This window comes from Microcoleus sp. Pol10D4 (assembly GCF_036701555.1).
Lineage (GTDB): Bacteria > Cyanobacteriota > Cyanobacteriia > Cyanobacteriales > Microcoleaceae > Microcoleus.
Genome location: NZ_JAUBRA010000008.1, coordinates 1 through 57,671 on the forward strand (window position 1 = coordinate 1; position 57,671 = coordinate 57,671).

The window sequence follows — 57,671 nt, forward strand, 5'->3', positions numbered from 1 at the left end:
TTACAACCGTGCCTGCGGTTCTATAGCCTGCGGTCTACGGTTTGAGCGCCTGACTCTTTTAAGATACAAGGGGCGGGGAAAGTTAATAGCCTTACCAACCACCGTGTTCGATGTGGCTGTAGTGTTTTCTGGCCCACCGCCATTGTGCGTCGGGGTGGACTCTGCCGGAGGCGGCGTTAATTTCGTAGAGGAGGTAGGCGTAGGGGGCGTCGCCACTAAGAGTTTGCACGTTGAGGGCGAAGATGGCGGAGTCTACGCCGCTTTCTTGCCATTCAGTGAGGGTGGACTTAGACAAGACCATAACGCACCCCCATGTTGGCTGTGTTGACCTTCTGGCCTAGTAGCAATGCGAAAGGCACTCCAAGTTGCACCCGAATCTGGCTACCGCCAGAGCGCCTCATGAACGGGTCAGATGGGGTTAAGTGGACTATGAGTCTCTGTGAGGACTGATTTTGAAGGTCAATGCCTGTGCTATCTCGATAAATCTTCACCGGGCTATTCCTTGAGTGGGGAACATCCCTTTGTCTCATGTTCTGAAAATCGCTGCTTGCACGCCGATCAAAGATAATTAATTAATTAAGATAATCCAGGCGTAGTAAAGTTCTGAAACGCTTGCTGTAAAACGGTTTCAAATTTGAGAGGTAGCTAGATCCGGGTGTTTTGGTAGCTAGATCCGGGTGTTTTGGTAGCTAGATCCGGGTGTGTCCGTAGTAAAGTCGTAAGCCTTGCCAGATAATAGTTTGAAGGTGATTTTGAGGTCATTTTTGCCTTACTACGCAAAACTCCAGCCTTACTACGCTTGGGGCTGGAGTTCGAGTTAAAGGGATGGGAAGCTAGATTGACAGTTCCGGTAGCACTTTAGGCAAGATTTTTCTGAGGTGGGCGGCGGTTTTGGGGCTAATTGGCTTGCCGCGCTGAAGCTGTGAGACTAGCTGCTGAGATATGCCCAGCTTTTCGGCGATGGCTCTTTGCTTCGTCCAACCCTTTGCTTCACAAGCCTTCTGTATCGGTTCCCACTCTAACGGGGCAGCAGATGCTGATTTCCGTTTCCGGGGCAAAGATGCTGATTTTTTAGCAGCTATCAAGGCAGGAATTTTACCGGGAGGCTTGATGGTGACGCCAGCTTCTAGCAGTAAATCAATAATTCTTTTTTTGCAATCTTTGGGTTTACCTGTTGTACTTCCAGGACGCAACCATTCTGGGTAGGTTTCAGAGTCATATATAATCTGCCAATCTAACTCAATCAATCGCATTAAAGCTTTACCCCACCGCTCCTTTATATCTTGAGCTTTGTACTTAACAGACCGCATTAATTCAATTTGATTTTTCGGCATAACCATCTCTAGGACGGTCTTAACCGTGTATTTTCCATTTGTATGAATGGCGCTTTCTGTTGTTATATTGATGGCAATTAAAAATGCTAGCTCATCATGATAGGGGTTCATTTTTAGCGTCGATTCTGAAATCCAACCAAACTCATATAAGGCCACTGGAGGCTTGGCATTCTTGCCAGGTTTATTAAAGAAAAACTCAGTCCATCTACCCGCCCGAATGAAGGCTACTATTTCTGTTGGTTCATCAATTTCATTTGTGAAAATGTTACGCTGCCCGTAGCGCTCCACAGCAACGTCCCAAATGAGGGAATTCATATCGCATCCTAGCTTCCCGATATTCCATTTAATGGTAGCGTCCAGCCTTCTCAGAAGCTTCAGGCATTGCTCTATCCTGAGTAACTTCTGGGAAGTGGTCATATCTTTACGCTCACCCCAACCCATTAAGTCTATGAGGTTAGTGCCACCATTTTTCCCAGTTCCAGCTAGCTTAATTTCAGTTCTCCAAGGCACAGCTTGTTGAAAAACATAGGCAGATAGTAAACAGTGGAGTTTGGCAGTATCTTTCCCCAAATTGCCAAATTCCTCAATAATTCCCCAGGCGGCCTTGCCTGTAAAGTAAAAATATTCTTTAGTAACTGGGTCTTTATCCTTTAAGGCTAACTTAACAAAACCCGTGTTGTAATTATCTCGAAAAAACACATTTTTATGGGCATCTTCTTGCCAATCCCAAATTCGTAATAAGGACTTGCAAGCCGTTCTAGGAGGGGCTGAGGTGAGTATTTGAGTGATTGTGGTGCTGATAAATACCTGGGGTTCGGTTGCGGGAACTGTTTTTGAAGCCAGCCCCAGCATAGCGGTTAACTCATCTAGTGTCCGATTGGATAAATCGAGTGGCTCTAGAAAAATTAAAGCTGAATCAAGTGCCACGTTTTTCCATAAATTTTCCTCGGTTCTACCTGCCTGAAGCCAGAGGGTCAGATGATTTAATATCTCCTCTGCTTTTGTCAAGTAGAAAGCATCATCAACTATCTGCTCTTTGAGAAATTTTTCTAGTTCATCAACACACTTAGGACTAAAGCCTTCTAATGTTTCATCCCTTTTAGTAATTTCGGTATGAATCCCCATTGCTACATTCAAGGCCAAAGTTTCTAAAAAATTCCCTTGGCGTAGCTTCTTGGCGTACTCTTGAATGCGCTCGCCATCTATCGTGGTGGTGGTAGTAGATAACTCCATAGCCTAGCCTCTTCATGCCAATAATAGTTACAGGTTTGATAGACAAATATCTCACTTGCTTTATCGAACCGTTTTGTAAGGAGTAACCCGAACTTTCCGTACTACCACGCCCTGTATCCCCAAAGCATTTGCGTTCCAGTGGTGGCGAGAGATAATGTGTTTTTCCACTAACTTCACGATCGAAAGCTCTCCCATATACTTGTCCCAATTCGCTCGTTACTACAGTTTACCATAACGCTATTATTTTAACATTTTCCAGTAATAATTTCCTGCTCTATCGCTGTTAATTTCTGCCCGAAACTAAGAACTGTTGATACAAGCTATTGTCAAATCTCGATCATCCCCTAACCCACAAACAGCATTCGCACAGAGGGACGTTATGCTTCCGGTTTTTCCACTAATTTCTCCTGCAAAGCACATCTCTAAGAGCGTAGCATCGGCATAGTCATAGTTATTAGCATAGGGCGGCGAGGTAATGATTAAATCAGCAAAATCATCCGGTACGCCAAGACAAGTCCGAGCATCAGAGCGAACGCTCTTAGCAGTATTAGCTGCTGTTTTTCCTGCAATTCTCATGTCTTGAACCTGGGTTTGAACCATTAGCTCAAAAGCTAACATCGGCGACAATACAGATTTTTTGGTTTGGTTTGGTAAGATGTACTGCCAAGGGGCAGTTCCAACGCAGGAAACATGGCAGAGAATGGCTATAATTGTCAGCCATACCAACTCGGATTGAGGAGAATCGTCAGCTAATTGTTTCCAAGCCTGCCACAATCGATTTAAGCCTTCAAGGGAGCGATCGCTTAAACAAGAACGAATCAAAGCCGGATAATTATCTACACAGCCCGACAAATTTTCGGCACGTATTTTGACCTTTCTTATATGCTCTAAATAAAGAGCGGGGTCAGTTCGATATAACAACTTGGCTGAAGCAATCCTAGCAACGAAGGGATGAGCTTCTACTCCCAAGCATTCAACCCCCATTTTCTCAGCAGCAAGCAGCGTCGTCCCCGCACCGGCAAATGGATCGAAGACAGTCGCACTCCCCCGTTCCAAGGCTCTAGCAATAACGGTTTCGACCCAAGAGGCCGAGAAACCCGCACGCTCATCTCGCACCAGCGGTGAACGGGCAACTTGATGTTGTCTGTAAAGGTTGAAAAGGTGCTGTTGCCCTCTTGAGAGACAGGGGGCGGCGCTAGCGGCAGAACTTCCCCAAGAGGCAGCTTTAATTGTTTGACCATCAAAATTTATGCTCGTTCACTCAATTGCAGCGATCGCCGCTGCGCCTGCAAGGTTTTGGAGCCCGCCGCTCATCATTAGTACGCTCGCCGAACGGACTGGTAAATTATCCATCTTTTTGCACCCCAGATTCAGGTAATCTGGTCTGGAAAGCCAAATTATCAGACCGGCTATGGACTTAGAACACGCTGCTAATTCCTTTGGAGAAATAACTTCGACGCGCGACCTAGTGGCAGAGCTGTTAGCTGCCAAGCGCTCTGTCAACACTAGGCGTGCTTATGAGAAAGACTTGTACGATTTCTTTGCGACAATGACGGGGCTCTCACCTCACCCGGCATTGGTGCGCGAGTTCCTACGGCTGAACCGTTTCGCCGCTGTCGCGGTGGTTCTCAAATATAAAGCCAAACTAATCGACAAGGGACTCAAGGAAGCGACGATTAATCGGCGACTGGCGGCGATCAAAAGTTTGGTGAATTTTGCTCGCAAGGTGGGCGAGTGCGAGTGGAGTTTGGTAGATGTTGAAGGAGAGAAGGTGGTTCCTTACCGGGATACTACAGGGTTTGGCCGAGTTGCTTCAGAGAATGTGGCGGCGATGCAGTCGGTATTGTCCATTCCTGACCGGAGTACGCCCCAGGGAAAGCGCGACTATGCAGTTCTCCGGCTGCTGTGGGACAATGCGTTGCGCCGGGGGGAAATCGGCGGAGCCAATATAGGCGACTTTGACCCGCTAGCCCGAACTTTGAATATTTACGGCAAAGGTAGGGGAACTCAAGCGCAGCTAATTGACTTGCACAACGCGACGGCAGATGCGATTTCTGATTGGCTGAGCGTGCGGGGAGCTGCAATGCCCCAAGAGCCTTTATTTATCGCTTTGACAAAGCGGGAATACGGGTTGAGGTTGAGCGGGTATGCTATTTACAAGCTTGTTTTCTCAACTTGCTCCGCTGCGGGAATTCCTAAAAGAATCAGCCCGCACAGAATACGCCACGCTGCAATTACGACGCTGTTAGATGCAAGCAACGGCAATACGCGAATGGCGCAGAAGTTGAGCCGCCATACCAGCTCGAACGTCCTTAATTGCTACGATGATAATCGGCAGAGCTTGCAGCGGGAAGCGTCGGGGCTGCTGGCTGGTTTGGTACGCTAAGTTGAGATTTGTATGTTCGGATGGTAATCGAATACAAGACTATGGGGAAACTCATCGAAACTGTTAACTTTCGTCTGACACTCTAAGATTAGTTGGGTGCGACTGGCTGAACCTTTACCAGTTACAGCAGTGCATAACTGCGTTATTAGCAGGCAAGCTGATAGAAGGGATGCGGGGCAAGTCAACGAGCGACGGTTGCAGGTAATGCAGCAAAGCAGTTAGACTAAAATTCAGAAGGCGCTTGTCACCCCCTGAACAAAATAAGATTGAGTAGATTCAGGGAGCGAGAGTTAAGAAAGTAGTTTGCTCTGAACAAACCCCGACGAATCTGCGCCAAGTCGTAACTTTTAAAAATCACCCAAGGAAAATCAACGAAGCCATTGCCGATGGGGAGAAAATCAGTAGCGGGGTACAAAGCCTTGACATAACGCTCCAGTAACATACGAAACCTGTGACTCACAGGCGAGTTTTCACTCTCTTCTGTAAATGAGCGCCGGAGAGTTTCATCTGCAACCAAGAAATGTAGGGGAACAGCGAAATACTGGTCGCTGAAATTGCTAGAGTCGCTAAGTTGCTGCGTAATCTCCTCATTTTGCTTGAGCTTTTGGATGAAATCAAGAGCGAAGTAAATTTCATTTTTTATATCTTGTGGGTAATTTTTGCGCCAGATATTTTCCAAAGCATTTATGAATTCTGGCGTCGCGTATTTACTGACTTGGGAATAAGGGTCGAACCTGTAAAGAGATGTCACCGTGTTATTATTCATTGGGACGAGCAACAGTGAACCATCCACATAAAAAACCTGCGGGCTGAGTTCGATCTCCAACAAGTCAGCCATGCAAGAGCATTGGTCAAATAAGAAATCAACGCCTAACTCCAATAGAGACGGTAAGCTGATTTTCTTCCTTGTCTGTTCGTAGGAAACAGCAGAATTGGGTGAGCAAGTAGACTTCTGTATAAAGAATTTCGCCGATTCAAAAAAACAAGGCAAATGTTCGAGAGCAAGTTTAACATCTCGATCTTCTGGATGTAGACGTTGATGGCTCCGCAGCCGCTGCATGAGAGACTTGATACGGGTACTAAACGTCTCGCCCCCCGAATACATCCCTTTTCCGCCAATGGGAATCATTGCTGTGTTGCGTCCGCAGAGATATCCTGCACCCGTAATTCTCGTCATTATCGCTGTTCGCAAGACGAGCAAGGAACCTATCAAATTTGCGACGCGAGTGATCTGACTTTGTTGCTTGCTGGGTACATTGGTGAATACTTTTTCAACAATGTACACCGTCACTTTCTTAGGTTCGCGATCATTATTTTTTCCCTCGGCCAAATCGCCCCGACCTCGATAGATGGTCTGAATAATTTCCATCAGGTTGTTTTCTATCTGAAACCTAGGTAGCTCGACGATTATGTGTTTTGCATGAGGAAAGGAAATGCCGCGAGAAGCTGATGATGTCATAAATACTACTCTAACCTGGTCTTTACATTCAAGGCGGCTTTCCTTGTCTGGATCTGAAAGGGAATGTATTTCCAGATAAGCCTTATTTTTATCGAATCGAGGCCGCCTCTTTTTGACCAAATCTATTAATTGTATCAGACGTTGCTTGTCCTGAATGTAAACCAGTAATTGGTCTGAATTTTGCTCAGAGACGTGGTGGATTATTTCGGTTACTAGGGAATCGTCCCGCGCTGACTGACCCAGTTTATTTTTAAGGGAGCCATCCTCATTAATTTTACAAGTCTCGAAGAAAACTTTGTAAGTGAGTTCAATAAGTCTTGCTGGATATGAGTTGGCGTTAATAATGGTGGAATCAATAATTCCTCGCCGTGCTGACTCATCAGTAAACGACTGAAAACTAAGCTCTAGTGGCTCTCGCTCATTCTCAACAGGAGAACAGTAAATCTTAGCCGGCTCCGCTTCCCTTGTACCGAGGTGCGGCTTAACAACTTCAACACCTATTAGGGAAGCGTCAGCAACAATCAGTTTAGTATTAAAACCATGCGATTTATCGAAGAGTTCAAGCTTTTTATCCAGCCATTTCTGCATGGCGTGAAACCACTCAACCCCAGCGCTATCGCCCGTCACTTCGTCAACCATAACAATGATGTTTCTCAGGCGTGAAGATAATTTAATCATTTCCTCTGAAATCACTTCACCCTGATTTGTAACCGAACGGAATAGTCTATGAAAGTTATCTAAGGAGTCTCCGTATTTATTCACTTTACGGAGGGACTGAGTAGAGCAGGTAATCACAATTTTACTCACGCCCTTATTGATGAGAGCGTGACCAGCATCGCACAGGCTCCTAATCACTCCCGTTCCTGATTTTTTATCGTAGCCAAGCGAATTTCCTGAAAGACGACTTATTTCCTGTCTCGCTCTTGTGAGATGCTTTCCCTCATCTCCAACGCCAATAAAAGTTACCCCTGACCAATTAGAAGTATTAGTATCGGCATTAGAATAATATTTGACTGTTGGCAAGCCGTTGTTGGTGGCAATAATAGCGTGGCTGGTATAAAGGCAGTACAGGTCATCAGCAAACAAGCGCCCCGATTCAGTTCTAAATTTATTGATTGTGTCTTCGTTAACCGATAGTCGCGGACTGACGTAGAACAGCAGGAAGCCCTCGTTAACGCGATCGCGAAGAAAATCCACCACTGTCATTGTTTTCCCAATACCTGGATTTCCGGTCAGGAACAGATAGCGACAGGCGGATGACAGTTGTTCCTTTATTATTTGGGCATGAGCATTCCTTAGCGTAATTTTCTGAGGGAGGTTGTATTTTGAAGTAATCGAATCATCCAGAGAATCCGATGGATTGTGAAAATTACTAATTATTTCAGTGAAAGACACGGTTCTGTCCGCAGTGGTATTCATATCGCACAGCGAGTCAACAAATTCTTTTACTTTCTGTTCCTGGCGATCGCTCTTGAGTTCATATTCTCCTGCTGCACTGTTTCCAACGCTGACTCCCATTCCACCAGGTGCGTACAATAAACTATCGGCGACACTTCGCTTGATTAAATTGAGCATCTTAACAAGCGTCCGCTTATAACTATCGATTGAATTCTCTGTGTCAGACTTTTCCTGTCTCTTCATCGACTTATATGCGTCGGCGCAACGATCAAGGATGTCGAAATCTTCCCGTCCGACATTCAGAGTGCTAATTCCCTGCGTCGTGTAACCGATCGCCGTGACTTGGACAGTTGCATCCTTTGGTATCCTGTTCTCTGATTCGAGAAACTTGACAAAACTAGCGGAGTACGATGCCGCCTGCACCAACTTAACAAAGTCCTTGTCGTAATAAGAAAAAGCTGTCAGGTAATCCTTTATGTCACGCCCAATTATTAATTCTCGATTGCTTCCTTCCTTTGTGTCAATTTTTAAGTGATGATAAACACTTTTGGACATTAAGCGGTGCAGTTCCACTCCGAGAGACTCAAGGATTGATAAAGCACTCGATAAATTCCACAAATCGCAATGTTCTCGTTCATCAGTTGCACCCTGATTTTCCCCTTCGTTCAACTCGCTGCTGTCATTGCTATCAACGGTGAATGCAGACAAATCAACGCAGACGATGCGATATTCCTTTTTTCCGCCTCCCTCCCCCTCTTTCGACATCAGCATTAATGTGTCCGCCTTTAAAAATTCCCCCGTTGTAGCGTATTTATTTATGTATGGGAAAACCTTATCTGGGGTAATGCCCAACTGGGAAAGGATTTGAGAATAGCGGTCATGTTCGTTTTTTTCCAGCGTTCTCATGCTGGTTGCATCCGAAAGACAGCACTGCACGTACAGCAATTCCCAATATCTGCTTGTATTAGAGGAGTACCCGAACGCATCCATCAGTTCGTGCCATAAACCCAAACCGCCAAGATGACCCCGCAGAAGTAACAACTTGCCCCATGTTGTCCATATTCGCTGACTCTCCGCGTCAATAAATCCCTCTTTCAATTTCATTTGGACGAGGCTATTGACGACTCCTCGATGATTGAGTTTTTTCAAATCATCGATGAATAAACCCATGTGGGCATATTTCATCCCTGTTTGATGAATCGCCGTCAATATTCCCGCGTTAAATGCTAGCTCGAAAAGATGTCCTTGTGCCTCTCTTATTTGCATTTACAGATCCTCTAAAACTTACATATCCTTTAAAACGGGACAATACCGCCGTTGCTAATAACCCACCACTGGGGAGCGATTATCGATTCAACTCGCTCCTTAAGCATCGGATTGGAATAGGACTCAACCAAGCAGTCAACATAATGTTGAGGCAGCTCATCGGGAGCGCTTACTTCACGCTCTACTAAGTAATTCTTAATTTCATCGAGAAGCAAGAGAGAGGAGTGAGATAGATTAATGTTGCTATTAATCGCATTATCTTCAGAAATTGGAACTATCAATGCGTTGTACACTTCTGTGAGAAATGCGAGAGAATTTATTTGCACCGAAGAGATGCAGTGCCGACTTTTTGCTGCTGACCTGCCAATTGCTTTGTCGCCGATAATATCATTTAGGGGGTCGAGTTTGAGGAACGATTTCTCTGCCTTAGTTTGGCTTTTTTCGTATTTTGAATAATGCAAGAGCGTTAACCCAAGCATGAGGTTATTTTTTAGTTCTCCCTCTTTGATGAGACCGTCCATTACCTTATTCACGTCAATTACGTCGCCAGGGTGGGCGTTGAGCAAGGTAGAATAAGTTGTCACAGTGTTGTAGAAAATACGATCTCGCTCTACAGCTTTTCCGGTGAACAAATTGAAAAATACTACCTGGGAACGATTGGGGTCATTAAATACGTTACTCAACTGGCGCACGTCCTGAACGTACAAAGTCTCTTCGTTCGGTACCCCATCAATCCGCAAGGCGCTGTAACTGTCGTACAGAACCGGATATATTACCAAGTCATCAGCAATCTTGAGGTATTTGATGAGTTCCGGCGACATGAAGAACAATTCATTTTGTTGGTCAGTCACGCGCAGGTGTTCAGAAAAGGGAGTGTTAGCTATGTATATAACGTGGCGAAACCCCTTGAGATACATATCGCTAATTGTGTCGCCCAGCACTGCTGGACAGCGATGCAGTTCATCCCCTCTGTAATTTCCCGCCAGAGTTTTCACCATCCTCACTTTTAGACCTGTTTCTGTAGGCTCCACTGCCACAACTTCACCCGTCAAATTGGCAATGTAGTTTTCTCCCCAACGTGAGGAACGGGCGTCGCATTTGTTGCTTGAAACCATCATTATTAACAATGGCTCTATGGTGCTATTGTTATTATTTTTAAATTTGAATTCCTGTGGCAATATTGAGTAGAGCGAACGCTTAGCATTTGTAAATTTATAAGTGTTAATCGTGGGTAACACTATTCCTTGAGAATTAATCAACAAGGAGTCGCTCAATACGTAACTCCATTCCTCGACCATTTGATGAATAAATTCTTCCTGCTGGGTTGTTTGATCTTCTGGTGTTTGGTGCAGCAGCCACTGACCTATAAATATTTTTTTATTTTTTCGCACTTGAACTGTCAGAATATCTAATATTATAAATCCCAATGTTCGCCAAGTAAGTTCGTATATGAAACGCTCCTTTTCTGGAGCTTGTTCTAAAGCAATTTCACGCACTTTAAATTCTATTAGCGAACCAGGAAATACAAGGCGACTCATGTATTCAGATGCTTCATCAGCATTTTGAGGCAAGTTACGTTTCCCACCTAATCGTGCGAGCATATCGATGTTCTTTTTATCCCGCTCGAATTGCTGGCTTGTATTTTGAATTACAAAATTATAGAATACAGGCAGCATTTGAATATCGCAAATTTGATAGCTCATGTCGAACTCGCGCTGCTTACCCGTCCGGTAGAAGTTATCCGTCTTAAATATCAGCGCTACAGGAAACTGGATGATGGCGTCTTTATTTGCCCCCTGTGCTGAGATGAAAACATACTTGAGGCATTTCTTCAGATCTTCCGACAATTCATTCTCGAAGAATCTAGTCCTATTGCTGATTTCGCTCAAGTCTGACAGGAGCAGTTTTCGTGACAGCCCTATATTTACATTTTTTTCGGCAGAAAACCCCAGTTTTTCCGTTTTTAAGTATTCCTTAAGAGCCTTGACCGTAGCTTCCAGTTTGTCAGCAACTAAGTATTCACTCATTTGACCAACAAACTTTCTCATTAAATTTTTCTTAGCCTCATCACTCTTAAGAGAGTCTTCTTTCAACTGAGGTAATACTTCTTCGGTAAATTGCTTGATTACATCAAAATTGAGCACTTCCTGGTAACAATAATTTGGCGCAAGAGGGTTGGGACAAGCAAATGCAAAGTAATAAAGAACGAAAAACTTAAGTATTTTCTCAATTTGTTTCTTGCACCCCTCTTGCGTTAGATCGTCAAAGTTATGCAATTGTGAATCCGGCTTAATCATCTCAATCCCATACAAAAATGAAGAATTGAAAAGAACCGGATTACTGACGCGCCCGTTTAATTTGAATTTGAGTCCAAAAGTTATTGAGGTAATACTCTGAAGAGAGTCTTCTGTTTCTCCAATACAGCCATCGATTTTACCTAAAAGAGGTAACTCCGAGAAGGCATCCCGCCCAGAAAATAATTCTTGGATGTCTACAAGTATGCCCTGGTATGTTACTTCGTAATAAGCCTCTGGTTTCTTTTTGTCGTTGATGAATTTTTCCAGTGATCTAAGACGCCGGCTGTAGTCCCTCAAATAAAATGAGGCTTCGTCGAGCGATATTTCGCGAGGCTCTTTTTCCCCTTGAAGGGTAAACTGATGTATTAACTTACTTTTTTGCTTCGAGTCTCTAACGCGAGCGCAATCTTCACCAATTATATTGGCCCAGTATTCCAAGTAAATTACTTCCGCCTCTCTTTTCAGGCGACCGATTGTTTCTTGATTGAGTAACTTTTCAAGTTGGCATAATTCATTAGAACCATTAGTTTTGAGTGACTCGATGCTCGTTCTCACATTTTGAATTACATAATCAGGATAATCCAAGTCCTGTTTTGTTTTCAAAAATTGAACATAATTTTCCAGCCCAGTCACCACAAATTCGCGGAAGCGAGTTGCACTATTTATTTCTATTGTTACTTTGTGGCTCCTGATTGTAGGAGTCGCCACTTCAGAAGCCAAGGTCAAATCATGCGAACTCAATCCAGTCATCGAAGGGAATTGCCAAGCAAACAAGGAGGGCTGCTTTGGCATTGATGCCAGGGGTACAAGCATTGACTCGATTAACTCATCAATGGTCACTTCAGAGCTTTCTCGATCGGGCAACGAAGCGTGGGCTTTCCTAATGGCCTCGATTAATCTATTTGATAAAGCTGTTTTGATTTCTTGAATTTTTTCTCCGAAGGTTTCACGGCATTTTTCAACCATGTTTATTGTCGCTTTATAGGCTTTTTCTCCTGGCTCTAATGGAGGTCTTAATTCTTGATTTTTTGCGAGTTGAAAAGCCAAACAATGAATGTCTATAATTAACCTAAATCTTCCTGAAGGGATATCTTGTTTTAAGCAAAATAGTGCTGCTCCGGTTTCTCGATTCAGTTCGTCAATAGTTTTTGCTAGCCAGTCGCTATAATCCAGCCTCGCCAGTTCATTCCTGTCTTCTTTTAACTCATTTTTCACGGGGACTAGCTCCTTCTTTTATGAGAACTGGTTGCGGATTGTTCACTGGTTAAGGGGATGAATTATTCTCATACAAGTAGAATGATTTAAAATATCATTTCATGTTCAAAAAAAATAATTAATCATCTCTGGAGGTCAGTGTCGAGCTTAAAGTTACAGCAGATTGCTGGTGAATAGAGTACACTTTATTCCCAAGCACCTACGAAACTGGTTTACAAAATTGCTATCCGATTCTCCTTTTACCCTCATCTCAAGCAGCAGCAGGGTCAGCAACCAACGCCCTCATATAATAGCAAAGAGGTCGGACATTGTGGGGCAAAGAACTGCAACTGAGTAAATCCCGATCTTTGCAGGGACTTTTCAGCACCCAAGAGCTATCCTCTTTGAGGGTCAAGCCTGTTACGAATGGATCGTGGGAGCGGGAGTCAACATCAGTAGCACTCCGGTGAGACCGGATTGGGGAAGAAAGCGCCGATCGAGCAAGCCGGATTGCGAAAAGGCTCCTGAGCGACTTGCGGTGATGAATGTTTGGCTCAACTTTGCCAAGAGGAGTCTAACTCGAAGTTGCAAGGGTTTTCCAGTACCTAAGAGCTGCTGAGCGGCTGATATTCATGACTTGAAAATGGGCGGAAGTCATTATAGCATTGAGTAGTTATATTACACAGCAGGCGAAACTGAAACGGTGTTGGCGGTTGATTTACTCGCTCTACACGCACTTCTACAAAACTAGGATTCCTCAAGAGAAGTTCAAAAATCTCACTCTTCAAATATCGCGGACAATACCCGACAATGTAGTGGTCTTCTGTATTTAAAGTCAAGGCTTTAGAATCATAATGATTTTGAAATTCGTGAGCTAACCACAACTTTTCTCCTGTCTCTAAGCGGTTAATTCGCTCAATTGCACCCTGTGGCAAATACCGCAGTCCGTGCAAGAAAAAGTGAAGGCGATACCGCCCTTCTGAATCTGGCTCAGGAATGGGAAAAACAGTTAGAGTATCTGTTTCTCGCCGCCCACCGCTGCGGGCTAACATGGCAATTGGATCGCTTTCATGTTGAGTCAGATTTAGCCAGTGAAAAAAACTTGAGTAATCGGGGCGATTTTTCGGCATCAACCGATTAGCAAATACGGGAAATAAGTAGGTTGATGTATATACTTCACCTAAGCGCGGAAACGAGGGCAAGGGTTCAAAACCGCACTTCTGTTGAGCTTCTAAAACGCCTTGCGTGTAGGTAAATTGGTAGTTGGTTCCGTCAAATGTTAGCCTGCCAATGGGAAACCAGGAACGGCTGTTTGGATCTTGCCAAGCCAAAAAAAGCGTTGAGTGTGTTTTCACGGTAGCGTTTTCCTCAAGTTAAGCAGTCTGTGTTGATTGAATTCAATAATTTTTTGGGCAAACTCGGCTGCAATCGGTGAGATACGAGTGTTAGGAATTCGATGAAAAATATCCACTATACTCGCCTTTGAGATACTTTCAAGTCGCTCAAGCCATATATGCGCTGCATTCGGATAGCGACGTGCAGCGCAGTCAAATACATCAACAGTTTTGAGGGGCTTTTTGTCATCAACGCTGCCATAAAACGCTGAGAAACATTTGTTAGCATAAGTTTCTACTGGGCGTTTTTGCCTTTGTTCATCAGAGAGATCACGGCCTAAGCTAGAAGCGTGATCGTAAGTGGGTGCTAGGTGTGCTGTTTCAGATGTAGCCGACGCTAGGTGTGCTGTTTCAGATGTGGTAGACACTGCCTTATTTCGGACCACACCCCAGTTTTCGTGGTGGCGATCGCCATTGCCAATCCACGCATCTAACAGAAGATAGCCGACAAACACTTCTACAGCTTTTTGGATGCCACTGGGTACTGTCCAACCAATGGTAAGTTCACAGATTCATCAGAGATAATTCTCAACACTAGATCAATTGTATGTTGTGACAGGTTGTAGGTTGCAAAGGTGGGGTAATTTGGCACGATGGGAGTAAGAAGTTCGTTACCGTGAACGAGGGTGCCACCGTTAGGCAAAAAGTAAGAAGAGACTACACCGAGATTCCCCTCACTCGTGGCAGCCAGTTCATAATTAGCATGAGGAATTCCCAGTAATTCGCACAATTCGGAGGCCACTTTTTCTGCCCAATCTTCGCCTAAATCAAGTCTTGCTTGTTTGTACAGGCAGCGGCCGAGTTCTGGGTGTTCAAACCAAAACTTATACTTGCTTCCCATTGCCTCAGTCTTGGAGAGTTCGTAAGCTTGAGGGGTGACAATAATGATGGGAAATTCATCAGGCATAAATTGTTCAACCTATTTCTTGCGCCGCACTCGCAGTTCACAAATATAGCAACCGCTTTCGTCGGTTAGAACACAAAGTCTGGTAGGGGTCATTCATGAACCCTACCTTGTCTATAGCAGTATGACGACTGCTATAGAACCCATTTGACATATTGTAGCGATCGGACATCAGCAGCCGATCGGATTGCAGCAACCTTACGCCTCGAAAAGCTCTTTTTTGAGGTCGTTCGCTTTAAACCCATAAAAACCGCCTCAAAGGCGTGTTCAGCCCAAGGAATTTAGAGCGTTTTTGGAGTTTTCCTAAAACAACAGAAGCCTACATTGTACCCGCAAGGCACAGTGTAGGCTTCTGTTGTTTTACTTTAAAATTAGCTTCATTTTTCCAATCCCTCACCCACCAAAGCTTCCAGTTCAGCTAACAGCTTCTCTAGTTTCTTTTGCTTTTTGGGGTCATCCCAAACCTTAGACTTTTTCACTCGCTGCAAAGCTGTATCTACGCGACTTTTAAGTGAGTGATTTGGTGCAGTCGCCTCCCCTGTACTTTTCGCTTTTAAATCGGCAATGCGCTGTTTGATTTGGGTCAGGGAGAGGTCGAGAGCGATCGCCTCTTCTAACAATTGGGATCGCTCTGAGCTATCCTTAACTCGGGCGATCGCTCTGGCTTTGGTATACTCAATCCGTCCTTTCCGCAGCGCTCCAATCACATCATCTGGCAGGTTCAGCAAGGGGAGGCGATTAGTTCGGAAACTCTCTGGAGTGTACTTCCCGACGAGTGCAAATATATCGCTTACTATTTCCCACTCGGAGCTGTGGATAACGTTATCCACACCAGCGCGTTCTGGGTGCGCGGCCGCTCCGAGCAAAGCAATAACTGACGAGGAGGTAGAGTTTAATTTCATTGCCAGCAATTGCAGAATCCCTTCGGTTTCCTCAATCGCATTCAAATCTTCCCGCTGCAAGTTCTCCAGCAGTGCAATTTGCAGAGCCTCTGTGTCTGTTAGTTCCCGAATCACAACAGGAATCTCAGTCAAACCTAACGACGAAGCGGCTCGATAGCGCCGTTCTCCAGCCACCAATTCGTACTTGTTGCCATCTATTGGGCGTACCAGGAGCGGTTGCAGAATTCCTAGCTGCTTGACTGACTCCACCAGTTCTTGCATGGCTGTCGGATCGAAATAGCGGCGTGGCTGCTGCTGGGGCAAGACAATTGTGTCTATGGAGACTAGGGAGGATGCGGCATCTTCGCTGTCGCTGGTTCCTAATAGAGCCTCAACCCCTTTGATTTGATAAGGCTGATTGTCGCGCTTTTGATTCATCGCAGAGCTAAGAGTCCTTGTGCAATAGTATCGAGTACAGCGACGGCTGGATGTTTTGGATTGTACGCGGCCAGAGGTACGTGTTGCTGTGACGCATCGGCGAAAGCGACAGTCCGAGGGACGGCGGGGTAAATCGCAGCAATCTTCTCCAGAGAAGTAGTAATTGATTGCAAACTTTGAAAAGCTTGTACAGTACGGGGATCGTACAGCGTCGGAATCACTCCGGCAATCTGCAATTTCCGATTAGCGCGTTTCCTGACGCGAGCAATGGTTTGCAACAGCAATTCGGTTCCTTTGAGAGCTTTATATTCAGTCTGAATCGGAATTAAGACGTGAGTGGATGCAACTAGACTGATATAGGATAGGATGCCTAGCGAAGGAGGGCAGTCTATCAATATGAAGTCATAGTTTGAGCTAAGGGGGTCAATGACTTCTTTTAGCCGACTATCTCTCATGTCAGCCACCACCAGTTCCAGCTCTGCTCCGCTCAAATTAATATTAGAAGGGAGCAAGTCCATGTTGTGAAGGTTTTTGCGGAGCGCCGCGTCAGAACCGTTCATAATAGACTCGTAGACAGTCTCCTGTAACTCAGATGGCTCCAAGCCCATGAAGGCGGTAAGCGAGGCTTGGGGGTCCATATCTACTAACAAGACTTTTTGCTTCCGCTTCGCCAAATGGTAGCCTAAATTCATTGTCAAACTGGTTTTGGAGACACCGCCTGACTGGTTGAACAGCGCAATAATTTTGCTCATCTATTTTTAAGCACGCTCACTCAACGTGTTGATTAAACAATATTAGTGGACTGCGGCTTATTGTAAACTAATCCTTGAAAGAACTTTGAGAACCGCGTCTGATAACTAACTGCGATCGCAGTTATCATTGAACTATCGCAGTTATCATTGAACTATCGCAGTTATCATTGAACTAGAGATGTTCAGCGCAGTCCCTACTCATAATCTTGGATTTGGGTGGGGTTCGTTCAAAGGTAGTGTTGAGTTAAATCGCTGATAATATCTAAGCTCATATTGTCAACTAATTTAGTCAAAGCCGCAGCAAGAGACTTCTGCGACAGGGGAATTCGCTCAATCAACAGCCTTACCGCTTGCTCGTCTCCACAAGCGGCTGCTTTATAAAGCTTCTCAATCAACTCCCTCGGCAACACAGACAGCGACTTAGAAGTCAGTTGCTGGGCAGGCTCATCCTGTTCGGACTTCCTAGACGACTCCTCTTCATAGATATAGCGAACACCCAAATGAAGCGCCATCTTCTCAAAAATTACTGTTTCTCGGAACGGTTTGGCAACAAAGTCATCGAAGCCGTTCGACATGGCGAGTTCCTGGGTTTTAACAAAAGCATTAGCGCTCAAAGCAATAATCTTAGTGTTAGAACCGTTCGGCCGTGCTCGAATTTTTTGAGCAGCTTGAAAGCCGTCTAGAACAGGCATCCTCAAATCCATCCAAATTAAATGCGGCTTGTACTTTCGCCACAATTTAACAGCCAGGGTTCCGTTATCCGCGAACCACACAAGAAAGCCAGCCGACTTCAATATCCGAGTTAGCAGCAACCGATTTGCCGACTCATCATCCGCTACCAGAATGCGATATATTTGTTGGTTAGGTGCCAACCCCTTCACTCGTTTTTGCGGCAATCTGTCATAAACTTCGCTCTTAGTTGCATGACTGACTTTAATGTAAAAACTAAAAACCGTACCTTTCCCCACAGAACTTTTGACCTTAATCTCGCCACCCATCAGCTTCACAAAAGAGTTACTGATTGGCAATCCCAAACCCGTTCCCGTTTGCGATTTTCTGCCAGCAGAAGCTTGCACGAACGGCTTAAACAAACGGCTAACCTCATCAGGCGCAATGCCTGGGCCTGTATCCTTCACAGAGAATTGGAGAAAGAATTTGGGTAACGGTTTTTTTGCCATAGACTGAAGGCATTTTACAGTCAGCTTCACCCTACCGGCCTCAGTAAATTTAACAGCATTACCCAACAGATTAATCAAAACTTGGCGCAGCTTGCTTTCATCAGTTCGGACGTATTGCGGTACATCTTTCCGGAGTTCAAAAACAAGTTGCAATCCCGACGACTGAGCTTTGAGTTGGAACATCCGTTCTATGTCCGAGAGCAAACTGTACAAGTCAACAGCAGTTTCTTCGAGGGTGATTTGACCTGCTTCAATTTTGGACAGCGACAAAATATCGTTGATTAGTTTCAACAAATGCTCGCCACTGCGATTGATAATATCTAAACTCGACTGCTGTTCCGGTGCAGTTTTTTTAGAGTTCACAAGGAGGTGGGCAAAGCCGATAATCGCATTCAGAGGCGTTCTCAATTCGTGGCTCATATTGGCCAGAAAGGTACTTTTAGCGCGATTGGCACTTTCGGCGGCAATTTTAGCTTGTTTTAGTTCCTTTGTTTTCTGTGCAACTTGCCGCTTTAAATCGCCAGAATATTCTTCTAACCGCTGGCGAGATGCTTTTAACTGGCAATTCATGCGCTCGAAAGCACAGGCTAGGGCTTCGAGTTCGGCAATACCGCTACCTGAAACTGTTGAGTCGAAGTCGCCACCAGCTATCGCCTCTGTTGCCGAAATTAACCGCAGCAGCCGCTGTTCTATTCTTAGGGAAATGGACAGCAAAAGGCAGATAGAAAGAACCAAAGCCAGTAGCACGAGCAAAATAGTGTTGCGGGTGTTGGCCTGAACTTTTTGGGTGAAGTCGGTTTCGGGTACAACTGCCACAATCAGCCAATTTAAGCCTTTCGGGTTTTTAAAAGGTCTGACTTGTAGCAAGTATAGTGAGTTGCTGGCAGTAAAGTTAAGATTTTGGCTGCTGTTAATAGCAGCGAGGCTGCCATAATGTTTAAGCAAATACTCTGTTGAAAGCTGGATTACTTTTTGTTGCAGAGCTTGGGCGCTTTCTCGCTGCAGTCCCTCAACAGAAATAGACGGTTTTGGTTCAGTTACCTCGTTCCGAGCCACTAAACGTCCCGAACGGTCTAAGATAAAGGCTTGACAGTTAGGGCTAATGAGGAAATCGTTCAAGTTGAATGTTGAGGTTGGGGTGGGAAAAGCAGGATTTGTTTTTTGTTGACGGAATATTGTCTTTGGAGAGTCTGACCCATTTTTTTTCCCATTTTGTTTGATTGTGACTCCGGCTGTTTGACTTGGGGAAAGTTGGTTTACCGAACCAGTTGGAATTTGATTGTAAGTCCCTTCTCCTTTCCCAACCCCTTCTGTTAAGTAGTTGTCAAGACGGTCAGAGATACGGCTCGTTGCTTCTCCCAATAGGTGTGCAACTACGTCATTCATTGTCTGCCGCCCTGTTTGAAAAGAAAGCCATCCCGTCAGACATAGTAAGGTTGAAATTAGAAGAGCGTTGGGGACTGTAAGCACAACGCGCAGCGGGAGGGCAGACTTTTTTTGAACTGAGCTTTTTGGGCGGAACATTGATTAAAAAAAGGGAGTGGGAATGAGGAAAAAAACGTTCTTCTTCAGAGGGGAGCAACACCATCCGTAGAAGAGTTCTCCTCTTCTGGGTTACCATCCCCTCTCACTCTCGTTATGCTCCTTGACTAATCCCTATTAGTAGCGCAGCCTCAAACGAATCTGAATCAGTCAAAAGCCATAAATTCTCAGAGCGAGCGGTTAGGAAAACAACTGGTTCCCACCTGACTCAGCGCGGGCAGTATTAAGGAGATGATTGGCATCTCAACTAACCCAAGTTGTGTGCTTAAAACCGCTCTTGACTGGTAATGGGTAATGGGTAATTGGAACAATTTGAGATTTGAGATTTTAAATTGATGGCTCGCCGTTTATCCCGCTCTGTGCTTGACCCCGGAACGAATGCACTTGCCTAACTCTGCCTAACATGAGTTAGATATGAGTAGGTTTGTGTGAGCGCTAGTTTGATTCTTCAAAAACTATTTTGGCTAGTTCGATAATCACAGACAAGTCTACTCCGGCTCGTGCAGCAGCATCGGCCGCCGATAGATTGTGGTTTCTTACTAGAGCTAAAAATTGTCGCACGCTGTAGACTACTGGGTCGTTGGCTGCTGTGTAGCCTTTTTGAATGGCAATCAGCAATCCTTTTTCAACATCTGATGCAGAGGGTGCGCGACCTCTATCAACGTTCACAGTCGGCTCCATTCTTGGCGTGACGGGAGCGATGCGAATTCCTAAGTGTTCTGGTTCTTTGTTGGTAGGAACGATGTTGAAGTTGTAAAGTCGCTGTTTCCCTTTTGAATCTACAGTTTTGATTGAAAGGTTAGTGATGGTAGCTGTGGTAGCTCCCGGAAAATTGAGCGCTTGAATGGGACGCAAGAAAACAGTTTTGGCTTGGCCGCTTGCCAGCTGTGCATCGGTGCTGAAAACTATTTTTGAGGGGTCGGCAATTAAAACGTAGGCGACAGCTTCATCGGTTGAGCTGAAGTCGATCGCACTCGCGCGACCGGGATAGACTAAAATATCGATCGCGCTATTGATGGCAATGTCTCTACCTACAGTTTGATAGCCTGTTACTCTCGATTGAGAAAAAGCACAGTTCGGGTAGCTCGCAGCAGCGAGCGCTGCTGCAAGGATTGACAAACTGAGAATTTTGATTTTTGGTTCGAGCATTGTAGCATTCATAATTGTTATCGATGGATGTTGAGAAAGCTGTTAACAGTAATAGAAACGGGGGTTCCCTTGTTAACCACAGCTACATTAGGGCGGTTTAAAAGTTCTTCAGTTGCTCTATCTGAGCGGCTTTCCATCCGTTTTGCTAGGGGGCTGAAGAAGCCATCGAGGACGGCTGACCAAATTTGGGGGTCTCGACTTTCAACGGTGGTTGTACTGCCCCCAAACCTACCGCTAATACTGCTAGAGCTCCTGACTTTAGGCTCTGCGAACACTTGACCGACTCGTCCAACTCCCGACAGCACTGCGGTGAGGATATCCTGTCCGGCAACATCGGAACCTGGGTCGAAGTAGCCTGAAGCAATCAACGGCCCAGAGCCCTCTCCTGCAATCAAAATTGCGCCTTCTGGAATGGGCTGCTGTTTAATCTGACCGTTTCTATCAGAGTAGACGAGCGCCACAGCAGTAGCTTGTACCATGCGATTGGTCTTGCTGACGGTGCTGGCTTTGGCAATGACAACCGTGCCCGCAGGAAAAGCAATAGAGCCGTCAGTTGCCGTGAAGTCGGCTGTGAGGGTGACGGCAAATTTGTCGTAAAGCTGTTTGCCTGAGCCTTCATCCCACAGCAGGGGAACCGAAACTATGCCGTTGGCTGTGGTTCCAAGGGGAACCTGAGCTGTTTGGGAGGTTGAGGAACTTTGGGGCGTGCGGTTGAGAATGCCTTTTGCCCCTGGGGAGTTTACTTGTTCCAGGGTTAGGGAATTTGTTAAAGCAGAAGCCTCTGGAGTAGTTTCGGGGGAAAGGGTTTGAAATTCTGTATCGGCGGGCAAGGACGTTGGACGAGCGCTCAGTCGAGCCTCCGTCTCGATTGGGTTATCAGTAGAATCGGAACTTATTTGGGGGGAAAGGGGAGCCGGAGTTAATTGGTTAGTGGGGTTTTGGGAGTTGTCGGTGGTTTCGAGGCTGTCCCCTCCATAAGGAAACTCCGGGTGTAGCCTTTCCCCGCTGGCGTTATTTGGGTGGCTATATAGTTTTTCTGGGATTTGCTCGAAAGAAACGTATGAGGGTTGCGACTTTTGGTTGCCGATATTGACTGTTAGGAATTCAGTTGTTGGAGCTGGCTTTGTCAGAGCGGCGGCGGTAGCACTTGTTGTCGCTGGAGTGCTTGGTGTTGCACTCACGGCATTCGCTATTCGGTTAGGGTCAAAATTTCCCCTAATTTGTCCGAGTTGGGCGAGTTGGTTCCACCGCTCAAACGGGTCGATTTTTTCGGATGTTGGAGTTGGAATTAAAGGTGGGGGTACTAACGGTTTGAGTATGGGGGCCGGTGCGGGTGTTCTTGAGGGTACTCTTTGAGGTATGGGTGCGGGTAGTGTTACCGTCCGCACTACTGTTCGGGGTGCGGGTAGGGGTTCGCGTAGAGGAGTAGGTGGCGGTGCAGCGCTCCGGGTAGCGACTAGACGCGGAGTTCGCGGAGTTCGTGGGGTTCTTGACGGTTTGGGCGACGGTTCTGTTTTGGGTTTTGCGGTTTTTTGCGGTTTTTCGGCTAACAGTTTTTGTTGGTCTTGGTAAGCTAATTTAGCCAGCAACTCCGGTTTTTCATCTTTAATGGTGGGAGAAGAGCTTTCTTTTGGTGTTGATTGTGCGATAGCTTCGCGAGGTGATTTAGGCTTGATAAATTGCCAAATCAGCAGTCCTAGCAATAGTATTCCCCCAGTCAGCAGCAGCATTGTCACTGCTCTAGGAACGCCTCTTTCGGAAACAGGCGGGGGCAGTGGTCTTTCCTCATCTTGAGCGAGTTGATATTGAGTTTCAAGTGTTAGGGGTGCATTGGGGTCGAAATTAGCAATGAAGTTTTCATCAATATCATCGTCAGAAGGGGAAGGATTTGGAGAGGGGGAAATAGGGGAATTGATGTTGCCGTCATCATTGTTTAGGGTAGATTCACTTGATGCACTTGCATGATTCATATTGGCTGTAGTGGTACTATTATCAGGACTGGTATTAATTGGATTTTCGGTTAATCCATTTCTTTTGTTAGTCATGGCTTTAGAGTTGAATGTGTTGTGTTTAACTGTACATAAAAAAGCAAAGAGAGAAGACTTCAAGCAAAGGGATGAAACATACTAAATGTTTAAATTATTTAGTTGTTACGGTAGGTTTTTAAATTTACCCACTTGCCGGTTCGTCCCCTTTCCATGTCTCTTTCCTCTTCTATGGTTTGAATTCGACAATTCGGGAAATCTCTAATCCGGCTGCTCTCAAAGAGTGAATAGTCTTCTCTAATTCATTAGCGTTTTCTTTGAGAGGGGATTTGGGAATTTCTACGGCTTTGACGGTGAAAGTTCGATTAAACTGTTCTCGGCTTTCTCCAATGCCTTGCTCTAGCACTACGCGAGTAGCAATTACATCTATTTCCCAAACTCCTCTTTTTATTTCTCTCGGTTCTGAGATGTGAGAGATATAGACTCCAGAGCGGGTTTTTCCTGAATAGATGGTGTTGGGAACGAGTTTGGCAAGTTCGACCAAGGAAGCTTTACCAAACTCTGATTCCATCATCAAGGAACCCATCCAAGCAGTTGTAGGAACTGGGGAACCTTTAATTTTAATGCCGGGGTCTGGGTCATTTGTGCCGGGAATTTTGCCTGACCAAGCCCAGGTTAAATTTACCCAACTGGATACAAAATTTTGGATGATTTTCGGCTCTCTGTGCAGTTCATCTTGTTCTGCAATTCGTGCGGCGGTTCCGTCTTTTAACTGGACAAAGGTAACTTTTCTTTGAGATAAGGCTCTCAAACTGACTGTATTTACTAAAACAGCAATTGTCAGGAGAAAAACAAAGCTTGTTAGCAGGACAAAGCACAAGGCTAAGGTGTTTTTAGATTCAGGGAGTAAGGGTTGTGATTGTGGAAATTTCATATTATCGAAGGGGATGGCGAGATGGGGGATAGAGAATAGGGAGATAGGGAGGAAATGGATTGGGAAACTGGGTTTGAGTAGTGAGTAACAACTCGGTTCGGTGAAGAAAAAGCTATCGGAATTTCCTTCCCCTAGATCAGTTTTCCAGCAATAACGCCGATCGCGTTACTGGCAATATCTGTAAGCTGTTTAGTGCTATTGGCGATCGCACTGTACAAAGCAGTTCCTCCACCCTTGGCTATTAACACGGCTAGAACGGGAGAAAACACAGCTAAAAAGAATAAAAAGGCGATATCTGTAACTAACTCTGCATCGGACTTGACAATCACTACGGCGACTAAGCCAACGACGATGTTGTAGCCCAATTGCACTCCAAATAACGACATAAACCCTATTAACCAAGCCCAGATTGGTTTTCCTTGCAGTGGCAATAGTGATAAACCCATTGCCAGAGGCCCGAATAAAGCTGTTAGCAACAAGGCTGCTTCTAAAATATTGACAAATGCCCACTGTACTGATCTAAGAATTAAGCGAATGATGGGCAAGACAGTAGACCTAAAAACTTGTCCTGCAAAATCGCCATTTCCTATATCCTGAAGATTGGCAACATTGCCTAAGTTTTCGACAAATCGCTGCAAGCTTTTGAGAGGTCCTCCATTTTGCTGTTCGGCTGCCTGGAGGATTTGTTGAGCTGGCTGTTTTTTGCTGTTCCAACATTCCACTAAAGCTGATCCAACTTTGCCCTGACATTCGCTGTAGAGTTTCTCAATCTCTTCTTTTCCAGCACTGGTGAGGTTAACGTCACTCAGGGCAGTTCTGAAGGTCATTTCTCCGACTTGAATTTTCATAATTTCTTGAACTTGAGTGCTGCCTACAGCTTTGATGAATTTGACACTTTCAGCTAAGACTTTACCGTTGTTGCTGAGAAATACTACAATTACGAGTGGCCAGATAAACATGGCTACTAGCTCTGACCAAGACTGTTTTTCGATGATTTCTTTGCCACTGGTGACAGCGAGGTAAGTAACAGATATTCCCGCTAGAATTAGTCCTAGTTTGACTAAGGCAATCCAGAGAGAGGATTCTTGAGTGTTGAAGGTGTTAAACCAAACTAAATTCCACGATTCGACGGTCTTTTGAGAGACTTCTATGGCGTCAGAGAGAGTGTCCAGGGCTTGTCCTGCTGTGCTAGTTTGGGCGATTAGTTGTGTCAGCATCGCGGTGTCTCCTTGTTGTGATTTCAGTCTTCGCTTGCCCCCAGGGTGATGCCTCCCGGCATTTGAAACAGTCCGGCTTGAGTAGAAGAAGCGGTAGCCGCCGCAGCATCCTGCCGTCTCTGGGCTGTGTTAATTTCGTTGAGTTCTTCAGCTTGTTGAGCGTTGAGAATGTTGGCAAAACTGCGATCGATTTGAGCTTGCTGGCCCTGCATGACTAAGGCACTTTGATTTTCTGCTGATAAGGCTGCTTGCTTAGCTGCGATCGCACTTTGTTGAGATATGTTTCTCATAATGTTCTGTGTGACATCTTGACCTTCTGAATCAGCACCCAATTCCATTGAATTTTGGCTCTCGCGATTAGTTTGCTCTACGTTCTGCTGGACAATTTCTTTCATCTGAGCTTGCTTTTGTTGAGCTTCTTTACTGAGAGTGGCTTTATTGGCTTCACTAACAGCACTTTCTCTTTCTGCGAGTTCTGCGGTGTTCTCTTTGAGGCTGTAAGAATCTTGCGGTCTCTTCTCTAAAGCAGCGGATAGTTTTGTCCCTTCGCTTTCGGAGGTGTTGCCGTCCATTATGCTTTTAACTGCTTCTTTTAGGTCTGGAACTTGCAATTCTCCCAGGAATGAAGAGAGGGTTGACTCTATTTCACTGCTGAATTTTTCGACTTTGTTTAACAAATTGTCCCAGATGCCTGAGATGCTGTCGGAGATGGTAGAGATGGTATCTGAAATTTCGCCTGTTATGTCGCTAATTGTGTTTTCTATACCTCCTATTTCTTTCTGGTTGTTCAAGAAGTTATTAGCTGATTTTTGAATTTGGCTTTCTATTTGTTGATTGGGCACTGTGAAGCTGGAACGGTTGAAAGTGCTGCTGTTAGGATTGTTTGAGGTGGGAAGCTGTGTTGCAGTCGGATTGCTGTCAGAGGTTTGAGCTTTTGCTTCAACAGAATTTAGTATTAAGCTCAGCCAAATTGCAGGAATGCCGAGGGCAAGTTTGACAAGAAATTTCGGTGATTTCATCGGTTTTTCTCCGTCTAGCTAGCAATAAGGTCTTGAGGGGATTTGTGTCCATTGATATCAGTGACTGCATTCTTGCCAATATGGGTTAATGAACGCCCTTCTTTAACGGCTTGTACATATTCAGAGGCAAATTGTTTGAGTGCTAGCAGTTGCCCTTTTAACGTATTGGGATATTGAGCCATTACTCGGGCGCGAGCCATCAATTCAGCTTGATTGTTAGCCACACTTGCTAATATCATTTCGCCTGGATAGTATCGGCTTTGCCAGAAACGACCTCCTTTTTCAATTAGCCAATTGGAATAAAGGTCGGCAGCTCTGGGAAGGAAAGCTTCTGTGGCATTCTGGCTAATAATTTCAGCCGGATATCCCAAATTTTTGATCCAAGAAGTGGCTCCGTTTGATGTCAATCTTCCGGTAATTCGATACACCATGTTTTGCATAATCATAGTTCCCGCACTACAATCGCAAATACTGTCGATATCTTGGGATAGCAAGAGCACTGAAATGCCATTTTTTCTACCCACTGCACAGAGTTCGCCTACTACTTCAGCAAATCCGTCTTTTTTAAACAAAATCGAAAGTTCGTCTCCGATAAATAAGCTTTTAGGGTGAGAAAGTGCGTTGCGGATGCAAGCAGCGTGGGCGTTAATAGCCATTAAATACTGGTCTTGTTCGTTGCCCAGACCGCTAAGGGCAAAAAACTTAACAGCGGGTTCGGGTGAAAATGTACTCGGTCTGCCAATTGCTTTCCCTAAAGGTGAGGCTAGTAATGCGTTGCATTGAGTGATAATTTGGTTGATGGCAATGCGGTCGAAGTCGGTAAAGTTTTGTAGGTTTAGTTGCTCTTTTGTGCAGAATTTCAGGAGGTTTGTGAGGGTTGGCATTTCTTGCCACGCGGTCGATTTCCAGCCTTTTTCAAAGGCAGTATTGTAGCGCTCGATAATGTCTGGGTCTTCCAGAAATTTTTTCAGAGTTAGCAGCAAAATGGCATCGACTCGCTGCGCTAATTTTGGGTCGCGGACTTTGCCCATGCTGATAATAGTCAGCGCTTTTCTGATAAACTCTTTCCATTGGTCTAGTCGGCGCGATCGCTCTTCTCTGTCAAAACGCCTCAAATCGGGTATTTCGAGTAGATTCGAGCTGCCAGAGGTAATGTCGTAGTACGCACCGTCGTCGCCTAACAGTTTCACTGCTGTCTCAAAGGTACTGCCGCTTCCTGCTGAGATGTCCATACCGACTACTGGGATATTAGCGGCTATTGCATCGGCTGCAAATCGCCATCCCAAAACACTTTTACCGGAACCAGACTCGCCTGTTATGACAGCGCGGCTGGTTTGGTTGTGCATGAGGTCAACGTACACGGGTTTGCCGCCTTTGGTGATGAATTCAACTCCTTTTGAGTCGATGTCCCTTACAGCAGTTAAGGGCAAAATACCGGGGACAGTTTCGGTGTCTAAGGTGAGGCGGCGTTCGTTAATTAGCGAACTGCTGTGCAACAGCCAGCTTACAGTAATGGGCAAAGTTTCTAGCCACAGTTGCCAAGCAATATTGCGCTCTCTTAATACCTTGGCAGAGCCGAAGCTGTGGGAGAGCATTTGGCAAGCGTGTGTTAGTTGCTCCGGCGTTGGTCGGTAGACTAAGAAGGTGACAGCAGCGTGAATTGCTCTTGCACCTTTGTACATTTTTTTCTGGGCTTCAAAGGATTCTTCCTGTTTGACTTCTGCTCCTACATCGCGACCTTGACCTTTTTCTAAAGCGCGTTTTTTGGCACTTTTAGATTGTTTAGCTTGTCTTGCTAAGTTGTCTTGAATAATAAAGTTGGGAGCGGCGCTAATTTCGACAACGGCTTCAGTATCGCGGACATAGCTGTTGCTCATAATTTTCCAGAGCCATTGCAGTTGCTCTCTAGTATTGAGCCAGCCGCCGGGGCCCTCTTCCATTGTTAGCACGCCGCATTCTGCGTTTCTGCCGGGAAGCAAAATGCGTGAGCTAGCTTTTCTGTGTTCCGGGCAGCTCGAACGGCCGCTCATACCTTCAATTAAAATGGTGCAGGCGTGTTTGTGACTGTTGATGGTTTCGGTTAGTTTGTAGTCGGACGCGGTTTCTTTTAAGGTGAGAAGTTGGGGGATAGGTGGTACGGGTGCGCTGTTGAATTTTTGCCACAGCCATCCCCATAATGCTTGGGCATTCATGGGTTGAATTTCCAGTCCAATTTTGGTGTTTAGCAAGAGTTCCCACCGGATGTAGCCTTGCTCGAAAGCATCGAGCAGCAGTTGTTTGTAAAAGCGTTCAGAGTAGATGCGCTGGTTCCCTGTAAATTGTGCAGCAATGCTGTTGGCTGTGTTGATAATTCCATTGATGAATTTACTCAGAGGGTCGTTGGATTTGGAGCCAGATTGAGCGTTGAATGTCCAAGTGCAGAAAATAGTTTGGTTCCACAGTTGTCTGGTGCCTGCTAAATTGAGTTCTTGAATGCGTTTCTGTTCGTTACGAACGAGTACAGAAATGGGTTTGAGGTGACAGTTGTCAGCCAATTCAGTTAACTGTTGCTGGCGAAGGCAATCGCTGCTGTAGCAGCCGGTATGAAAGGTCATTTTTTCGCCTGGGGGAATATCTTTTAGCCCCTCTTCTAAGGCGGCGGCTGCATTGTTTACTTCATGGCGGTAGAGAATGTTGTGAAAGCCAGCCGTCTCGAATCCGAATACAATTTGGTATTGACTGCCTTCATTTAGTAAGTAACCAGAAACTTCTCGACCATCCTTTTTGATAGTGACTAAACACAGGAGGTTTTGGTAGTTTTGGAAGGGCATAAGTCGGCTGTTACCTCCGTGTTGATTGGGAGCAACTTTGGGTTTAAGTTTGACTCGGACTTGTGAATCGCTGATTCGGTGGCGAATCGGGTTTGGTCGGTGTTGGGGAACGGGAGAAAGGTATAAAAGATTACCGTTGTACCACTCATTCCCCGGCGGAGGTCTAAACCTGTCTACAAAAAGGTGAGGTTTGTTACCTGTCAGGAGCCACCAGCTTACAATTAGCCAGAAAGTAGTGATGAAAAACCAAGGCATTCCTAAGCTGAATAGGCCGTTGGTGAGGATGTAGGAAATTACAGTGATTAGCATCCAGGGAATTAGCTGTTCCGCTGGAATGATGCCGATGCTGGCTTGTTTGCCGAGAATTTTGTTGACGGAAATAAAGTCTTTATCTGGGTCTTTGAGCATAATTTAAAGGGTTTAGATTTGAGGTTGAGATGTGGGAAGACAAACCCTTCCCCTTTGGATAATTAAGCTCCACCTCCGCCACCGCCATTGCCAATGAAGAGGAAAGTTATTACGTCAATGGCAATTACAATGGCAAAAGCTAAGGCAACTTGAGTCACAATTGGTCGCCAGTCATTGCCTTGCTGCGCTTGGTTGTAAGCAAAAAGAGACGCGGCTGCTACTAACAAAAGGAAGGCTCCGCGAATTAAGTTGAAAATCAGTTCGATGACTTCGGCATCAATAGCTTCACCTCCTGCGGAAGCCGCTCCTTCTGCTAGCTCAGTCATAAATTCTTCTAAGCCGGAGAGGAAGATGGCGTTGGCGGGGGAATCGAGCACGGAGCACAGTGCAGTGGAGGTAATGATGGCAGTAGCAACGTGCCAAAATCGAATTTTGCAGCCGATATATCGCTCTACAATTGGAATTGCTTTAGCGGTGTGCCACAAACTCAAAAAGACTATGCTGGAGCAGCCTAAAGTTGCAATTAAGAGCGGGTCGTGAAGGCTGAAGTAGATGAGTGAGGCCAGGCAAATGCCGATGAAGGGAATGTCGCCCAGTTTGATTTTCTGTTGTTTTAACCAGCGTGATAATGAGTTGCGGTTTCGTTCATTTCTTGTTTGGTCTAAGTAAGTAGCCATGTCACTATCTCGATAAATTTAGTGCTTTAATGCTAATTTAAGTTGCATCTAATCCCTGCAAAATCGCCAAAAAAGGTGATTTTATACAGTGAGAGTGACCCCCTCCAAATGGAGGGTGCAAGTGAAAAAAGTTATTTCAAATTTCCATTTCGGTCTCAGTTTTTCTCGCTTCCTGCTTGTTGGAGTTCTGGTTTTGAGCAAGTTGCTGTTGGGATAGGAGATTTTCTACTACTTCTGGTGGAATGTCGCACAAAAGTACCTCAACATTACCTTTTTGGAGGCTAGCCTCAAAAACTATCTCACTGTGAGAGTTAAAGCCTTTGACAGTACCCTTCGACTTTGATTTATCGCTGAATTCGATTTCAAAGTCGAGGCGCGAGCCTTGGGAATCGGTAAAGCTCACTTCATCTTGATTGCTTCTCTTTACCATTTCAGCTAAACGTTCTTGGTTGAGAGCTTGTTGAAAAATCTTTAAGCGGTCGAGTTCTTCTTTTTCTTCAGGTTTCAGGAAGTCGTTTGTAACTTCCCATTCTCCAGTTTTATCCTGTACTGCTGAAAACAGTTCCTCGCCTTCCTTAGTTTTTAAGCTGACAGCGGTAGAGGAGTCAAAATTTGTTACATAAAGTTTGGCTTGTCCAAAATCAACCCCGTCTTCTAATGCAAGGCCTTCCGCATTTGCTTCTTCTTCAGCTAGGCTGTAAATTTTTGCCAGTGTTGCTGCAAGTTGGGAGTCCTGAGTAAGATTTTGGGCTGTCACAGTGATTTTTTTAGCAGTAGCGTTAGCGCTGCTAGCTGGGATTGTTGATTCTAATGAAATTTTTTCACCTATTTCTGTTCCGTTTTGTACGAATTGGTCGCTGAGGGATGGAGTCGAGCTGTCGGGCGGTTCTAATTTTGCATCGCCAGCTTGAACGCCTGTCTCGCTTTTTTGAAGAGAAAGTTTGTTCTCTAAAGCTTCTATTCGCTCTTCTAGGGTATCGAGTCGCTTTTCAAGTCGGTTGAGTGCTTCATTTATTTGTACGAGTTGTTCTTCAAAACTCGCCTCTGTGTCAATCTTAATAGCAGCCGTTTTTTCAGAAGTGTTGTCTCTCACACTGCCGGAAATTTTATCAACTTTTCCGTGAACTTTGCTAACAGCTTTAGCTAAGAGCATACCGGGTGTTGACACAAATTCGGCATCCGGTTCAGGTAAGATGTTTTGTTCCGGTTCTGGCTCCGGTTCAGCTATCGGTAAAGCTTCGGATTCGACCATTGCATCTGCAACTGAATCCGCTTCAACCAAGTTGGTAACTCGCTGGGAGAGCGAGTCAGCCCGCTGGCTTTGAGCTTGGAGCCTTTTGACAATACCGGCAACTTGGCGCTCTTTTCCAGCCCCAAGAGCAGCTTCTATAATTTGAGAAGCTGCTTTTTTCCCCATCAGAGTAGCGAGAACCGCAACTTGAGTGCTCAGGCCGCTGACAGTTGTACCTTCTACCTCACTTCCAGAAATGGCTGTTCTACCACTAACTTGTACAGCAGCATCGAGGATACTATCGATGTTCTGGTCGTTTGATTTTTTGCCTTGAGGTCGCTGTTGGCTCGTTCGGGTTTTTGAAGGTGTGCGTGCTAAGGATTCAGCAACTTCTACCGCTTCATCTGTCTGAAGTTTTCTTTTGGCTTGGGATTTAGCTGATAATTCTTCGTCTTCCAAATCTTCTCGCTCAGAGTTTTTAAGGTGGCTTTTAGTTTGAGGCTTAGCTTTAGGTTGAGGTTCTTTGACTTCAAACTCATCTAGTTCACTTAGTTCATCTCTCGGAGAGCGGGTTAAGGGTTTAGATTTAAGCAGTAGTTCCTCCGACTCCAATTCCTCTAGGTCATCTTTTCGATGTCTATTTTTGTTTTTAGAAGTGTCTGAGGGTTCGTCATCCTCCCAAGTTTTTATTTCATCTTTTTTAGATTTAGTATTGGTTTTAGATTTCGCTCGGGGCAAGGGTTCCTCATCCTCTAACTCATCTAGCAAATCGTCTTTTTTAAACTTAGTTGCAGTTTGAGATTTAGGCGGGGAGGGTTCTTCATCCTCCAATTCATCTAGTAAATTGTCTTTCTTAGACCTTGTTTTAGTTCGAGGCGAATCGAGTAATGCTTCAATTCCTGTTTTAGTAAATCGGTTGTCGTCCGGCTCTCCCAAGTGCTCCATCATGTACTTTCCTGTGGTAGAGCCGTACTCGGGTCGATCGCTCAAACTGAGGACGAGTCCGTTGTGCTTGACCTCCACGCTAATGCCAGGTTTGCCGTCTGCTTCCGTTAGTTCTTCAATTGCATCGGCAAAATCTTCTACGCTGGTGAGTCCGTTTTCCAGGCAGTAATCTAAAGCTTTCTCGCAGCGATTTCTTAGGTAGTTGAGGATTTTCTTGCCCTCGGCTGTGTTAGGGGTGATGTAGTTTCCCTGGCTTCGGCTTCGGTATGCTGTTTTTGTAGCCATAATCTTTGTGGCGGCGTGAGTGGATATTTCCCATGAAATTCGAGCAGTATGGCTACTGACTTCACTCGGAAGAGCGGTTTTGGGGAGTTAAACTGACCCCCTCCAATCGGAGGGGGAATTGTCGTCTACTAATAAATAGTTCCTGTTTGGAACTCGCTAAAAAACTAACTGTTGGGTCAACGAGCTTTCTTGGCGTTCACACTTACCCGGTCTTAGATGTAGGGTAGTTGATGTTAAAGTTGTGTATCTGCATATCTTTTTGGTGAAGATGTAGAAGCTAATTCAGCATCAACCTCTTTGAGGTATTTGATAAACTGAGAGCTGCTCTTTTCAGAAAGTTTCTTAATGATTTGACCTGTTTTTAAGTCAGCAGCCAAGACCGGATTATCAGCTTCATCTCTGACTAAACACCTAACATTATTGCGAGATTGGCTAATAAAAGCTGTCCAGTTCCCCACAGGGATTTTAGTTTCTCCAGTTTGGTTATATGCTTCAGAAATCGCATCTTTCAGCAATTCTGAGAGGTGGGCGGGGCTGGCAGCAATGTCTTCGGGTTGAGATGGCGGTTTGTTTTGGGTAGGGGTTGGCGATACAGATAGCGATCGCTTTTGACAAGTGGTTGGGGATACGGATTGCGATCGCCCTTGACAAGGAGTTGGCGCGACTTCTGAAAGTTCCTCAACTGATTCAATTAGTTGCACAGAGCTAGGGTTGATGTTTAAGATCAGAGCGCTGCCTTTAGGCGAGGGTTCAATAGTGGCCTCAAAGGTAGTGCCGATCGGCAATTTAGGTGAATTAGCAGAGAACATGGCTAATTCTTGTCCGTCAAGGAGGACAATAGGGCTGCCGTCGCGCCTCGAACCGCTACCGCTAACAGAACCCACCTCAAAAGTCAATGTTTTCTGCCTCCATTTGGGACGGCTAAAGTCAACATCTTTCAAGTCATTGTACTTCTGTCCAATCAGTTCAGCTCTGTCAAACTGAAAGCTTTGCAATTGCTGGCAAATTTCATCTGTAAACAAATTGAGAACCAATGCTGCTTTAGGTGTTTGGTTTTGGGACTCAAGCCAAGTATAATCAGCAGGAGCTACAATGCGTGAACTGACATCTTTGGTGCGACCAAGACCATCGCGGTAAGTTAAGTCTAAACTGTCGATGTCGTTGACATTTCCGCAAAACTTCTTCTCAAGAATTCCCACCAGTTTGTCGCTGGGTTCAATTAAGGCAAAATTGACCATTGGCAGGCTCGGATGCAAAGTTGCTTCATATTTAATACCTTTGCTGTCTAACAATTCTTTCCAATGTCCAGCTAAGTCTTTGCCAACTGGCTGTCGCTTCTTATCCCTGACAGTTTTATTGCTGCCGTCCCGTTCAAATTCCTCGAAAGGGACACTCAGAACGTAAGTGTCTTTTGGCATTGCTTCGTGGAGTCGCTCGTACTCAGGTTCAAGGTTGAATTCAATCAGCAGTTGGCGAGAAAGTTCCTTACAAGCTTTGCGAGGGACTTCTAAGTTGGGATTTGCGGTTTCGACGTGCCACATAGCACTAGCAGCTAAAAACCGTTCTTCAGGGTCAGTCCAAGCTTCAGTTACATCGGCTCTTAAGCTCTCGTATAACTTGCTGACGGCTTCTTTAATTGCCTTAGAATCGCCGCCGCACTCCAAGTGAATTTCACCCATCCTTTCTCGATAGCGTTCCTTAATATCTTGCGCCCACCTGACATAATGTTTCTCCCATTTTTCTCGCTCATCTAAGTCAGAAGGAGACTCAAACAAGTAGCGAAACTCGTCGCGGTGGCGGCTTTTTAGACGAGTCGGTTCCCACTCTGGGTTAACAGCCTCCCTAGCAATGCAATTGATAGCGGTGCCGTCTCCTATAGGTAATGGCACGGTTTTGTAAAGCCTGGGGTCGTCTTTGTAGTCAAATAGGTAGCTTGGGTGCTGTTCTGACCACTGCTTAGCCTTGGACAACAAGGTGGGGTGGTGGTCTTCGGTGCGAGTAGCACTTTTGGGACTGTCCACTTCAATTTGCAGAGCATCAAATAGCTTTCCAAGAAGCTGCCGCTTCTGTTGATTGAATAAACTTTCTGGCTGTCCCGGTTCTGCTGCTGACGATTGCACTCTCCCGATTAAGGTAGCCACCCAGCCGATTTTATTTTGGGCGATCGCTACGGCAATTTGCCGCAATTTGGTATACTTGCGATCGCCATCACTATCGGTAGCTTTAGTGTAGTCAACTTTCTCTCGCTTCTCCACTGCATCGTACTCATTCTCTTGATTAGCGTGCCTGGTTTCAGAGGCGATATTCGGCATTCGGGAAGCAGGCGTAACTACCAGTTGGTCGCCGTCAAAATCACATTGATGATGCTGCATGGCTTGGTCGGAGCGAATGAAAACGCACCCTTTGTATTGCGTTAATGCGCGATGGCTTTTGTTGTCTACTGTGTAGCGGCGGATGTTATCTTTACTGACAATTGGGTATCGGGTAACGATGACTTCTGTGCCGTGTCGCAAGTGGGGGGCAACAATTGTACCGGGTTGGAGGTTTTCACAAGGTTGAGCCATTGCTGAACCATGATGAATTGCTCCCTTAATTGCTAAGTCTTTCCACTTTTTAGCCAGTTGTTCTTGCATGAAATCGACGACTTTGGGAAAGTCGAGGAGTTGACCGAGTTTGTCGTTCCTCAAAATTGAAATTAGCCGGGATTCGTTGCGCTGGGCTTTTTCATCTGTTTCGTCTTCTAATCCGCTGCTGTCTTCGTGAAGGCTAGATTGAAAAGCAGTTTTTTTATCGTGTTGCTCCACTAAGTATTTGGCAAGTTGCAGCCGGTTATTTTGCAAGTCCGCTAGCTTTTGGGCTTCAATTTTGGTCGGTGTGGCTATGTCAGCCCCAATAGCTGCTTCGGAATACCAAATCGAAAATTGCCAGGAATTTTCGTATTCAGTTACTTGGGCGTTGCCTCGATTTCCCAGTATAGCTTTGGGAAATTCGTAGTCGCCACAGGGGATAAGTTCAGCTAATTGCTCTTTAACAACTCCTTTGATAGAGGAGCGATCCATAATGATATCATAATCCAAGTCGGAGGTTAAATTAGCATCAGGCAACAGCGTTCCTTTGGCAAGAAAGCTAATTTCTGGAGTGTGGCAGTCTTCTTGTCCCCATTCCTGCATCCAGGCAAATCTGAATTGAAAAGGTCGGTTGTAATTCCCTCCTAATTGTTGGGCTAGTGCCGGTGAAATTTTACCGTGACAGTCTCCGGTTTGCCACTTATGAGCTTTCGCTTTTTCACTCTCGTCATCGCTTTGAGAATCAACAATTTTGACTCGCAAGGTTTCGCCGTCAAGGGAGCTATCTAACAATTTGGCTCCTTGGTTGCAACTGCTAACTAGCAGTGAGCCGTAGCGACAGGCGTGGTCGGGTTGAGTTTTGAATACGCTCAACAGTTTGGTTGAGAGTTCAATGTCTGCAAAGTAAACATTTTTGCCTGAGCTGAAAGCTACTCTTCTGGTAATACCATCTCCGAAATCGATGTTTTTCAAAGGGTCGAAGCTGCTATCATTTGGGTCGGGTTTAACGATGCTTAGGGATGCTAATTCTTCAGGTTCAAAAAGCAGTTCAAGCAGGGAGTTACGCAGCACTTCTGATTCAGCTTGGTACCGCCCCTTGGCTCTACCGTCAGTCAAGGACATATCAAAGACTGGGATTTTTAGTCCTTCCCCAGCTACCCATTCTGTGGAGCGATGTTCTGGGGTAAGTTTTCTTCTGCTCATTGATTAGCTCCTGAATCCTAGTTTTTACATTTTTAGGACTTACGCACAGTAATAGTCCAGATTTTGACAAGGTTGTTCCTTCACAAATTCCTGCTACTGAGTGATATTCACCCCCTCCAAGTGGAGGGGTTTAGAAGAAAGAAGTAGCGTGTTACAATCAGAATGACAATCCCAATGTGGAGAAAAAAAATGAAAGTAGTCCGCACAACTACGGCTATGGAAAGCCAACGGGATTATTTCTCTGATAGCGATGCACTTGCTCGCGTTGCTTTTGGAGAAGGTGAAAAAAGTCAGCAATTGGGAGGTTTGAATCTCGATGCTAACGGGGTTATTAAAGGTAGAGCGTCAAACTTATTCAACGTCACCGAAGAACAAGTTGAAAACCCTCTATACTGGATTAATTTGTAATAGATCTAAACCTAAGTTAAGTTGTCGCTATTACAAACAAAACAAGCGTTTCACCTTTTAATTCAAAGCTGTCTACTTCGGAGGTATCTAATATACCTTTTATCACAAATATGAGGTCCCTTCTCTGAATGCCAGGTTTTCAAGCCTTGGTATATACCTCATTTCCCTGAGAAAAGCTATAATTCAGGTGTCAGAACAAAGCATTTCTGACACCTGAAAAGATGGCTAACGCCGTTTTTTGGAGTGCGTTTTTTCCGAAGAACGACTCTCAAGCGTCTGGTTGGCTTGAAGAGAGTGCAAATTGTTACCTGGAAGCAAGCTGTAAACCACTTTGCGCTTGCGGAAAACCCTAGTGCCATCTACAGGCATTCCTTGTTTCCAAGCGTCTGAAATCGCCTTTTTGTCGGCAGAAATTACGGTTTTGGTTTCGACTCGGCGATAGGGTTCTGATAGTTGAGATGGGTCAATCAAAACTTCACAGGTAGGCGGATTTTCCTTAACAGTAATGCGGCGGTGTTTGCCAATAATTTCGGAAGTTAACACGCCGCACTCGTTGAAGTAGAGAACGGTTTTGTCTAAGCGCTCTCTCCACCCCTGGAGTTTGTTGATAGCTTTTGAGTGCAGTTCTATCAAATACTGCATTCGCGCTGTAATTCCTGCAATTTCGGCATCAATTTGGTCGGCTAAGTCGGCATGGGCATCAACAGCGAGTTCCTGGGTTTCTTGGGTTTGCCAAAGGGATTGCAGCAGTTGGTCGATTTCTTCTGAGCTTTCTGCAGATTCTAGTTGATGCCAAACTTGAGCCGCAGTTATTGAACTTTGAGCAAGCGTCGCTGTGGCTAAATTCATGCTTAGTATCCTCCGTTGATGCAGGTGTGATAATAATCGCGGCGTTCTTCGAGTTGAGTAAGCGCAGCCATTGTTACCTCGTCGGATTTAAGAGAGCTTTGTTTGTCCTTTTGAATTTTGCTACCTGGTTGAGAATGAGTTAAATCTTGTGAGTTTGACTGGGTAATTTTTGGCATACAATTCAAAAAACTTTCTTAAAAATAGCGCGACCGCGCTCTTAAAAAAAGGAGTATTTAAAGTTATGAATTATCCTATAGTTTTTTACCCAAAAGTGGTAATGCAGTTCTGCCATCAATATCCTTTGCCGGAGGCAACTTCTAGTTGTGCCACCTCATCCCAACTTCAAGAAACTCAACAATTCGAGCAACCTGTTGTTTTGCTGACTCCGCCTCAACCACCTGTGGTGTTACCTGTCAAGTTGCTGTGGTTAATTTGGGTGTTTTGGCTTTATGGTGCGATCGTACTTCCGCTATTAGCTATTTCTTGGGGTTGGCTGTGGTGGGAAATGCTGTTGATAGTAGCTGCTTATTCATGTTTAATTGCGGCTGCTTATAGTTATGTGTTTGGTTCCCGTCAAAAACTGCTATCCAGTTATAAGCAGCAGATTCTTGAGTACAAACAACAAGAGATGTTATCCCAACAAGAGATATCCCAACAAAAAAGATTATCTCAACCAGAGATATTATCCCAACAAGAGACGTTATCCAACAAACAGCAGGAATTTTCTAGTTTTAAGCTAGGAAAAGAAGGGTTGCAGACAGTTTTTACAAGTGTAAAAATTGACTTACAGCACAGAAATCGATCGCTCAAGGATTTGATGTCACTTCGGGTTAGTCCTAATGGCACATCTCAAGCTCGGCAAGGAGTGAGTGAACAACGCTTTTTGCAATACTTACAGCAATATTTCGAGGAAGTTGTCCAAGCAGCAGAGTTTAAAATTCCGTTATCTCAGAGGAGCTATTCAGCAGATTTTACTGTAATTCACACTCCATCTGGACTCGGAATTGATGTCGAGATTGATGAACCTTATGCTGGCAAATCTAAGAAGCCCACTCACTGCTGTGATGCTGACAGCGATATGCGCCGCAATCAATTATTCTTAGAGTGGAATTGGATTGTGGTTAGGTTTACTGAAAAGCAGGTGGTTCAGGCTCCTTTGAGCTGTTGTAAGTTCCTGGCGATTGCGATCGCCTTTGTAACGGGCGATCGCTCTTATTTAAAGCAACTGGAAACTGAACCCGATTTGCTAAGCGTCAAACCTTGGACAACAAGAGAGGCAAGGGCTATGGCTAAAAGCAACTATCGCCTTACTTATTTATCTGGATTTGGCGTCGGTTCTGCTTGCAATCGGGTTTCCAAGTTTTGATGCGAGCGGCCGAGTAGAATAAAAAAATGAAACCTTATCAACCATAAAAATGCAATGGCAGAAAATTCCAATCAACCAAGAGAAGGCGATGCTGTATTGGGGGGCGATTCTTCACCTTTCGCTTATGCTGCTGTCTTAGGGGGGTTAGAAGGTGTGAAGAGATGCTTGGCTAGTGGAACGGAAGCCCAAAGAATTCTCGCACTAAACAATGCTCTCAATTATGGCGAATCCGGCTTAGATTTGGTAATTCAAGCCTTGCAGGATAAATCAGGGAGGGTAAAGTGGAGAGCATATTGGCTACTGCTAACAAAAACAGAAACGAAAGTCAAAATTGCCTTACAAGAATTCAATCCTTATCACTTTTTTAAGTGTCTCCGCACCTTCAACGGGCATTCACGCCCCGTTAATTGCGTAGCAATAGCTCCCGATGGTAACACTATTGTCAGTGGCAGTGACGACAAGACTATCAAAGTGTGGAATCTCGTGACGGGCGAGTGTTTACAGACTCTACAAGGGCATTCACGCTCCGTTAATTCCGTAGCAATAGCCCCCAATGGTAAGATTATTGTCAGCCATAGTGAGGGCCAGACTCTCAAAGTATGGAATCTCGGGGCGGGCGAGTGCCTTGCCACGTTACCGTGGAATTCAGAGTACGTTAAGTTTTTAGCACTAGCCCCGGATGGTAAAACCATTATCAGCGGTAGTGAGGATCAGACTATCAAAGTGTGGGATGTCGTGACGGGCGAGTGCCTTACCACGATACCGGGGGCTTCAGGCCATGTTCATTCCGAAGCCACGAGCCCGGATGGCAAAGTTCGTATTTGTACCTGTAGCGGCGCCGCCATCAAAGTTTGGGATTGCGAGACGAGCCAGGACTTATGCTTCCTCGGACCGCCTTCACACTATCCTCTTTGCGTAGCAATAGCCCCCGATAGTAAAACTGTTGTCAGTGGCAGTTGGGACAAGACTATCAAAGTGTGGGATATCGAGGCGGGTGAGTGTTTGGGCACGCTACAGGGGCATTCACACCATGTTCGTTGCGTAGCAATAGCCGCTGATGGTAAGACTATTGTCAGTGGCAGTAGGGACAAGACTGTCAAAGTGTGGGGAACAGGTGATCGCGAGTTTGAAGTATTACCTCGGCGGGCATTGCACAGGCTTGTGTTTCAATCCCTGATAGGGTTTTAGTTTGGTTGCGGCGAAACTCACCTTTTGACTGCCAAGAATTAATACTTGAACCGTTTCAATCCCTGATAGGGTTTTAGTTTGGTGAAGGACATGAGCCGAGAGGAAGCAGTGCGACGCATTGAGCGGGCGATCGAGGAAGAATTGATTGAACTGAATTTGTCAGGGTTGGAGCTGGAAGAATTGCCACCAGAAATTGCCAATTGTATGCAGGTTGAGACTTTGCTGCTTGGGAACTGGGATGAGGAGGAAGAAGAATGGGTTGGAAATAAGTTAACTGAGTTTCCTGATCCTATTCTTCAATTAACTAACTTAAAAATACTTAGCCTTATTTACAATCAGATTACCTCTATTCCAGAAGTGATCGGGCAACTGTCCAATCTCGAATCGCTTGACCTCCGTAAAAATCCGATTACCTCCATCCCAGAAGCGATCGGGCAACTATCCAATCTGACACACCTTGAGCTCAGCTTCAATCAGATTACCTCCATCCCAGAGGCGATCAGCAAACTGTCGAATCTGACAAAGCTTGACCTCGGTTTCAATAAGATTACCTCTATCCCAGAGGCGATCGGGCAACTATCCAATCTGACAGAGCTTGACCTCAGTGATAATCAGATTACCGAAATTCCAGATGCGCTCGGCAAACTGTCGAATCTGACCAAGGTTAACCTCAATAACAATGAAATTACCTCCATTCCAGAAGCGCTCAAACAACTGTCCAATCTCGAACAGCTTTACCTCGGTAGCAATAAGATTACCTCCATCCCAAGGGCGCTCGGGCAACTGTCGAATCTCACAGAGCTTGCCCTCTGGGGCAATAAGATTACCTTAATCCCAGAGGCACTCGGACAACTGTCGAATCTGACATGGCTTGACCTTTATGGCAATGAGATTACTTCTATTCCAGAGGCGCTCAGACATTGGGCAAACTGAAAATTATCGTTTCCTGATATAGCTGATTAACCGGAATTAAAACAACACTAACTAGAATCCCCGGACAATTAGAACAAAACCTAAAATCACCTAATTTGTCACGCCGATGGAACGCAAAACCGTTGCCCAAAACCAAAGGGCGATCGAGACGTTACCGAGGTGCGCGAACGACCATCTTTCTACTACGAAGCGTTGCTTTTTAGAGGTTGCTAGCACGTTTTCTGGCTTCTGATGCTTTGATATCATAACCGGAGTTAGGATTAGTTTTGTGCAGTTGCATTAACAGGTCGATGTAAAATTTGTAGTAGTCCTGCACTGTGGCAAAGTATGAGCTGCGACTTTCTGGGGTGGCTATTTTACGGCGGAGATTTTCAATTAATTTGAGAGAGGCTTCAATATCAGTGAGAGCTCCGGTAAAATTGCCTAGCGATCGTTTGACAAAAGCCATGCTGGAAAGGGTAACAGCTTCTCCACCGCGATCTTCTACTGCCCGTCTCAAGGGAAGGGACTGGTTGTAATAGTCTAGCGCTTTCTGTTTTTCTCCCAAATCTGAGTAGACTCTGCCGATGTTGTTCAGGATGGTGGCTTCACCATGCTGATCCTTGATTGCCCGAAACAGCGACAGGGACTGTCTGTAATACTCTAGCGCTTTCTTTTTTTCTCCCAAATCTGAGTAAACTAAGCCAATGCTGTTAAGAGCAAGGGTTTCCCAGTGAGGACTGCCTACTGCCCGAAACAGCGACAGGGACTGGTTGTAATAATCTAGCGCTTTTTCTTTTTCTCCAAAATTTAAGTAGATTCCGCCGATGATGTAGAGGATGGTAGCTTCCCCACCGCGATCACCAAGGGTTCGTTTCAGGGGAAGGGACTGGCTGTAATACTCTAGCGCCTTCTGTTGTTCTCCCAAATTTAAGTAGACTCCACCCATGTTGTGGAGGGTGAGGGCTTCTCGACTGCGATTGCCCGCTTTTCGATACAGTTTTAATGCTTCTTCATATTTGACGATCGCACCTCTTAAAGATTCTGGTGTTCCTTGTTCGTAGAGTTTCTCTGCTTCTCTATATACTTTTTGGGCAGCATCCCTACTGTTAGTTTGTGCTCTTTGTACAGCCTTACCAACGGGTACGGCTGCTGCCACTGGCTGACTTAACTGAACCGAAAGTGCGATCGACATACCAGCCAAAAACCATTGAGCGCGATCGAACATAGCCACCCCTTTTGTGTTTTTGTCAATCTTAATCACTAGCTCGCTTAGTGTAAAGGCAGGAAGAGTGCGATTCGTTGAAGCGTGAATCACGGTGAAAACCCGACACATAACGTTTCCAGCCACGAGGCTGAACTCTCGGTCTGAGTGCGACTCGTTCGCAGCCTAATTCATAAGCTGCGGTGAGAACGTCAAGGTAACACCTTGAAATCTTATAACTGTTCCTTGGATGAGGGTGTAAGCCCCTCCCTTCAAGGTTAGAAGTGACTCCTTATCTGTCCACACCGAGGATAATCACCAGAGTGAAGCTGGAGACAGGGCGCAACCAGAGCCGAAGCAGATCAAGCACACTGGCGCTAATAGGGGGATACTATGGTGAACTTAATGTGAAGCACCTAGAAAAACGTCTTAGAGAGAAGCGAGAATCTGTAAAATCTCGACTTTATCCTGAATAAAAACCCGCAGCGACTTCAGACATTAGCTGCATAACCAAGGGCTGAGGGTAGACGAAATGGTGACACCTAATGTATCAAAACAATCTAAGGAACGGAACGAGGAAAAACGTCATCAACTTCATAGGATTGACAACCTATGTGGGGAGCCATGATTAAGCTTCTAACGGAAGATGACGGGTAGGATGGGGGAAGATAAAACTGCCCCCGGCAACCGAGAAATCTAGCGATGGATTAGACCATGCTTAGACGAACGTTCTGAAATCTGCCCTCAAGTAGATAATAGCAAAGGGATTGCTACCAGGATGTATCGAAGTAAAAGGGCAGGCTCCCAAGCCCGGAAAAAGGCTAAGAAAGAGTTAGACGGAACATAAGCCAAAATAATGGAAAACGCCGGTCATGCGAACAAATCGGAAGAACTGAGGCTGTAACTGTCCAGTCTAAAGGGGAATACAAAACTCCAAATGTTCAGAAAGATTCAAGACGGTGGTTGGTGGAAGTCAATACCTGAAAAGGGCTTATGAATGGGGGAATACCCACAGGTTGCTAGGAGCCGGATGCGGTGAAAGTCGCACGTCCGGTTCTGAAGGAGAGGTGCATCACAGCAATGTGGACATCGACTCTAACTAAGGGTGCAAGTCCCTTCTGCCAGACTCAGGTATGACTCCCTATCTGCCCACACCGACCAAGCTCGATTCTCGGAGAGTGAAGCTCTTAACTGGACGCAATCAGACATCTAATGTGAGGTGACACTGGCGTTAATGGGGAGTTCCGATGGTGAAAACAGAGCCTAGAAAAGTAACTTAGTCTTGAGCGGGACACAGACCAAAACTCCCGACTCCACTGGAGTTCATTCCCGCCGAATCTTTTTCCAATATCGGCAAGAGTCCAGGGAATCCAGTAGTTAAGCGCGACCTGAACTGGTCGTTTAGTATGGGAAGCCTACTTCCCTAGAGGATTCACACCCTCTACCTCTACGTAAAAGACTCTTAAGCGAGTCCGGTCACGTACCGAGTAAGCAATGAAAGGACGGAGTGCAGACCACGAACGTAGCCGAAACTGGCAGCCCAAACTGGTTAGGAGCAAAGGGGAGTTCTTGAATGGTAAACGCAAGTGAACTATCACTTAAAGGGGGTAAATGAGCAGTCGTACAGAAACTTACGTTAAGGCTGAAAGTGTTACTGGATAAGCATTCTGGCAACTACTCTTTTTGTCTATCAAAAACTTAAAGAATTGAATATTAAACTGTACCAATTAGAGCATAGGTTTTTTGGTACAGCTTTTTTGTACGCCACAGTAAGAATTTGAGGCTTTTAAATTTCAGACAGATCAATTGGTACAGGTTTATAAGAGGCGATCGCAATATTCAAAACGGTTAATCAATTTCTTAGCGTAAGTTTCTGTACGACTGCTCATTTCACCCCGTGTACACGACAGCCGCCTTTACGAAGGAGCATTGCCGGGCACGACACAAGCCAGTTGGTGCAGTTCGGCATTGGTGGCGAATGCCCGACGCGATCGCGCGCCCGCTATCCTGTTTGCAAGCGAAGCAGCCGGCTGATGTCGAGGATCGCGAGGGAATCGTTCGTCCGATAGTCAGCAAGAGCGCGATCGCCTTGACATCTAGGATGCCCCATTCATAAGGGTGCATCGTTTTTCTTTAAAAGTAATAAATAAAGCTTTGTACGGACAAAAACATTGCTTGCTACTGAGAGAGGACAGCCATAACCAGCCTCAACAAGCAAAGGCACGAACAGCACAAAAAAGCAGCAATTTGACCGAAAAAGTCAGGCATTTGCAGGATATTTTCAGGTATTTGCAGGTAAAGTGCACCCCCTGCAAACCCCTGACTTTATACTGCACTTGCCTGACTTTATACTGCACTTGCCTGACTTTATACTGCACTTGCCTGACTTTAGCTGACGCAACAATTAGCTAATTTTTAGCCCTTTTAACAAAATCCGAATTGATTTAATAGTCAAGTTACAGTATCTAAGTTGAATTAAGAATCAAGTTGCTGCATCTAAATTGAATTAATAGTCAAGTTGCTGCATCTGAATTGAATTAATAGTCAAGTTGTTGCATCTGGATTGAATTACAGCAAGCGTATCTTTTCGTTTGGTCACTCAACTCAAAACCTGGACGCACCTTTGGGGTACAGCCGAGATACCTGCAAAATAGGACATGACGTAAAGTTTTGTAAATATAAGACAAAATGACTTGAAGTAGCAAAGCCTGAAATGTTTAGCAGTAAAAGATTTCCGCTTTTTGGGTCTGTACGAGGGCAGAGTAGTATTACTACTCTGCTCTAGCTGACTGAGTGTTGGCAGCTTCTTTAGGCGGAAGGGACATTGAAAAGCGGCATTGTTACAAAACTTTACGTCGTGTCCTCGGAAAGCCCGTATCTCGGCTATACCCCTATCTAGTCCAAACTGTCGGGGAGATAATTTTAGCTGATAGATCATCTAAATAGAAATCGTAAACAGGTTCTCCTGATAATTCACAGCAAAGAGGTTCAATAATTTTAGTGAACGGATTCCAAACTATTGTTACAGTCCGTTTCGTTTTCTTTCTTTGCAACTCACATTGAATATGTACTGTAGGTAGATGGATAATCATTGCACTGTGCAACCAAGCTTCTACACTCATTGCATAACGCTCTTGGATATCTAACAATTTTCGATCTAGCTCTCTATTAGTAGCTTCAATTCGAGCTAATTCTTTGTCTAATTCATCACCAATCAAATTTTTTAATTCAATCTTGTGGCGAATCCCAGAGCTAATCGTGTTGTAATAATCCTTTAGTCTTTCTTCATCCCTAGCTCTTGCTCTTGTTAATTTAGCCTGCCAATTATCTAAAGATTTTCCAATCAATATTCCACTTTGATGTTCGATTAACTTCAACAACTCATCAAAAGGAATAGAAAATGGTGTTTCTTGATTATCCACATCCATTCTGTCAGACTCCCAAAATAAAGCATCCCCAATTTGTACTGGTGTTACTCCTGTTATTTCATTGATAATAAACGAAACTAGACCAATCCTTTTTTCTTCGGCATTCGCTGTGTAAGCCACATTACATAAAATGTAGCGAGTGGTTGATGGTTTAGCATCTACAAAACGAATTAACCCATTTTGAGGTTTGAATCTCTCTGGTATGCTTTTGTCAAATCCCGTAGCTTTTAGATAGCCATCAAATTTTACACCCAAGGCACTAATCTGCCCTTTGACAGCTAATAGTTCAGATAATTTATTTAATACTTCTGAATGATAAGTAACAAAAACACTTTGAGGTACATCAGTGATAGTTGTAAAAGTTACTTCTTCTGGTAGAGAAAGTAACGAGGCTATGTTTTCATTTAACAGCGCATTTAAAACGTGTTCCCCAGCCGGTTCAGCTATTCCGTCATGGAGAGCTACAATTTTTTCTAAAGTAGTAATTATTGGGTCTGATAACATATTTAATCAAATCAATTTTTCAAGCTTCAAAATCTTCGCCAAAAATCTGTTCATCCAGTTCTTGAATTTGCTCATATTGTTTTTGGGCTTTCAACAAATTATCTGCCAATTGCTCAAAGGCTTGATCTAATTCGGGTTTAACTTGATGCTTAAGCCAGATATCCATGACAACTTCACTAAAGTCAAATTCATCATCCACATTGCCTAAAATTGTTTCAATTTCTCCGACTACCAGTTCAAACATATTAATTTTGTCGTGCAGTATCCGCAGAATATACTCTTCGATACTGCCTTTGAGACAGAAGTTAAAAATAAAAACATCCTGGGTTTGTCCGATGCGGTGGATACGACCAATGCGCTGTTCAATTTTCATTGGGTTCCAGGGCAGGTCATAATTAACGATCGCATTAGCAAACTGGATGTTACGTCCTTCTCCCCCTGTTTCCGATGCTAAGAGTACAGAAACATTATCCCGAAATGCGGCTATAGCCTCATCTTTCTGTTTAAGGGACATTCCGCCAGTAAATTCTGCAAAGGGGATATTTTCCGCTTGCAGCGTTTTAGCTAAATAGGTGCTAGTTGCTTTATGGGTTGTGAAAACTAAGGTTTTCTGGCGAGATTTGGAGAGCATCTCTACTAAGGTTTTTGCTTTCTCGACCTGCTTGACTTGGGATGCTCGTGCAGCTAAAGACTTCAGTTCTTCATCGGGTAGGCGGATAGTCAGTTGCTTGAGGGAGTCAGCTAAAGCATTAGGGGATGAACCCGCTCGCATTAGCAAATTAGTACGGGAGAGTCTGTCTAGTTTGTCCTCTGAAGAACGTAGATACTTGCTCAAGTCTTGGTAAAGTTTCTCCTCTCCGGCTGCCGGGGTAACGGTAATTGTGGTGGCGAAGCGTTTGGGCAGTTTGACATCTACTAGGGCGCGGGTATTTCGTACCATAACTTCCCGCATCAGAGTGCGTAACTTTTCGGGATTTTTAGGGACTCGTCCATTCTTGGAATTGACGTATTCTTTTTTAAAAGCGGCTTCTGTTTGTAGCAGTCCCGGTTTGAGGAGGGTTAGCAGATTAAACAGTTCCACAAGGGAGTTCTGCACTGGTGTAGCAGTAAGCATGAGGATAAACCGCTTATTGAGGGCGTTGACCAGTTTCCAGTTGAGGGTACTGCGATTTTTTAGATGGTGTGCCTCATCGACAACAACCAAATCCCAAGTACGACTGGTGACGTGAAGATAATGTTTAGCAGACTTAGCCGTGTTTAATGAAGCGATAATTCGCGGATTATTTGTCCAAAATTCGTCTATCGGTTGTTGTGGGTCACGGTTATCTGTGGTGATAGTAGCGATATTAAATTTGTCACTTAACTCTGATTGCCACTGGGAAACTAGGGATGCCGGAGTTAACACTAGGATGGACTTTACCATCCCCCTAGCTAAGTATTCGGCGATGATTAGTCCCGCTTCAATGGTTTTACCCAATCCAACTTCATCCGCTAGTAATGCCCGTCCACCCATTTGTCTGAGGACTTTTCGGGCTGTTTCAATCTGATACCAGTATTTGTCGATAGCAGTTAAGGTGGGTAGGCAAATGAGTTGGTCATAGTCTGCCATTACCGAGAGGTTAAACAGGTCTAAACGCGCTTCGTAGAAGTTAAGCGGGTCGTATTTACCAGCTTTCAGGGCTTCTAAGGCAGTGGAAGGATTGAATTGAAATGTATAGTTTTTTTCCATATTTATAGTTTTTCCTTACTTGGTCTGCTAAACAGACCTGTCCGCTAGCCTAAAAGCTTTGCTAGGTAATAAGTGTAGTCATTATCCTTAGCGTTTGAGGCTAAGAATACGGGCGACCCACGGCTAGAACCCTTTATTGTACAGCCAAGTTATGATGCTTGGTAGTGATACGGAAGTAGTGGTGAGACATAATCCTTGTCCCATAAGCAATACGGAGGACAGTTTTAGATCTAGTCGAGTCTCCGAAACCCTTACTGGCTATATGCTGGACTATTTTTTCAAGGTTTAAGTAAGCGCGCACTCGTTTCAGAAAATGCGTAAAAAATGGCAGGGCTTCCTCGCCCTCGACTTACAGGGCCGTTAAAAAACTGTCCGAAGTATTGATCAACAGGTTTTATCAAACATATTGATTGATTTTATGAACCTAAGCACTTTGTTTAAATTCTAGACAAATTTAAGGTAGCAACAATTAATCCAGTTCGATGTCTTGGATGCGCTGTTTATAAGGTTGGTTATTTGGTTGAATATTTTGCTCTTCTTGCTCAATTAATTGTATCCAGATATCATTCCAACTTGACTGTGGATTAACAAGTTCTGCATTCGGTAGCAGCGCAAGCGCATTTCGAGCGAGCTGAGAATTTTCGGCGATCGCTATAATAACGCTATCCAGTTCTTGTAAGAATTCTATAGGCAGTTGTGAAGCTCGTTCAATTCCTAGGTAAATTGTGGGTGGTGGTGTTGTAGAGTTATCCTGGTTATTTTCCTGTTCAATAAGCAAAATTGAAAGGGCTTCTATTGGGTTACACGCAATCACAGCTCGCTCAATTTCTCCAGTAGTTGCTACCCAGAAAGCAGCTTCAGATGACAGGGGTTGGGTTGTAGTAAAGTTGCCTCTTTCATCGAGAACAAAAGCGAACCGGGCTTCCCCCTCAAGCGTCCGTGCCGTAAAGACAGCCTTTTCAGAGGCGGCATACAACCAAGAATGAGAGTGCAATTTTTCAAGCAATTCTAAAGGTAAACTGTACTCGACTGCTAGATGCGATCGCACTTTTTGCCACTGAGTTTCATCACGTTCAGGCAGGATTGATAATTGTAACTCTAACTCATTTGCTGTTGCAGGAGTTGCAGGTTCGGTTGTTTCTAGCTCAGATTGTGACAACTCTAGCTCATTTTCCTCTGCCTCGCTAGGGGCGTTCGCTAAGTGTTGTGGCTGCATTAAAGCCTCAATTAGGGCGTTATCTCGCCCTTGGTCATAGCTAACGCCTCGATGTTTCTGCAATCCACAAAAAGTGTAGGCTTTACCCAATTGAGTGCCACTTAAAGCGACCCCATCTAAATTGTAAGAAATGCCTTTACTGAAGCCAGTTCGAGTCAATCCGACTTGCACCTCTACGGCTTGTTGCTGCAACCGCTCAACAAATTCTGGCATACTTGGGTTGTCTTGGGTGACTTCATCAATTAGGTCTTGCAATTGCACCCTGACGCTCTTGTTTCCCTTGCTTTTTAATTGCCTGTGTTCTCCTGTAGTCTGAGCTCGCTTGTCTGTTTCCCAACTGGGTGTAACACTTTCCAGGTTGTAACTCCGTTCGAGCTGGCGAATAGTTTCTTGGCTTTTGTAATAATCCCAGCTATCGTCAACAACACCTCCATCTAGGCAAATGCGACTGGCGACGATGTGGATGTGGTCGTGTTCTGTATCGCTGTGCTTGACAACTGCGTACTGGTTGTTGTCAAATTCCATCGCTTTCATGTAGTTGGCTGCAATCGCCAGCCAGCGTTGGTCATTTTCTTCAGAATCTTCTAGTTTTTCGGTGCTATCAACAGATAAAGTGGCGTGAAAAACTGCTACTTTCAGGTTAGGTCTTAGTTGTCGGGCGATCGCAAATTCAGCAGCCAGTTCTTCAGGAGTTTGTCCGCACATAGTACCGCCAATTAGAGCGGCGTCTTTTTTGCCCAGCACGTAGTTCAGACAGCCCCGAAAGCCTGTACCTTTAATTTGTTTGCCAATCATAACCGAAAAGCCGTCAGTTGCACAGAATCGATTGCTCAGGCGGTAAAGCCGAGCCTTGTTAATAATTAGCGTACTGTAGATTTGGCGAGGTTTGCAACTATTGTTTTAATTGCATTCCCGTTCTCTCGAATGAGTTGCTGTACGCTTTCTAAGAGTCCTGTATTGACAACCACTGGTTCTCCCAATGCCACAGAACTATTGCAAGCTTTAGAAATTTGATTGAGGTTATTTCCGGCAATTCTCAATTGGGCATCAATCTTGCATAAAACTTGATAGGCTTTTAAGTCAAATGCAGCTAGAGGGCGCGGCATGGTTCTCCTCAAAGCTGCACGGCGCATGAAGTCGCTCATGCTCAAATTGACTTGCTCTGCTCTTGCTTTGATTTGATTGTAGTCTGAGTCAGACAATCTCAGTTCCAGCCGACTCGAAAGTCTCGGATTTTGCGGCTGTTGAGGAAATTTATTGAGCTTCATAGCCATGATAATAGTTGAGTTTATCTCATTTTATAAATTTATAACTACTTTCAACTTCACCCCAAAATAGCAAACGAGGAGCGTAAAGTGACCCCCGCCATTTGAGGATAACGGGTTGCGAGTGCTACTCAATAATTGACAATCTATCCATTTGCTTTTTAAAGTGTTTGCTCGACAGGCGAGGGCGTTGTCAGCTCCTTTCTCCCTCTCATTTCTTATAGCTGTATAATATTCAGCTTAATTTGTATGACAGTTAGCTACATTTGTCATTACAGCTTAAGAAAGTCTTAAACCTGACTTGGCGGCTAGGATTCGGCAATTATGAGGTGCATTGTTTTTATTTAAAAGGAATAAATAAAGCTTTGTACGGACAAAACCATTGCTTGCTACCGAGAGAGAACCGCCATAACCAGTCCCAACAGGAATTGGCACTTTCTGCACAAAAAAGCAGTAAAGGGACAGGAAAAAGCAGGCTCTTGCCGGACATTTTGGGGTAAAAACAGGTAGAGTGCAGTTCCTGCAAATGCCTGCATTCTCACGCTCTTGTGTACAGCAAATACCTGACTTATTACGGTAAATTCCTGCGTTGCGATCGATCGCTACTTACAGTCGATGGCTATCGTGTTGGCAACTGTAAAAGTCAAGGCATAACCCGCTTTTCGAGCGCTCGACCTTCGTCATTAACATTTCCTCGATCGTCGGATGTTTGAAATAAAGGAAAGCTGTTTCTTTTATTCGCTCGCAAATTATTCTCAGTCGTGAGAGGCCGAATAACCGAATAATTACGAAGGTCGGATAAAGGATTGCGAATTATTCGCTCCCTCCGCTTTAATTCAATCTTGTGCTTGAAGCTCCGTGACCTCCTACGCACTCGGTTTACAGTAGCCGTGAGGGAACGACCGCTTGGTTTACAGCAGTCGTGAGGAAACGGCGGGCTTGGTTTACAGCAGTCGTGAGGGAACGACCGCTTGGTTTACAGCAGCCGATCGACTCCCAACTATCAATGCTCGTTATAGTTCTCCACCTGATGAGTACAGGCAGTAATCTCTATTTATGGGAGGTGCATTGTTTTTATTTAAAAGTAATAAATAAAGCTTTGTACGGACAAAAACATTGCTTGCTACTAACAAAGAACAGCCATAACCAGTCCCAACAGGTCAAGACACGAACAGCACAAAAAGGCAGTAATTTGACAGGAAATTGCAGGTGTTTGCAGGATATTTTCAGGCAAATGCAGGTAAAATGCAGCCCCTGCAAATACCTGCAAATATCTGATTTTGTACTGCAAATGCCTGACTTTATACTGCAAATGCCTGACTTTAGACCACACAAAAATTAGCTAATTTTTTAGCGTTTTTAACAAAGACTGGATTGAATTAATAGTCAAGTTGTGGCTTGGTAAGTTGAATTAAAAATCAAATTTCAGAAGTGCGAAAAAATTGGCAGCGTAGCAGCCGTTATGTCAGCCTTGACAGTTGCATAAATTGCTGTTGTCGGGCCCGCGCTTTGCAATCGGCTAAACAGTTGGTATGAAAGCAGGTTAAGAGCAGACCCTAATACGGTGTCTTAAGGGCGAGAGAGTCTGTGATCGTTGCAACGTCGGTCAAGTAATGAGCCTATCCTGATTTAGCTGCAAGGGTTACAGGGCTTAGGCGGGGCAAGTAGTGTTTAATGTGCTTGCCTCGGTCGGAGTGGGGGGCGGTCTAGCTTTTTTGCGTCACACTTGCACCTTGCAACCTGACACTTTTTTAAAAACTGGTAACACTCGCAGGGGTGGCACGGTCGGAGCGGTGGGAGTGTTGGTAAGGTTGGAGCGGTTGCGGGTCTAGCTTTTTTACGTTAAACCTTCAGGTGTATAGGGTTTTTTGGTCATGTGAGGTATATAGTTTTTATGTTCAAAAATCTTTTGATAGGTCTAATCTTCACTGCCGGGGTTTTATTACCTTCTTTTTGTGGTGAAAGCGTTGCTACTCCGTTGCTCCAAGTTCAAAATCCCAACACATATCCAGAGGCTGACAAAAATGGAGACTACCACATTGTCAATGGAAAGAGTGGAGTCATGCCTTGGGTGTGGGAAGTCGTAGATCCAGAAGGTTTGAATGTTCGCTGGCAAGATAGGACTGGTCAAAGTAATCGAATGGATATGATTGATTTGCCTGTTGATAGGATTATGCCCACTGGAGAAAGATTTGATGCTGTTGGAATTTTTCTTGACCGACGGGGAAAACCTTGGCTATGGGTGGGAAGCCATTCATTCGGTCGAACTCGCTACTGGGTCAGAGCTAATACAAATTATGTCCGACCGATTCAAAGAATTAATCGCGACTTAAAGTGATTAATAACTGCTATAAATGTTTGATTTTTTTTAGAATCAGGGATAACGAACAAAACCCACAACACTTAAAGTGGATTATCCCCGCCTATAACAAGGTTTTGGAGTGAGTGGGAAAATTGGGGTTATCCCCGCCTAGGTGTGGTGCTTTTAAACCCTGGGTCAAAATAAGCCGATATCCTGCTGTAGCAGTAAGGGTTACAAGCTTTAGGCTGGGAAATAGCGCTTTTCCAACAAGCTAAATTCCGATCACAATAAAATAAATGTTACTGAGAGGCAAACGATATGACGCGAGAGGAAGCAGTGCGACGAATTAAGCTAGTCGCTAAGGAAAAATTGATGCAACTGGATTTGTCGGGACTAGATTTGAAAGAATTTCCGCCGGAAATTGTCAAGTGTAGGCATCTGGCAGAGCTTAACCTTGGTTACACTAAGATTACCCAAATCCCGAAGGTACTTGGGCAACTGTCGAATCTGACAAAGCTTTCCCTCCGTAGCAACAAAATTACTTTCATTCCAGAAGCACTTGGGCAACTGTCGAATCTGACAAAGCTTGACCTTGGTTATAATACGCTTACCCAAATCCCAGAAGCACTTGGGCAACTGTCAAATTTGACAGAGCTTAATCTCGGTAACAATAAGATTACCTCCATCCCAGAGGCACTTGGGCAACTGTCGAACCTGACAAAGCTTTGGCTTAATGACAATGAGATTACCTCCATTCTAGAGGTGATTGGACAACTGTCGAATTTAACACACCTTAATCTCGATAACAATAAGATTACCTCTATCCCAGAGGCGCTTGGGCAACTGTCGCAGTTGACAAGTCTTACTCTCAGTAGCAATGAGATTACCTCTATTTCAGAGGTGATCGGACAACTGTCGAATCTGACACACCTTTGCCTCAGTAATAATAAGATTACCTCCATCCCAGAGGTAGTCCGACAACTGTCAAATCTGATAGGACTTTACCTTGAAGAGAATAAGATTACTTCCATTCCAGAAACGGTCGGGCAACTGTCGAATCTGACACACCTTTACCTCTATAAAAATAAATTTACTTCCATTCCAGAAACGGTCGGGCAACTGTCGAATCTGACACACCTTTACCTCTATAAAAATAAATTTACCTCTATCCCAGAGGCGGTCGGGCAACTGTTGAATTTGACAGAACTTTATCTCGGGGATAATAAAATTACGTCCATCCCAGAGGTTGTTGGGCACTTGTCGAATCTGAGATGGCTTGACCTTCATGACAATGACATCACATTTATCCCAAAGACGTTAGGGCAACTGTCGAATCTGACACACCTTTACCTCGCTAGCAATAAGATTACATCCATTCCAAAGGAACTCGGGCAACTGTCGAATCTGACACAACTTTCCCTAGGAGAAAATGAGATTACCTCCATCCCAGAAGCGGTTGGGCAACTGTCGAATCTAACACAACTTTACCTGTATAAAAATAAGATTACCTCTATCCCAGAGGCACTTGGACAACTGTCTAATTTGACAACGCTTAACCTCGGTCACAATAAGATTACTTCTATCCCAGAGGCACTTGGACAACTGTCTAATTTGACAACGCTTAGCCTCCGTTGTAATAAGATTACCTCCATTCCAAAGGAACTCGGGCAACTGTCGAATCTGACACAACTTTCCCTAGGGGAGAATGAGATTACTTCTATCCCAGAGGCGTTAGGGCAATTGTTGAATCTGATAGAGCTTTTCCTCGATAACAATAAGATTACTAAGATCCCAAAGGCAATTCGTGATATGAAAAAGTTGAAAACACTCGGTTTACGGAGAAATCCGATCCTAATTCCTCCCGAAATTCTCCAAGACGAAGGCTCTAACGGACCAGGCGATTTACTTACCATTCTCGACTTCTACTTTCAAACTTGCGATCAGGATGAGGAGATTGCAGAGGCATTAAATACTCCCCTACAACCACGAGTTACAGATAAAGCGGTTGAGGGTACTGAGTCTGTTAGACTCCAGAACTCTCAGTTAAAAAAAGACATTGCTGCTCTGTACGCAATAAACGCACGGCTGGCAAAAGCAGCAGAACCTGATAGTTATACCCCGCCTAAAGTAACCAGAGTTGCTTTAAAAGCTCAAACTTCTCTGATAGCTGCTATTAAGGCTTTAGAGAAGATGGATGATATAGTTGCCAGCGATTCTTAGACAAGGGCTAGACAACCAAAAATAATAAAAAATAATATCTAGTTACCACGGTATAAATTTTATACTCAATATTGTAATCCCCTAAGTTAGGCTACTTTTAGCCCTACCCCAACTCTCTAGCCTGTGTCTCAAAGCTAGATTGTTGGAGCTGGTTTGTCTACCAAGATGCTTTATGCACCGTTGCCTAAAAATGACACCCCACTTCTAAAAGTTAGAGAGTGAACTAAAAATCAGAAATTTCTATATCCTGGCCTAGCCGTACCCGTTTCGAGTCGTAGGCGGGGAAAGTGCAGATTGCCTTCCTCGAACATATTTATCACTAGCCTAAAATGGTGGAAATGGCATTACTAGGTTCTATTGTTGCCGTTTCCTGATTCCTGGCGTTTTTTCCCACAGGCAAAAGTTATGGTCATAATAAAATGAATACTTACTGAGAGATAAGGGACATGACGCGAGAGGAAGCATTACAACGAATTGAGTGGGCTGCCAATGAAAATTTGATTAAACTGGATTTATCGGGGTTGGAGTTGGAAGATTTGCCACCGGAAATTGCCGAATGCATACATCTGGTAGAGCTTGACCTCAGTGAAAATCAGATTACTTCCATCTCAGAGCATTTCGGCTATCTGTCCAATCTGACAAAGCTTGACCTCCGTGACAATCCTATTACCGACCCAGAAGAGGTGCTGGGGCAACTGTCCAATGTAAGAGAGCTTGACCTCGGTAATAAGCCAAATTACCTCAAGAGGAGAGGCAATCGGATAACTGTCAAATCTGACAAAGCTTGACCTCGGCGACGATCAAATTAGAGCCATCGTAGAGGTGCTCGGGCAACTGTCCAACCTGGAATCGCTTAATCTCAGTAACAATCAGATTACCGAAATTCCAGAGACGATCAGACAACTGCCAAACCTGAAAATATATGAATAGGCTGAGGGAAACATAATAGTTTCCAGTCCTAAATGGGGAAATTGGAGTTTCCCCGCCTATCCGTTTATAGAAGTGGTGGCTTCCTTATTTCCTATTGATTTACCGGGGAATTAACCAGGGGCGATCGGGCTACCTGCCAAGCCGATCCCTCCTGGTTTCTCCGTGGTCAGCAAGGAAAATCCAAGAGCGGCAGACCTAGGCAAACTTTCAGCAATATACGTTTTTATGAGTTTTTATACGTTTTTATGAGAGCGCCCCTCACCTTTTAGCTGCTTAAACTCTTCAAATTGCGTCTCGCCAACTATCGCCACAATATCGACCGATGCAAGAAAGACCCGCGTCGATTGCCACCACAAAATCCTCCTCAATAGCTGAAGATACGATGCCAGATTGGTAGCCACTCGCCTGTTTAATTCTATGAGTTCCGTCGTGGGCGATCGGTCTGTAGGGACTTTTACTTTTCCTGCCACTGATAATATCGGCATAACTTCAGGTATCTTGGTGATTATCAATCCGGAACACAATAGTAGCAACGATACTATCTACGTCGGAATAATTCAGACCGTCTTTAGTTTTTGAGCTGCTCATTAGTCATTGGTCATATGGAACAACGCAAAAAAGCACTACAAGAACGCTACAGTATAGCTTTTCCAGAGGACTTTTTTCAATTCTGGGAATTCGCTTGTCACTTAAACCCTGAGAATCCTCTGGAGGCGTTGATTGAGCCTCTTGATATCAACTTAGTTGGTCCCTTCGAGTTTCTTGGTGGAAGGTTCGACGGCAAGGAGCCTAAATTGAGCTTCGATCTGCATTGGCGTTACTATCGAGATCCACCGGAATTCTTCACTGTTTTGCAAGGTCACGTAGATGGGCTGCACTGGGGCTATTATTTTGATGATCCCAATTCTCTTCCCAGTTGTGTTAGTCATTACTACCAAAACGATGCTTATGCTCTCTCCCAAGATGGAACTACTCTATTTGATGCAGTACAGAACGCTTTGGATATGGTACATGAAGATATATTGCAAGACATCCAATATGGTCTAGAAGATTCCGATGATGCAAGAGAACGAATCAGTAAATTGAATCAACTTAGCGAAGAATTACAGCAATACAGTAACAAATATGATTTGACAACAACAGAGCAAGAGCGAATAATAACTGCCGAAACCTGGGATGAAATGGGAATTGTAATTCCTGAGGAGCTCTATCGCCCACTTTCAGGGCATCTCAAAAGTGAAAAACTTAATGAGGCTAAGGAGGCTTTGAATGCAGGGTTTCCTGGTACCGCGCTTAAATTTGGTAAAGATTTGTGGGCACTAAACACTGAGGAATGGAATCACCATGCTTTTGAGTTACTGGATGCTGCTTATGCAGCTTTAGACAGAAAACTCTTACAGCAAATACTCCGTAACCATTGGAAATACCGAGATCCTGTTCTTGCTTATATAGATATTCTTGATGACTGGTATCTTTAGTTGAGCTTCTGAATAAAAGACTAGGGGAGGCTGGCAGAAATAATACAGCAGTTATTAGTGGGTGAGCGAGGTAGCTGGGAAGCGGGATAGAAAACTGCTTTTGAGGCGTTGCACATATAGCAATCCTAAATGATTTGAAAAAATATACGCGAGCAAGATGCTTACACTGCAAGAATTCTGGTTGCGATCGATTTTGCGACTGATTTAGGACTGCTATAGTTCGATTTGAGCGCGCCGAGCGATTGCTAGCGGGCGCTTATTTAATCCAATAGTTTTGGTAGGCAATTTTGCTAGTAGGGACATACCTGGAATCCTGCCTCAATTAATACATCAAGATTTTTTTTAGCTCGGGGATTGGTGGGGTCAGGCTTGTGGATGGGATCAATCGGAAGAAGAATTTTTTCTGAGCGCATCGGCGAACCCTTGAGCAAATATTCTTTGCCATCTGGTGCAATAAAATAAATAACTTCTACGCTCTCTGCATGAAAGTTACCAGTAAACATACAATCCAATTTCCCACGCGGCACTGTTAAGGGCCAATCGTCACCGAATTGCTCTTGTGAAATTGAAATTGGCTGACCCGGTT

The 57,671-nt window shown here is 44.7% G+C and carries 44 protein-coding genes (1 of these 44 running past the window's edge); 13 read left to right on the plus strand and 31 right to left on the minus strand.

Annotated features, from left to right (window positions below; genetic code table 11):
- Positions 1–91: 91 nt before the first annotated feature.
- The 4 genes from QUA36_RS06545 to QUA36_RS06560 all read right to left on the minus strand — a co-directional run bounded on the left by QUA36_RS06545 (position 92) and on the right by QUA36_RS06560 (position 3,811).
- On the minus strand, positions 92–301 hold the full coding sequence (locus QUA36_RS06545; protein ID WP_333456268.1) for a hypothetical protein: 210 nt from the start codon (positions 299–301) through the stop codon (positions 92–94).
- A 532-nt stretch (positions 302–833) separates the two neighbouring features.
- Positions 834–2,567, minus strand: a complete 1,734-nt coding sequence (locus QUA36_RS06550; RefSeq protein WP_333322496.1) for a helix-turn-helix transcriptional regulator — start codon at positions 2,565–2,567, stop codon at positions 834–836.
- A gap of 300 nt (positions 2,568–2,867) precedes the next feature.
- On the minus strand, positions 2,868–3,623 hold the full coding sequence (locus tag QUA36_RS06555; protein ID WP_445301423.1) for a DNA methyltransferase: 756 nt from the start codon (positions 3,621–3,623) through the stop codon (positions 2,868–2,870).
- The gene (locus QUA36_RS06560) at positions 3,527–3,811 is read right to left on the minus strand and encodes a hypothetical protein (RefSeq protein WP_333456272.1); all 285 of its coding nucleotides are present in this window, start codon (positions 3,809–3,811) and stop codon (positions 3,527–3,529) included. The genes QUA36_RS06555 and QUA36_RS06560 overlap by 97 nt, the downstream gene beginning before the upstream one ends.
- Before the next feature lie 167 nt (positions 3,812–3,978).
- Between QUA36_RS06560 and QUA36_RS06565 the strand changes: the two genes are divergently transcribed.
- Positions 3,979–4,953 carry a tyrosine-type recombinase/integrase gene (locus tag QUA36_RS06565; protein ID WP_333322492.1) on the plus strand — a complete coding sequence of 325 codons (975 nt, stop codon included), beginning with the start codon at positions 3,979–3,981 and terminating at the stop codon, positions 4,951–4,953.
- A gap of 244 nt (positions 4,954–5,197) precedes the next feature.
- Here QUA36_RS06565 and QUA36_RS06570 read toward each other — a convergent pair whose 3' ends face one another.
- The 17 genes from QUA36_RS06570 to QUA36_RS06650 form a co-directional block, all read right to left on the minus strand.
- The gene (locus QUA36_RS06570; protein ID WP_333322490.1) at positions 5,198–9,076 is read right to left on the minus strand and encodes a hypothetical protein; all 3,879 of its coding nucleotides are present in this window, start codon (positions 9,074–9,076) and stop codon (positions 5,198–5,200) included.
- Positions 9,077–9,105: 29 nt separating this feature from the next.
- Positions 9,106–12,588 carry a hypothetical protein gene (locus QUA36_RS06575; RefSeq protein ID WP_333322488.1) on the minus strand — a complete coding sequence of 1,161 codons (3,483 nt, stop codon included), beginning with the start codon at positions 12,586–12,588 and terminating at the stop codon, positions 9,106–9,108.
- A 584-nt stretch (positions 12,589–13,172) separates the two neighbouring features.
- Positions 13,173–13,922, minus strand: a complete 750-nt coding sequence (locus QUA36_RS06580) for an HIRAN domain-containing protein (protein ID WP_190663952.1) — start codon at positions 13,920–13,922, stop codon at positions 13,173–13,175.
- Positions 13,919–14,416, minus strand: coding sequence for a hypothetical protein (locus QUA36_RS06585; RefSeq protein WP_333322485.1), 498 nt, complete (start codon positions 14,414–14,416; stop codon positions 13,919–13,921). The genes QUA36_RS06580 and QUA36_RS06585 overlap by 4 nt, the downstream gene beginning before the upstream one ends.
- Positions 14,417–14,418: 2 nt before the next feature.
- Positions 14,419–14,868 carry a hypothetical protein gene (locus tag QUA36_RS06590; RefSeq protein ID WP_333322483.1) on the minus strand — a complete coding sequence of 150 codons (450 nt, stop codon included), beginning with the start codon at positions 14,866–14,868 and terminating at the stop codon, positions 14,419–14,421.
- Between the two features lie 374 nt (positions 14,869–15,242).
- Positions 15,243–16,184 (minus strand): ParB/RepB/Spo0J family partition protein, encoded by a 942-nt coding sequence (locus tag QUA36_RS06595; RefSeq protein ID WP_333322481.1) that lies wholly within the window; start codon positions 16,182–16,184, stop codon positions 15,243–15,245.
- Positions 16,181–16,936 (minus strand): ParA family protein, encoded by a 756-nt coding sequence (locus tag QUA36_RS06600; protein WP_333048754.1) that lies wholly within the window; start codon positions 16,934–16,936, stop codon positions 16,181–16,183. The genes QUA36_RS06595 and QUA36_RS06600 overlap by 4 nt, the downstream gene beginning before the upstream one ends.
- A gap of 227 nt (positions 16,937–17,163) precedes the next feature.
- Entirely contained in the window at positions 17,164–19,500 is a 2,337-nt protein-coding gene (locus tag QUA36_RS06605; protein ID WP_333384151.1) for an ATP-binding protein, read from the minus strand.
- Between the two features lie 591 nt (positions 19,501–20,091).
- Positions 20,092–20,817 carry a hypothetical protein gene (locus QUA36_RS06610; RefSeq protein WP_333384149.1) on the minus strand — a complete coding sequence of 242 codons (726 nt, stop codon included), beginning with the start codon at positions 20,815–20,817 and terminating at the stop codon, positions 20,092–20,094.
- A 5-nt stretch (positions 20,818–20,822) separates the two neighbouring features.
- The gene (locus tag QUA36_RS06615; RefSeq protein WP_333384146.1) at positions 20,823–22,850 is read right to left on the minus strand and encodes a hypothetical protein; all 2,028 of its coding nucleotides are present in this window, start codon (positions 22,848–22,850) and stop codon (positions 20,823–20,825) included.
- A 169-nt stretch (positions 22,851–23,019) separates the two neighbouring features.
- Complete coding sequence (locus QUA36_RS06620) at positions 23,020–23,724, minus strand: hypothetical protein (protein WP_333384145.1); 705 nt, start codon at positions 23,722–23,724, stop codon at positions 23,020–23,022.
- 131 nt (positions 23,725–23,855) lie between these two features.
- Positions 23,856–24,941: a hypothetical protein gene (locus QUA36_RS06625; protein WP_333048758.1), complete on the minus strand. Its 1,086-nt coding sequence runs from the start codon at positions 24,939–24,941 to the stop codon at positions 23,856–23,858.
- A gap of 23 nt (positions 24,942–24,964) precedes the next feature.
- Positions 24,965–25,960: a hypothetical protein gene (locus tag QUA36_RS06630; RefSeq protein ID WP_333456274.1), complete on the minus strand. Its 996-nt coding sequence runs from the start codon at positions 25,958–25,960 to the stop codon at positions 24,965–24,967.
- A 14-nt stretch (positions 25,961–25,974) separates the two neighbouring features.
- The gene (locus QUA36_RS06635) at positions 25,975–29,178 is read right to left on the minus strand and encodes a hypothetical protein (RefSeq protein ID WP_333456275.1); all 3,204 of its coding nucleotides are present in this window, start codon (positions 29,176–29,178) and stop codon (positions 25,975–25,977) included.
- A gap of 62 nt (positions 29,179–29,240) precedes the next feature.
- Positions 29,241–29,855, minus strand: coding sequence for a hypothetical protein (locus QUA36_RS06640; RefSeq protein WP_333384134.1), 615 nt, complete (start codon positions 29,853–29,855; stop codon positions 29,241–29,243).
- A 136-nt stretch (positions 29,856–29,991) separates the two neighbouring features.
- Positions 29,992–32,316 carry a hypothetical protein gene (locus QUA36_RS06645; protein ID WP_333456277.1) on the minus strand — a complete coding sequence of 775 codons (2,325 nt, stop codon included), beginning with the start codon at positions 32,314–32,316 and terminating at the stop codon, positions 29,992–29,994.
- A 233-nt stretch (positions 32,317–32,549) separates the two neighbouring features.
- Positions 32,550–36,086 carry a hypothetical protein gene (locus QUA36_RS06650; RefSeq protein WP_333456279.1) on the minus strand — a complete coding sequence of 1,179 codons (3,537 nt, stop codon included), beginning with the start codon at positions 36,084–36,086 and terminating at the stop codon, positions 32,550–32,552.
- A gap of 189 nt (positions 36,087–36,275) precedes the next feature.
- On the opposite strand from QUA36_RS06650, the gene QUA36_RS06655 reads away from it, so the two are divergent.
- Positions 36,276–36,494, plus strand: a complete 219-nt coding sequence (locus tag QUA36_RS06655; RefSeq protein WP_333456281.1) for a hypothetical protein — start codon at positions 36,276–36,278, stop codon at positions 36,492–36,494.
- A 225-nt stretch (positions 36,495–36,719) separates the two neighbouring features.
- Here the strand turns inward: QUA36_RS06655 and QUA36_RS06660 are convergent, their stop codons facing one another.
- Positions 36,720–37,343, minus strand: a complete 624-nt coding sequence (locus tag QUA36_RS06660; RefSeq protein WP_333456283.1) for a siphovirus Gp157 family protein — start codon at positions 37,341–37,343, stop codon at positions 36,720–36,722.
- A 2-nt stretch (positions 37,344–37,345) separates the two neighbouring features.
- On the minus strand, positions 37,346–37,519 hold the full coding sequence (locus tag QUA36_RS06665; RefSeq protein WP_333456285.1) for a hypothetical protein: 174 nt from the start codon (positions 37,517–37,519) through the stop codon (positions 37,346–37,348).
- A 65-nt stretch (positions 37,520–37,584) separates the two neighbouring features.
- Here QUA36_RS06665 and QUA36_RS06670 point away from each other — a divergent pair, with 65 nt between their 5' ends.
- The 3 genes from QUA36_RS06670 to QUA36_RS06680 all read left to right on the plus strand — a co-directional run bounded on the left by QUA36_RS06670 (position 37,585) and on the right by QUA36_RS06680 (position 40,830).
- The gene (locus tag QUA36_RS06670) at positions 37,585–38,709 is read left to right on the plus strand and encodes a hypothetical protein (protein ID WP_333456287.1); all 1,125 of its coding nucleotides are present in this window, start codon (positions 37,585–37,587) and stop codon (positions 38,707–38,709) included.
- A gap of 54 nt (positions 38,710–38,763) precedes the next feature.
- Positions 38,764–39,897 (plus strand): WD40 repeat domain-containing protein, encoded by a 1,134-nt coding sequence (locus QUA36_RS06675; protein WP_333456289.1) that lies wholly within the window; start codon positions 38,764–38,766, stop codon positions 39,895–39,897.
- 90 nt (positions 39,898–39,987) lie between these two features.
- Positions 39,988–40,830: a leucine-rich repeat protein gene (locus QUA36_RS06680; RefSeq protein WP_333456291.1), complete on the plus strand. Its 843-nt coding sequence runs from the start codon at positions 39,988–39,990 to the stop codon at positions 40,828–40,830.
- A 90-nt stretch (positions 40,831–40,920) separates the two neighbouring features.
- On the opposite strand, the gene QUA36_RS06685 is transcribed toward QUA36_RS06680, so the two are convergent.
- The gene (locus tag QUA36_RS06685; RefSeq protein WP_333456293.1) at positions 40,921–41,046 is read right to left on the minus strand and encodes a hypothetical protein; all 126 of its coding nucleotides are present in this window, start codon (positions 41,044–41,046) and stop codon (positions 40,921–40,923) included.
- A complete protein-coding gene (locus QUA36_RS06690) occupies positions 41,030–42,160 on the minus strand; it encodes a tetratricopeptide repeat protein (protein WP_333456295.1) in 1,131 nt (376 codons plus the stop codon). The genes QUA36_RS06685 and QUA36_RS06690 overlap by 17 nt, the downstream gene beginning before the upstream one ends.
- Positions 42,161–43,910: 1,750 nt before the next feature.
- Here QUA36_RS06690 and QUA36_RS06695 point away from each other — a divergent pair.
- Positions 43,911–44,129 carry a hypothetical protein gene (locus QUA36_RS06695; RefSeq protein ID WP_333456297.1) on the plus strand — a complete coding sequence of 73 codons (219 nt, stop codon included), beginning with the start codon at positions 43,911–43,913 and terminating at the stop codon, positions 44,127–44,129.
- Positions 44,130–44,904: 775 nt separating this feature from the next.
- On the opposite strand, the gene QUA36_RS06700 is transcribed toward QUA36_RS06695, so the two are convergent.
- The 4 genes from QUA36_RS06700 to QUA36_RS06715 form a co-directional block, all read right to left on the minus strand.
- The gene (locus tag QUA36_RS06700; protein ID WP_333134554.1) at positions 44,905–45,945 is read right to left on the minus strand and encodes a hypothetical protein; all 1,041 of its coding nucleotides are present in this window, start codon (positions 45,943–45,945) and stop codon (positions 44,905–44,907) included.
- A 19-nt stretch (positions 45,946–45,964) separates the two neighbouring features.
- Positions 45,965–47,674, minus strand: a complete 1,710-nt coding sequence (locus QUA36_RS06705) for a DEAD/DEAH box helicase (protein WP_333078719.1) — start codon at positions 47,672–47,674, stop codon at positions 45,965–45,967.
- 469 nt (positions 47,675–48,143) lie between these two features.
- Complete coding sequence (locus QUA36_RS06710) at positions 48,144–49,685, minus strand: relaxase/mobilization nuclease domain-containing protein (RefSeq protein ID WP_333456299.1); 1,542 nt, start codon at positions 49,683–49,685, stop codon at positions 48,144–48,146.
- 65 nt (positions 49,686–49,750) lie between these two features.
- Positions 49,751–50,158 carry a plasmid mobilization protein gene (locus QUA36_RS06715; protein WP_333456301.1) on the minus strand — a complete coding sequence of 136 codons (408 nt, stop codon included), beginning with the start codon at positions 50,156–50,158 and terminating at the stop codon, positions 49,751–49,753.
- Positions 50,159–50,703: 545 nt separating this feature from the next.
- On the opposite strand from QUA36_RS06715, the gene QUA36_RS06720 reads away from it, so the two are divergent.
- From QUA36_RS06720 to QUA36_RS31310, 6 genes are all read left to right on the plus strand, one after another.
- Complete coding sequence (locus QUA36_RS06720; protein WP_333456303.1) at positions 50,704–50,868, plus strand: hypothetical protein; 165 nt, start codon at positions 50,704–50,706, stop codon at positions 50,866–50,868.
- 193 nt (positions 50,869–51,061) lie between these two features.
- The gene (locus tag QUA36_RS06725; RefSeq protein WP_333456304.1) at positions 51,062–51,202 is read left to right on the plus strand and encodes a hypothetical protein; all 141 of its coding nucleotides are present in this window, start codon (positions 51,062–51,064) and stop codon (positions 51,200–51,202) included.
- 847 nt (positions 51,203–52,049) lie between these two features.
- Positions 52,050–52,493, plus strand: coding sequence for a hypothetical protein (locus QUA36_RS06730; RefSeq protein WP_333456306.1), 444 nt, complete (start codon positions 52,050–52,052; stop codon positions 52,491–52,493).
- Between the two features lie 336 nt (positions 52,494–52,829).
- Positions 52,830–54,677 (plus strand): leucine-rich repeat domain-containing protein, encoded by a 1,848-nt coding sequence (locus tag QUA36_RS06735; protein ID WP_333456403.1) that lies wholly within the window; start codon positions 52,830–52,832, stop codon positions 54,675–54,677.
- A gap of 446 nt (positions 54,678–55,123) precedes the next feature.
- Positions 55,124–55,465, plus strand: coding sequence for a leucine-rich repeat domain-containing protein (locus tag QUA36_RS06740; RefSeq protein ID WP_333456308.1), 342 nt, complete (start codon positions 55,124–55,126; stop codon positions 55,463–55,465).
- Between the two features lie 34 nt (positions 55,466–55,499).
- Positions 55,500–55,607 (plus strand): leucine-rich repeat domain-containing protein, encoded by a 108-nt coding sequence (locus QUA36_RS31310; protein WP_445301422.1) that lies wholly within the window; start codon positions 55,500–55,502, stop codon positions 55,605–55,607.
- Between the two features lie 233 nt (positions 55,608–55,840).
- Here the strand turns inward: QUA36_RS31310 and QUA36_RS06745 are convergent, their stop codons facing one another.
- Entirely contained in the window at positions 55,841–56,092 is a 252-nt protein-coding gene (locus QUA36_RS06745) for a hypothetical protein (protein WP_333456309.1), read from the minus strand.
- Between the two features lie 117 nt (positions 56,093–56,209).
- Between QUA36_RS06745 and QUA36_RS06750 the strand changes: the two genes are divergently transcribed.
- Positions 56,210–57,085: an ADP-ribosylation family protein gene (locus tag QUA36_RS06750; RefSeq protein WP_333456311.1), complete on the plus strand. Its 876-nt coding sequence runs from the start codon at positions 56,210–56,212 to the stop codon at positions 57,083–57,085.
- 290 nt (positions 57,086–57,375) lie between these two features.
- Here the strand turns inward: QUA36_RS06750 and QUA36_RS06755 are convergent, their stop codons facing one another.
- A protein-coding gene (locus QUA36_RS06755) for a DUF2511 domain-containing protein (protein WP_333456313.1) crosses the window boundary here: on the minus strand, positions 57,376–57,671 show its 3' portion. Its footprint extends 61 nt past the window's final position; 296 of the gene's 357 nt are visible here — the last part of the coding sequence; its start codon lies off the right edge, out of view; it ends in the stop codon at positions 57,376–57,378.

Bases quoted from the DNA above. Each gene is read 5' to 3' on its own strand.
- QUA36_RS06545 (WP_333456268.1), bottom strand. From the start codon at position 301: ATGGTCTTGTCTAAGTCCACCCTCACTGAATGGCAAGAAAGCGGCGTA.
- QUA36_RS06550 (WP_333322496.1), bottom strand. From the start codon at position 2,567: ATGGAGTTATCTACTACCACCACCACGATAGATGGCGAGCGCATTCAA.
- QUA36_RS06565 (WP_333322492.1), top strand. From the start codon at position 3,979: ATGGACTTAGAACACGCTGCTAATTCCTTTGGAGAAATAACTTCGACG.
- QUA36_RS06570 (WP_333322490.1), bottom strand. From the start codon at position 9,076: ATGCAAATAAGAGAGGCACAAGGACATCTTTTCGAGCTAGCATTTAAC.
- QUA36_RS06590 (WP_333322483.1), bottom strand. From the start codon at position 14,868: ATGCCTGATGAATTTCCCATCATTATTGTCACCCCTCAAGCTTACGAA.
- QUA36_RS06595 (WP_333322481.1), bottom strand. From the start codon at position 16,184: ATGAATCAAAAGCGCGACAATCAGCCTTATCAAATCAAAGGGGTTGAG.
- QUA36_RS06600 (WP_333048754.1), bottom strand. From the start codon at position 16,936: ATGAGCAAAATTATTGCGCTGTTCAACCAGTCAGGCGGTGTCTCCAAA.
- QUA36_RS06605 (WP_333384151.1), bottom strand. From the start codon at position 19,500: ATGAATGACGTAGTTGCACACCTATTGGGAGAAGCAACGAGCCGTATC.
- QUA36_RS06610 (WP_333384149.1), bottom strand. From the start codon at position 20,817: ATGAATGCTACAATGCTCGAACCAAAAATCAAAATTCTCAGTTTGTCA.
- QUA36_RS06615 (WP_333384146.1), bottom strand. From the start codon at position 22,850: ATGACTAACAAAAGAAATGGATTAACCGAAAATCCAATTAATACCAGT.
- QUA36_RS06620 (WP_333384145.1), bottom strand. From the start codon at position 23,724: ATGAAATTTCCACAATCACAACCCTTACTCCCTGAATCTAAAAACACC.
- QUA36_RS06625 (WP_333048758.1), bottom strand. From the start codon at position 24,941: ATGCTGACACAACTAATCGCCCAAACTAGCACAGCAGGACAAGCCCTG.
- QUA36_RS06630 (WP_333456274.1), bottom strand. From the start codon at position 25,960: ATGAAATCACCGAAATTTCTTGTCAAACTTGCCCTCGGCATTCCTGCA.
- QUA36_RS06635 (WP_333456275.1), bottom strand. From the start codon at position 29,178: ATGCTCAAAGACCCAGATAAAGACTTTATTTCCGTCAACAAAATTCTC.
- QUA36_RS06640 (WP_333384134.1), bottom strand. From the start codon at position 29,855: ATGGCTACTTACTTAGACCAAACAAGAAATGAACGAAACCGCAACTCA.
- QUA36_RS06645 (WP_333456277.1), bottom strand. From the start codon at position 32,316: ATGGCTACAAAAACAGCATACCGAAGCCGAAGCCAGGGAAACTACATC.
- QUA36_RS06650 (WP_333456279.1), bottom strand. From the start codon at position 36,086: ATGAGCAGAAGAAAACTTACCCCAGAACATCGCTCCACAGAATGGGTA.
- QUA36_RS06655 (WP_333456281.1), top strand. From the start codon at position 36,276: ATGAAAGTAGTCCGCACAACTACGGCTATGGAAAGCCAACGGGATTAT.
- QUA36_RS06660 (WP_333456283.1), bottom strand. From the start codon at position 37,343: ATGAATTTAGCCACAGCGACGCTTGCTCAAAGTTCAATAACTGCGGCT.
- QUA36_RS06665 (WP_333456285.1), bottom strand. From the start codon at position 37,519: ATGCCAAAAATTACCCAGTCAAACTCACAAGATTTAACTCATTCTCAA.
- QUA36_RS06670 (WP_333456287.1), top strand. From the start codon at position 37,585: ATGAATTATCCTATAGTTTTTTACCCAAAAGTGGTAATGCAGTTCTGC.
- QUA36_RS06675 (WP_333456289.1), top strand. From the start codon at position 38,764: ATGGCAGAAAATTCCAATCAACCAAGAGAAGGCGATGCTGTATTGGGG.
- QUA36_RS06680 (WP_333456291.1), top strand. From the start codon at position 39,988: ATGAGCCGAGAGGAAGCAGTGCGACGCATTGAGCGGGCGATCGAGGAA.
- QUA36_RS06700 (WP_333134554.1), bottom strand. From the start codon at position 45,945: ATGTTATCAGACCCAATAATTACTACTTTAGAAAAAATTGTAGCTCTC.
- QUA36_RS06705 (WP_333078719.1), bottom strand. From the start codon at position 47,674: ATGGAAAAAAACTATACATTTCAATTCAATCCTTCCACTGCCTTAGAA.
- QUA36_RS06710 (WP_333456299.1), bottom strand. From the start codon at position 49,685: ATGATTGGCAAACAAATTAAAGGTACAGGCTTTCGGGGCTGTCTGAAC.
- QUA36_RS06715 (WP_333456301.1), bottom strand. From the start codon at position 50,158: ATGAAGCTCAATAAATTTCCTCAACAGCCGCAAAATCCGAGACTTTCG.
- QUA36_RS06730 (WP_333456306.1), top strand. From the start codon at position 52,050: ATGTTCAAAAATCTTTTGATAGGTCTAATCTTCACTGCCGGGGTTTTA.
- QUA36_RS06735 (WP_333456403.1), top strand. From the start codon at position 52,830: ATGCAACTGGATTTGTCGGGACTAGATTTGAAAGAATTTCCGCCGGAA.
- QUA36_RS06740 (WP_333456308.1), top strand. From the start codon at position 55,124: ATGACGCGAGAGGAAGCATTACAACGAATTGAGTGGGCTGCCAATGAA.
- QUA36_RS06745 (WP_333456309.1), bottom strand. From the start codon at position 56,092: ATGCCGATATTATCAGTGGCAGGAAAAGTAAAAGTCCCTACAGACCGA.
- QUA36_RS06750 (WP_333456311.1), top strand. From the start codon at position 56,210: ATGGAACAACGCAAAAAAGCACTACAAGAACGCTACAGTATAGCTTTT.